This window comes from Leptospira levettii (assembly GCF_002812085.1).
Taxonomy (GTDB): domain Bacteria; phylum Spirochaetota; class Leptospiria; order Leptospirales; family Leptospiraceae; genus Leptospira_A; species Leptospira_A levettii.
The window spans coordinates 1-57,671 of record NZ_NPDM01000006.1; the positions used below are offsets into that span (position 1 = coordinate 1).

Below are 57,671 nucleotides of genomic sequence, written 5' to 3' on the forward strand. Positions count from 1 at the left end.
TCTAAAGGGATGAATAACTTGAAAGTGTTACCTATGTCTTGCTACAAAAGTGTTACCCATGTCCTGAGGCATACATTTAACATATGGCGTATAACGAACTAGCCTTAACGACGTAGGCTGACCCTGAGTCCCTGAAGGGGACGTTAGGGACTGGCACGTAGTTTGCGGATGCAAACGAGTGACAGAAAGCCTATGTGTCGCAGACCGAGCGAGGCCTCGTGCCGAAGCGAAGCGTTAAGGTGCTGTTATGCGACGTTTTATTGGTTACAGTGTAAATCAATATATTCTTTAAATTTTTTATTTGCACTATGGTATTCATTGTAAACAAGAAAAGGTATACTTAACAGGGGAATAAGCCCATCATTTCCAATGGCAAATCCAATTATTAAGGACAAATATGTTATTCCTGCGGGTGCTGCCCATTGATTCTCTCGATGCAAAATTAATTGCTTTCTGATAGGGAAATAATAGGCACTACATTCAGGAGATTTGTTGCTTGGAAAGTCAGGAATAGTAACACAATTTGATTGAATTAATGTTGAAATAAGTATAATGATATAGATTTTACGCATGAATTGATCGCCCTTAAGTTTGTATCTTCAATTAAATTTTCAAATTTTTGAGTTCTAATTAGTCCATAAAAATATAGTGTAAGATTGTCTTTTTCGAAGATATTATCTGAATATATTAAATTATGGTTTTTGTACACTGAATAATGTATGTTAATGGAATATTCAAGTTCTCTGTAATGTATTGGCCAATATCCAGTAAATGGAAAAATTACTGGTAAACTTAGCCAATAATTTCTTACTTCGTTTAAGATAGGTTTCATCAAGATGTCAATTTCATAAAAATCCTTGTTTTCGTTTTTTGAATCAGAGAATATTACATTATTAGAAATAAAATAATCATTTTTTAGATAGGAAGTAAATGTATACTTCCATGCTGGTTGAATTTCAGCTAATAGTTCATTTTCAATTTGAAAAGTTCTGATAGACAAATTGATTTTAGTTTCTTTATTCTCAACTTCTGAAATTTTAACGGGAGTAGGAAGTTGTCTAATATCTAAAGTACAAGAAAACATGAAGAAGAAAGAAATAATGAAGTAACTGGATTTATTTTTTTTCATTTTGATTTCATTTTATAAAATGTCGCATAACGAATGATCTCTGTATTGCGTTTAAAGTTTTTTGTTGTTTAAAAGGCGCATTATGGGTTAATTTTAATTTTCTGTCTGATCTTTGTATTTCGTTTAACAGGTTTTGAAGGTGTTTTACTTGTATTGTATTTTTGATTCAAATTTTGTATAAAATCAGTGCTTGCCTATTTATGAGACATAATATCCTATTTTGGTTCGTTTGAGTTTAGGGATTAGCATAGCTTCGCCCCCTCAGTCCCATTGAGTAAAAAGTGAATCTGATTCTTAATTCGAATATTTTGAGTTCAAATATTTTTTTGTTTGGCGGTCTTTTTTCTCATTTAACAAGAGAATCTTTGAATTTTTTTGCCTAATTTTTTTGTGATTTATGCAATAAAAATGGAATTCGCTTTATTGATAGTTTTGTTGTAGTTTTGATTTTTTTCGAATGAGAAGGGTAAAAATGTTTCTTCGCTAATTAGAATATCAAAGTTTTTGAAAGTGGAAATTCCGATCCAAATCTCTTTAAAACATTTTACCAATAAATTTCTGTAGTATTTTTCATCATATTTTGGCGTTTCGTTGGTCATTCCTTTGAAATTCGGAATCCAATTTGTATCCTTGTTTTGTGACTTGTCTAAAAACTGATCAATTCCGTTTGTATTTAGGATTGGAGTATTTCCGTTTATTTTGTTGTTTGTTTCTTTTGTTTGGGTTGTTGGATGGGTTACAATCTTATCTTTCTTTTGTGTTTGGTTCCTGAATTTATGTTTTTCAGAATAGTGTGGTGGAGTAGGATCCATTTCGATTTTTTTTCTGGTGGATCGTATCTTTTCATTTTTGTTTAATTTTTTTTCCATTCGTTCTAAGGTTAGATACCTATCTCCTTTTTTTTCAGATTTTTGGTTGATAACAATGTATTTGATTTTTTCGCCAGCTTGGACACGAACACCCATGCCAAGTAGGTCTTTAACGGCAATGGTGCTAGGAGCATCAACAGTATAATCTTCTGGTTCTTTTGAAGTAGATTTTTGGATTACCAAATCTTTCCAGTTAAGATCGCCTGTTACAAGTTTGTTGTCATAATGATAAAAGATTTTCATGATCTCAGATTCTTTTTTTTGCATTTCAGCAATTGTTTTGAATTGGCACATCCATTGGATCATTTGGTTTTGAGCATCACGAATTAATTTTGGAAAGTCTTTTCTTCTTGTAATGATGCCTCTTCCTTTGAATTGACCATTTGTAAATCTTCCCATATAACGGTTTGCCACTGGTAATTTTTCATCCTGCGTGGAGGGTGGAAAACATAACCAAGAGTAAATCCCTTCTACTTCCATTCTAATTTTTGTACGTTTTTCAATTTCTAAACAAATAGTTGTTAGATCTTCTTTTGTAATTGGACTTTTATCTTTTTTTTGAATGAAGATACTATCTGTGATTCCATGTACAACTTTGTATTGATATTCTTCAGATACTTCTTTAGCAGTGATTAGTTTTTCTCGTCCAAAAGCGGTAACAGCTTCATGACTCTCGAGTTTTCCAAATTTAGCATTTCGGTAACCTAGATAACCAAAAGAGGTAACTAACATCCATTTTAAACTTGATTGTTTGGATTGAATATTGATGGAATTGGGATGATTGTTTTTTTTTTGTTCTTTATAATGATTTCGTCTTTGGACTATGTGAGCCAATGCTTCCGAAACAATACCTTTTCGTTTAGAACAAATACGATACCCAAGTGACGGCACCTTTTCTATGTCAATTGAGTTTTCGCAACAGAGGCAGTTGATTGTTTCAGGAGAGATGTTATGAGTTACCATGATACTCGGATACATTTGAGAAAAATCAAGTTGTGCGACGTTTTCTAACACAAATCCATTTGATATATCGGCTTGGAAAACAAGTCCTCCTTTGTCAGCATTTAACAACTGCAAGGCAGATTTCTCTGATTCAAGAGCACTTTTTTGCCAAGGCACAAGGTAGTTCATTCGTAAGGCAACATCAACTTCAATGTAAGTGAGTGCTTTTCCTGTGGAAGCTCTTGCCATTTTTTGTACAGGTAGTCTGGATATACGTGAAAGTTCAATGATTCCGATTAGTTCTGCTTCTTTGTATACGAAACTATTTCGCGAATCAATATGCCATCTACCAAACAATGGATAGGAAGGTGCTCTGTATACAATGGTACCGTAGGTGTTAAAACTTGTTCCTTGTGTTTGGATGGAACGTCTAATTAAACTAGTTTTATCTCTATCGAATTCAGTAGTTAGGTGGTTCTCCTGAGCTGTTTTGAATAAATAGGGAAAAATAACTTGGTCTCCAAAAGATGATAGAACAATATCTGGATTGTGTTTTAGAAAGATTTCGTTTAGGTTTTTAATGAGTGTGATGCCATTGCCTGTGGGGATATTGTAGTTTTCATTGGAAGTTTCGATAATTAAGTTATTTTCACTAAAGGGATGTCTATGGCTTTTTTCTAGGTAAAGAGAAATTGCACGTAGTTCTGGAACTTTATAGTCCAACTCATTTATATCGGTGAGAGATTTAATGGTTTTAATTTGATTTAGTCTATTTTTAGAAACTTCATATTCTAAAGTAACATAACAAAGAGGATAAATTTTTTTATCTACCATGTAACCTGTGGTGATTTCAATATCAGAATGGTAGATATCATATTTACCATACAAATTAAAAAGTTTGTTTGTAATCTTGGGAAGGAGTTGTGGTTTTGAGATGACAAGTTTCAAAACGGGTATTGTTTTATTTTGGTAAAACAGTATTTTTTCTGTAAAGTTCGGTATTTCTGCTAAGGCATCTAATTCATAAAATCGTTTGACTAGTTTTTTTAAAATAGTGGGTGAAGCGTTTGCATAAATAACAGGAAAATACTCGTCAACAAAAAGTTTTAATTCACCTGAGTCAGATTTGATCCAAATATAAATTTTTTGTTCTGAGTGGTAGATATCAAATAGATAACCATTGTAAGTTTCCATTTTGAATTGGACTTTAGTTTATTTCAGAAGTATTATGATGGGAATTAATATTTGCTAATGTTTTTTATTCCGGGATTTTCTTTTTAAGTTCATTTAGCTCTTTTTTTAGTTCAATCATCATTGATAAAAGCATGGAATCGATTGGATAGGGGAGTGAAGCCATCACACCAGCTTGCACCTGTAATTTGGCTATTCGAATGAGATCATCGTAAATCTCTTGGTCCACTTTTCTGAGTGCCCTTCTGAAATCAGATAGGTTTTCTTCGATTTGTAACATTTGACGTGAATAAGGGGAAATTGTTCTGCCCATTTTATGCTCCAGTGATAGATGTTTTTCTTGTACGGATCCTTGAGAGTCCTTTTTCTGTTTTGAGTTCCCATAGAGTTTGGGAAGCCCGTAAAAGTTTTGGGAAAAAAAGTTTAAAATTTTTGTGAGAATAAGTCCATGATTCAATGATAAGGAGAGGAACATTTTCTGTTGGAAATTTTTCAATAAAACCAAGCATCAAATTTAATAAATAAATTCCTTCGTCATCTTTTACGTCCCCATCCAGAAATTGTTTACAAGGGGCTAACAAGAAATAGATGGTGTTATCTCTTTTTTCTTTCAAAATATTTTGTAGAGCGTCTAGGATTTGGTAAGGGGTGAAGGCTCTTTGGATTTGAATTTGTTCCAAAAAAGGTTCTGGTGCTAGGTTTTGTTTTCTTGTTTCTTCTGTGATGGTGAAGGGATTGAAGCGGATGGCACAATCCAAGTTAAACACCTGGAAACCTGAACAAACCAGAGCGTACTGCCAGTAGTGAGCAAGTTTGTACATTCCCCTTTCTCCCGTCAGAAGTCCCAAATCCTTTTGGTTCCAATTTTGGATGGGTTCGTAGATATTTGTGGAAGAGTAGTGGGTTTGTTCTGCGAGGTCCATGATACTATCTATATGTATAGTAAAAATATGTAAAGTGAAATTTCCTTCGTTAACTTTTTTCACTCCCTGTAAAAATCCGAAGAACAGGATTTAAAGAGACATAATCCGAAAAATTATCTAGGAACCGTTATGGATCCTTCGCAGATCCAATTGAGACTCAATGAAAATCAAATGTTTGAAGACTGGTATTCGAGTAGAGGATGGAAAGGAAACATGAAAATAAACTTTGGATGCAAAAAGAAAACGACCAACATCGATGAATGCACGTTTGGTGGTCGTTTGTTTGTGAGGGAATTTTAAAGCGGAGGAACTTCTCCAACCGTTTTGACACCAGTCACAAAATACCTGGTTTCAGCAAAACAACTGAAAGGTACACCAATGTGTTCTTCATATTCCAAAACTACTCGTTTGCCGATAGAACCATTCAATTGTTCGGCTATCGATTCATCACGGATACTGAAATAAAATTTTTCGGTCATAGTGCCTGGCATGGTCACAAGTGCCATTTCGCCTTCCCAAGTTTTACAAACCCAACCCTTTTTGGAGAGTTTTTGGATGTAACCGGCACGGTCTCCTTCCGAATAACTCCAAGTGAGAGTAAGCCAAGTATAACCCGCAAACAGAATCGCGAGTAAGATGAGGAATAAACTGAAACGAAAGATGAATTTGCCCATATATTAATGCTGAAGTATGCCACTGGAAACAAAACTTTCAAGACAATATTTCTTCGAATCTTGGAAACAAACCCTAAGAGATTGAGTTCGCGCCAGGGATACGGAGGGCTTGGTCTGCCCATGGCAGACGGAAGCGAACGCGCACCCCGGAGTAGCCCGGTCCTTACACGAGAATCGATGGGTGATGGGTTGGATGAGGCGCCAAAACCATAAGGCGGCCAAAAGATGAACAAATTTTCAAAAAAATGGGAAAGTAAAGGGAAACGATTGAGAAATAAGGGACTTCATGGTAGAGGAGACTCATTGGGTGGCGGGTCCAGTTCCCCACCCAAATCGGGCGGGGATACCACCGCAAACTTCTTGCCAAACTCCAATTCCTATCCCAAACTAACACCTATGCATCAGAAATTTTTGATTTTATTCGTATCGTTTGCTATTGTTAGTTGTTCAACTGGGGCATCTTACCAAAAACCAGAAAACGCCAAGGCCACCAAACAATGGGGTGTTGTAGAAGTAAAAGAAACTGTAAAAAGTATGAGTCATTCCTTATCAGTATATTATAAAACAGAAATGAAGACTGGATTTTTAGAATGGAGAAAGTTACAAAATAGTACCTCGGAACATATTGATACAAAACTCATTACCAATGAAATTCTAAACCAACTTACAAAAGATAAGGTTCCTTTTGTTGATACCTCTGTGCGTGAAGATGCAACCAAAGAAATGGCATTTGGAAAAACAGGAATGGTTTCATCTGATTCTCGATTGGCAGTTGGAAAATTCAAGTCACCGTCCCACCAAATCAAAGGTGAGATCAATGAAGTGGTTAATTTTGAATCAGGAACAAAAATTCAATACATCACTGTGACTCTTTTTCTGGTAAGTTTGGAGACGAATCAAATCGTTTGGAGTGAACAAACCAACTTTCTTAAAAAAAGCCGAGTGGAAGGTTACGGGTTCTGACCATCTGGTACAAACCCAAACCTAACTTTGATTTTTCCCATAGCGGGCGTAAGGTGGTAAGTGACGGGGCCTTGGTTTGAAGTAAGGATTGGTTCGTTTAGTTTTGTTTTTGATTTACCAATCCAAACATATTCAGGGAAAAAACGGACATATCTGTATTCATTGGATACATCCAAATCTTCTTTGATATTTTCTTTGGTTTGTCGAATTGATGTTTTTACCCATTCGCTACCAAGTTGATACCCGACAAACATTGTGATGAATCCAAGACCAACGAGATGTTCAGAATGAACTTCTCCACCGACGTAAACGATTCCTGCACCTAATGCAATGATGCTAGCGCTAGCAATAATGGACCCTGTAACTTTTAATGTGCCTTTTGTTCCTTCCTTAATTGCAGTTGCAGACATCAATTGGAAGTATTTAGAATCTTGGACGAGTTCTGAGATTTCATTGTCTCGGATGAGGTGGCGATCATACCATCCCAAAGTTCCTTTTTCCAAACTCAACTGGACGGATTTGGATTTGTCGACAAGTAGGAGAGAACTTTGTTTTCCAGAAGTTGTAAACTTAAGGTTCCTTAGACCTCTGATAAAATTGAGATTGGCAGAAGGATCCATTTCTGGTTCGGCACCTGGACCCCCAAACACAAAGATAAACTCACCATCCAATGGAACCATTTCGTTTGCAAACGAACGTATGGAAGAAGATTGTGGTTTCATTTGAGTGGCTCTTCGAAAATCCACCATTGCTTCTTCTCTGGCACCAGTTGAGAGCCAAAGAGTTGCAAGTAAGAGCCGTAAGGTGGGATCATCAAACTGGCCTTCTGCACTCCATTCCCCACTTAACAAATTGCCTGCATACCTTGCTTGGATTTTTGCTTTTTCATATTCTTCGACTCGTGAATAGTAGAGACCGAGTAAAATATGTAAGTAGATGATTTCTGCTTCTGATGCATAATATCCATCTTCAGATTCCATATAAAAAAATGATTTTAGGGTCCTTGTTGCACTAAATCGTAGGCGTTCTTTACTTGCTTCTGCGAGAGATTCCAAGTCACGGAATTCTTTTCCTCCGGAAAGAAAGGAAAGATGAGCTTTTTCTAATACGGCAATAAAACCTTTTCGTTCGTTTCGGGGTAAAGTTGTAAGAGCATTGTCAATCGCTGCTTTTTTGTAAGAACGAAGAGAATCTTCATAGTCTTGGCGTTTCGCAAGACTTGTACATTGGATTGTGAAAATAAGGAAAAAGAACCAAACAGGAAGAACACGCATCTGGCATATCCTTCCTGTAATTTGAAACTTGTCTATTCGAAATAGGATTTTAGTCCACTTTCAAATTCCACTTCTAGGGATTTGGTTGTCCATTCCCAATGGAAACCCTCCCCTTTGACAGAAAGGGAATTTTTGGAACTTGATGTTCCTAAAGAATAAAATGACAAACCATTTTTTTCAAACGATTCTTTCACTTTTGCTTCATCATTTGACAGATAACTCAAAATAAAACTAGCACCTGTTTCACCAAAACACAAAGTATCGAGTCTTGGGATTTTTGTTTGTAATTCATTTAAGTTGGCTTCGATTCCTTTTTTGCCAACAATCACAATTTTTGCAAGTGCTACAAGAAGGCCACCGAGTGACAGGTCTTTGGCGGATGTCAAAAGTCCTTGTTTGCGACATTGGATGAGGGTATCAATGGTTTGTTTTTCTTTTGCTAACGATATTTTTGGAATGGCACCAGTATCAAGACCTTGCGACCTGTACAAATACTCAGAAGCAGAAATCGTAGGTAAAAAATCACCAACAAGGGCATACTTCACCACTTCATTTGTTTTGGGGTAAGTGCGAAGTCCTTTGGACACGTCATCGATCACTCCCACCATACCGATGGTAGGTGTTGGGAAAACAGGACCTTCTGGGGATTCATTGTAAAAGGAAACGTTTCCTCCCGTAACAGGAAGTCCTAGGAAACGACAAGCATCTCCAAGGCCTCTCACACATTCACTAAACACGTAATAGTTTTCTGGGATGTAAGGATTTCCAAAGTTTAAGTTGTTTGTCACTCCATAAGGCTCGGCACCAGTTGCTGCAACGTTTCTTGCTGATTCACAAACCGCAATTTGTGCCCCTTCGTATGGGTTTAGATACGTATAACGCGAGTTACAGTCAGTGGATACTGCAATCCCTTTTTTGGTTCCAGGGATTCGGACAAGACCACCGTCTTCACCCGGTTCCACCACTTTGACAAGTCCCACTTCTGTGTCATATTGTTCATAGAGTGGCCTTCTGGAGCTAATGTTTAGGGAAGAAAGTAGGCTATTTAGGGCTTGGGGGACTGTGTCTGGTTTTAAATCAGGGATTTTGTTTGGATCAAATTTTACCACCTCATCTAAGTAAGACGGTCTTTTTTCTTCCCTTACATACCTTGGAGCACCTCCACCGAGGACAAGTGATTCTGCTGGGATTTCTGCTTTGAGAGATCCATTTTTTCGGAAGCGCAAAATTCCATCACCAGTGACAGTACCGATCTCAACAGCATTTAACCCCCATTTGTGGAAGATGGAAACAAGTTCTCCTTCTTTGCCCACTTCAGGGATCACAAGCATACGTTCTTGGGATTCCGATAACATGATTTCATACGCATTCATGTCGGCTTCTCTGAGTGGGACTTTGTCAAGATCCACATCCATTCCCGTTTTCCCTTTGGCACTCATCTCGGAAGTGGCACAAGAAATCCCTGCCGCACCCATATCTTGGATTCCCACAAGCAGTTTCTTTTGGATGGCTTCGAGGGATGCTTCCATCAGAAGTTTTTCCATAAAGGGATCCCCGACTTGCACCGCTGAACGTTTTTCTTCTGATTCTTTTGTGAGGTCTTTGGAGGCGAAACTGGCACCATGGATCCCATCTCGGCCAGTGGTCGCACCAACAATGTACACTTTGTTTCCCACTTGGCCTTTGGTAGAAGCTGAAGCCATTTCATCGTGTTTGGCGATTCCCACAGTCATCGCATTGACAAGTGGGTTTTTGGTAAATGTTGGGTGTAGGAATAATTCCCCACCACCCACAGCGATCCCAAGTGAATTCCCATAATCACCTATCCCTTTTACAGCACGAGTGAGTAAGTATTTATTGCGAGGTTCTTTTGGATCACCAAACCGCAGTGAGTTGAGTGACGTAATGGGACGAGCACCCATGGTGAAGATATCACGCATGATCCCACCAACACCCGTTGCGGCCCCTTGGTAAGGTTCTACAGCGGTTGGGTGGTTGTGACTTTCAATTTTAAAAACAACTGCAAGTCCATCCCCAATGTCCATGGCTCCTGCGTTTTCTTCTCCCGCTTGTGCGAGGAGTTTGTCTGATTTAGTCGGTAGTGTTTTTAGTTTTAAGATAGAATTTTTATAAGAGCAGTGTTCCGACCACATGGCGGAAAAAATTCCGAGTTCTGTCGAATTGGGAATCCTTCCTAAGATTTTTTGTATTTCTACAAATTCAGTTTCGGTAAGTCCGTGTTCCTTTGCTTCTTCCAGACTGACTTTCTCTTTTTCCATGGTATATCCTTAAATGAGTTCTCTATAGTTGCGATTGAAATAGAGAAGGGGTGAACCTTCTTTGGTGGCCACAGCTTCCACAAGTCCGAGGAAAATCCAATGGTCACCTGCATCGATGATTTGGTGTACCAGGCAATCCAAAGAAGCTAAGGCACCCTCTAAGATGGGGGCTCCGGTGGAAAGTTTCCTCGGGTTTAGGCCTTCCAAAACAACCGCTTTGTCCAGAGAACCAGAAGCAAAATCAGCGGAAATTTGTTTTTGTTCGGAAGAAAGAATATTCACGGCAAAGTTTCCAGCCGTTTCGATGGCCTCTTTCGCCTTGGAATGTTTCGCCAAACAAAATAAAACTAACGGTGGTTCTAAGGAAACAGAAGAGAAACTAGAAACAGTCACTCCACCTTTCAATGTTTCGGAAGCATAGGTGATGACGGATACACCTGATGCCCAATGGGAAAGAGAAGATTTAAATTGGTCTGTTGCTACTGGCATAATGGCTCCGTATTGACAAATATCAATTTCTGGAAGGATTCTAAAATCGAAATTCCAATTGACCCCACACTATTTTTAAGAGTCTCATTAGGGAAAGGGATTTCCTATGAAAGCACTGACAAAACACAGAGAATTGATTTTACAAGACTTGAAAGAAAGACACGACCATCCTACCGCAAAAATGGTATTTGAGTCGGTCAGGGACAAAGCAGATAAAATCAGTTTTGCCACTGTTTACAACTCTCTAGAGTATTTGGTAGGCCACAAACTCGTAAACAAACTCAATATTGAATCGGAATCCGTTCGTTACGATGCCTTCCTTGACGACCATTCTCATTTGATTTGCCATTCTTGTGGGACCATCCTCGATGTCCCTGCACTCAAACTGGACGAAAGTACAGACTGGAAAGCGATGGGATTTGTGGCAGACCACATTGACATTGTGGTTTCTGGTACTTGTTCTTCTTGTAAGTCCCACTAAAATGTAATAGAAAGGGAGGTTTCCCCTCCCAAGCTTGCCCTATATGGGCATCATCCATTCCCTTTCTCCCGACCTCATCAACCAAATTGCAGCGGGAGAAGTCATTGAATCCACTCATTCCATCTTAAAAGAACTCATCGAAAATTCCATCGATGCAGGAGCTTCCAAAATTGAAATCGCAACAGAAAGTGCGGGCCTTGGCCGTATCCTTGTTTTTGACGATGGACATGGGATCGCAAAAGAGGATCTACCTCTTGCCATCAAACGATATGCCACAAGTAAAATCCAAAACTTCCATGACTTAGAACACCTATTTACCTTTGGGTTTCGGGGGGAGGCACTTGCCTCCATCGCTTCTGTGGCAAGGCTTGTGATTGAATCGGGTACCGAAGGAAACCGCACCGCAAACCGTGTGGTGGTAGAAGAGGGAAAAATTGTTTCGGAAGAAGAAATCCCTTTTTTCCAAGGGACAAAAATTGAAATTAAAGATTTATTTTACAATACGCCTGTTAGGCGGAAGTTTCTAAAAACCGAATCAGGGGAAGAGAAAAAAAATAGAACGAGAGTGCAGACCATGGCACTCGGCGAACCGAACATCAGCTTTCGGTATGTACAAAATGGAAAGGAAGTATTTTTTGTCCAAAAGGAAGAACCTTTGGAACGGGTTCTTTCTGTGTATGGCGAAAATCTCCGTGACCATCTTTTGCCTGTCCATACGAGTCGCAATGGGATGACCTTACGAGGGTTTATCTCCCATCCTGATTTTTATAAATCGTCAAGAACGGGTCAGTTCTTTTTTGTGAACAACCGTTCGGTGGAACTCAAATTTTCAGCACAAATTCTAAAACGTTGTTACGGCGAGTTATTACCCAGTGGTGCCTTTCCTTATGCGTTTTTGTTTTTTGACCTCCCGTTTGAGTTTGTGGATGTGAACGTCCACCCCCAAAAAAAAGAAGTTCGGTTTTTATCAGAAGAAACCATCACGGGGATCCTTTACCAAGGCATCACGGAAGTTTTACGCACATCCACTCCTGTGGAATTTTTAGAAATGCGCCGACGGTTATCCATGCCGATCCCCTATGACAACGAAAGGAACAAATCGCAGTATGGTGGTGAGAGTTCTCCTTCTTTGGGAGGCTTTGGGTATGGAAGTGGGATAAGTCCCTCAGGTTTTGGTGGAACACAAACAGAAGGAAGCCCACTCCTTGGACCAAGCCATATCGAAGGAAGGCCTGGGTTTTCTCTCGAAGGGATTGGGGCAGGAACCAACTTGCATTTATTAGGTGAGAATAGGTCCAAACATCATTTGTTTGTTCCGAAAAAACACTTCGGTGTGATTTTTGAAACCTTTATCCTGGCAGAAGCAGAAGATGGACTCTACATCATCGACCAACATACAGCCCACGAGCGCATTCGTTACGAGGAAGTGTTACGCGACCTCAAATCCAAAGCCTACAAATCCCAAAGTCTACTCACCCCCATTCGTATCGAACTCACAAAAGAAGAGGCCGAAGAGATGATCGCAGAAAAACAAAGATTTAGTGAACTCGGCATCACACTCGAACCATTTTCGGGAGGGACAATTCTCATCCGCGAGGTTCCTTCTTACATTGATCCCGGGAAAGAAACGGAAACCATCCTTGATTTATGGGAGCGGTTCAAGTCCAAAGACCCAGAAGAGAAAGAGTTGTATGATGAGATGGCAAAATGTGTGGCGTGTCGTTCCGCCATCAAAAAGGGAGACCAAGTCTCAGACCCCATCATTGGGGAACTTTTACAAAGGCTTTCCTACTGCGAAAATCCGTCTCTTTGCCCTCACGGTCGGCCAACTCTGATTAAACTGACACGAAAAGACCTAGAGACCATGTTCCACAGGATCTAAACTGCCAAACGAATCCGAAAAACATTGATTGATTTATCGCTTTCGAAATTCTAGGTTCTGATGCCAAGACCCTTAGAAGGCAAAAACATGACCCTGCGTGAGAAGGAAAAAATCCTCCTCCAAAAAATCAAAGCAGGGGATCCGACTGCCTATATGACACTCGTCTCTCCATTCCGAGAGAGACTTTTCCGAAAAGCAGTTTCCATGGTCAAAGACGGCGATGATGCCGAAGACATTGTCCAAGACGCTCTCATTTCTGGTTACAAATCCATTCAAAACTTCCGTGCGGAAGCTGGTGTTTACACTTGGCTCTACCGCATTGTGGTCAATAAGTCCAAAGACCTACTTGCCAAGAAAAAACGTGGCCGTGAAAAACCCATGGATGACTCAGGAGATAACCAATTTGTGGATTCTCGTGTCGGATATGAAAAAAAATTGGAACTTTCTGAAGAATCGAGTTATCTAATGAGTAAGATTGCACTCTTAGAAGATTCCTACAAACAAGTCCTCGAACTTCGTTATTTCGAAAACCTTTCGTATAATGAAATTGCTGAGATTATGGAATGTAATGTAGGAACCGTTAAGAGTCGTCTCTTTAAGGCGAAGGAGTTTTTAAAGCACCTCATCCAGAAAGACGAAAAAGGAGAAGGTTTCTTTGAAAAATAGGTTTATGAATTTAAAAGATTGGTTTCGTGCACAATACCCAGGTCTTTTCCCAGAAGACACCGATTCAGTGGTTTTAGAGAATAAAATTTGTTCTCTTTTCCAACACATCAAAGAAAAGGAAGATACCATCCTACCTCGAATGTCAAATGACTTTGATGTCAGAATGCTGAACCTCTTAGAATCAGTTTCCATCGATCGTCCCACAGAAAAAACCTCCTTCTCCTTTCGGGATCTCATTGAAAACCGCACAGTGCAGTATTCTTTTTCGGCTGTCATGGCTGTGAGTTTGGTATTTGTTCTTTTGAATCGTTCCCAATCGGAAACTACCTTTACCAAAAATGATTCTGCTGGTGTTGTCATTGAACAAAACAACTACCAATATGAACCAACTAGCATTGATTTAAGTGAACCCTACCAAAAACGAGTGTTACTCGATCATTTACGTTCAGCACCTGGATCTGTGTATGGACTTCGTGAACTCGAACTTTACTACGAAAAAACAGGAAGAGATGCTGCAGCGGAAGAGCTCCACCTCCTCATTGAATCCGTAGAAAGATAAATTAGAATCTAAAACTAAATTAAGTTTTTGGCAAACAAAACGGCATCCCGTGAACGGATGTCGTCTGCACATTTTAGGATGGCCAGTGCAAATTGTTCAATCCTTGCCTCCAATCGAAAACTCCCTCCACTTCTTTCTTTGCTTTCTGTTAGGCGTTTTAATTCACTAAACCAAATCTGAATGGTACCTTCTTCTTTTTTGCCACCGGTGACAAAGAGTCCTTCTCTCCAGGCAAACACAGGTACCAGTTCTTTCATTTCCTCCTCATTTTGGCTAAAGGAATTTGCTTTTTCAATGAGGTTAAGTAACGGTGGCCAACGTACAATGGTATAGGGAAAAAGTTGTGGGTCATTTAAAAAGGCAATGCGGTAATTTTCGATTCCTTCTTTTTCTTTTCCCGTCATCACTTGGGATTCTGCAAGGTAATACAGGAGGACAGGCGATTGTTTGTTCCCACCATATAATAGAACTTCAATTGCCATCGAATAGTCTTGGATTTTGATGAGACTACGGGCAAGGTCACCTAATAACTCTTTGTCGAGAGCATTTGATCCTTCCCATTGGTAAGCAAGTTTGAGATGGTCTCTTGCTTCTTTTAAGATACAATCTTGTGTGACAATAAAACTGTCTGTGTTTTGAAATCCACGTTTTCGCACTTCCGTTTCAAAATCAGAAAAAAGTTGGAGCAGTAATTTTCCCCGTTCTTTTCCTTCCCTAGTTTTTAAAATGAGGTCGAGTCTGTGGTCCCAAAAACTGGCGATATAAAAACCACTGATGGTGGCAATGTCCTCGGGATCACGATCCAGAAGTACAGAAAAGATAGATTTAGCAGTTTGAAACTCACCATTTCCAAGATAGGTGAGTGCTTCTTCCGACTTCTGGATCATAAGAGATTAGTGTTGGCTTTTTTTGTCGTGGTGTTTGCTTGTTTGGGAGATGATTTTGTCTTCTAAACCATCGATACAAACATAAATGTCTTTGTCTTGGTTGTGTGCGTTAAAATTATTTCCATCAGCGTGTAACTTGAGGTTAGCGTTGATTTCTCCGTGGATGGCTTCAAAGGAAACTTCACAAGAGACAACTTTTTGTACGAATTTTGTCACTCGTTCTAGTTTTTCGTCTGCATATTTTTCAGCAGCTTCGGATCGGTCTAAGTGTTTCCAAGTATAATTGATTTTCATAGTTTGTCCCAATTTGGTATGGAATGATTGTATTTTGGAAAAAAAGCTAACGTCAAATAAAAAAGAATTGAAGGTGGGTGTTTCGAGGCATACTCCTTGTATGCATGGCAGAGGAAGAAAAGAAAGAGAAAGCCGCCAAAAAAAAAGCGGCTAAAAAAAAATCGGCATCTCCTGCAAAACCTAAGGCAAAAAATGAATCCAAGATCCTTTCCAAACAAGAACTCGTAAAACCACCGAGTGAAACTCGATCTTTACCACCAAACAAACTTCCTAAAATTTACAATGATTCCAAATATACAAAACATCCCAGTTACCCAACCGAAGATTTAATTAAGGTACTAGTTCGGTCGCCGAAAGAAGCGTTTGTCTTTTGGAAATTTTCAGAAAACACCTTGGAACGAATGACCAAAGAATTGGAAGTGCAAACTACCGATGTTCTAAAGTTTCGTTTGAAAGTAGAATACCAAAACGTCTTTGGAAGTGATCGTGTAGAATGGTACGACCTTCCTCCCTTTACAGAATCCTATTATCTGAAGTTTATGTTTCCTGTGAAAATGATCCAATGTACCATTTTTGTTTCTTATTTAGAAAAAGAAATTCCTTCCTTACATTCCACAGGGAAAGACTTACCACTTGGCACTGAGTCCTTTCGATTGGACAAAGAGTGGATCCACCCTGAATGGATTCGTGCGGGGCTTGTGACACAAAGTCCGAGTGGTGAATTTTACTTTCGAGAAACAAACGCAAGTGGTTATTATGTAAATCCAAGAAACAAACAAACTAACCAAGATTCGTTGCCAAATGAAAATTTTCCTTTTGCCAATGGGTCGGGTTCTGGAAAGGGAATTCTTTGATGCATCATTCGATCAAGGGACATTTGGTTTTTGTATTACATGCTCACCTACCATTTGTTAGACACCCTGGTTATGACACTCCTTTTATTGAAGAAAATTGGTTAAACGAAGCCATTCTCGAAACCTATATCCCTCTCATCCGAGTGTTTCGAAATTTAAAAAAGGAATCAGTCCGGTTTCGGATTACAATGTCGTTTACTCCGACTCTTTCTCAAATGTTAGTGGATCCGTACTTACAAAATCAATTTCGTAAGTACATCAAAAACCTAATCTCACTTGCAAACCATGAAACCAAACGAACAAAAACGGATCCTCATTTACACTATTTAGCAACTCGGTATTTGGAACATTTTTTAGATACAGAATCCATCTTCGAAGAGACAAACGGAGATTTGACGAAATTGTTTTTGCCGTTTATCGAATCGGGTGAACTCGAAGCGATGACAAGCCCTGCCACTCATGCGTTTTTACCATTTTATGATTCGGAAAAGTCGGTGTTTCGTTCCCAATTGAAAAATGGAAGAAGGACCTTTCGTAGGATCTGGGGTAGGGACCCAAAAGGGATTTGGCTTTCTGAATGTGGTTACACGGAAAACTTAGAAGAGGAACTCGATCGTGAGGGTTTTCGTTATTTTTTTGTGGACACACATGGCATTACCCATGCAAGCCCAAGGCCTAAGTTTGGAGTGTATGCACCTGTGGAAGTGGGGTATGGTGTTTTTGCGTTTGGCCGAGACCCTGAGAGTAGCAAACAGGTATGGAGTTCAATTGATGGTTACCCTGGGGACTTCCGTTACCGTGAATACTATCGTGATATTGGACATGACCTTCCTTGGGAAGAGATATCACCTTACCTTCATTCAAATGGAATCCGCATCAATACCAGTATCAAATACTATCGCATCACAGGAAAAACCCAGGACAAAGGATACTACCACCCTGATTGGGCAATGGAGGCAGCGGGAAACCATGCCGAAGATTTTTTACGAAATCGAATCAAACAAGCGGAACATCTGTATGCGATGAACAAACAACCGTCAGTCGTCGTTTCTCCATATGACGCAGAGTTATATGGTCACTGGTGGTATGAAGGCCCACAGTTCATTGAATTTTTATTCAAAAATATCCATTTCAACCAAAACACCATCCAACTTTCCCATCCTCTAGAAGCGGCACGAGCATTACCGAGGGTACAATCGGTGGAGATGAAGATGTCCAGTTGGGGGGAAAATGGGTATGGTGATGTTTGGCTGAATGTTACCAATGATTGGATTTATCCCCTCATCCTTGACCTAAGCATTCGGATGCACAAACGGGTTCATGAATTTGGATCGGGTACAGAAACTCAAATCCGCATCCTAAAACAAATGGGAAGGGAACTCCTCCTTTTGCAAAGTAGTGACTGGGCCTTTATCATGAAAACGGGAACCATGGTGGAGTATGCCATCCGTCGTACCAATGTACACACCAATTTGTTTCTCACTCTCGAGGCCATGCTCACAGGTCCCGTAGACCTGACCACACTCGAGGCTGCCGAAGCCGAAAATAATGCTTTCCCAGACATCAGACCCGAAGATTTTCGCTAGAATCATTCTAAAAGAAATTGCCGAGAGAAACTAGGTTTTGGAAACTGGAAGAGATCGGAGGGTATGTATGACGAATTTTTACCGTTTTCCCTTAGTTCTCATCGCTTTGTTCGTTTTGGCAAATGTTGTGTTCTGCCAATGGAACCACCGCGAAACCCAAGAAGGAGTTTTCCGTATGGATGATTCGGTCATTCGGTATGTGGAAACTCTGGAACGAGCTGATAAAGCCGAGGTGACCCGAAAACCATCTGGATTCGGCCAAGGCATTTTATAGAACAAAACGATCGTAGGTCCACCCGCAAAAAAAATCTGTTTTTAGCGGGTTTTTGAATCTTTTACCAAAGGGAAAAATCAAATCACTTCGGTTTGAAGTCCACGTTATCCCAATAATCCTTTCCATAATCAAAAAAGATTTCTTCGCCCTCTTTGATGGTTTTTAAGACTTTGAATCTTGCTGTTTTCCAACGAACAGATGTGATGAGTTCTGCATTGGGTTTGGAAGAGTGGTTGATATAACGAGTGTAATTTGACTCGCGTCCTTCTCCATAAATCCACCAATCTTTACAGATCCAAAGTAGGTATTTTGAATCTACATATTTGTTGGATTCCGCTTGTTCATCGGTAATGATTTTACCCATGTAATAACCAACGGTATCCCCTTTGTATAATGTTTGTTTGGTGAAAAGTCCCATACCAATATTGGGAACAGAAGACGGTTTTACGATAAAATCCTTTTCGGTGTACACAACCGGTTTTCTTTTTTTGGCCTTCTTAACAGATTTCTTTTTCTTCATTTTCATCCTATATGACATAAGAGGAAAACAATTCTCGCTTGTAAAGTCATTGGTATTTAAGATTCACTATGTCCGACTCCGAACTTAAAAAGTAAGAGGGGGGCCTATGAAACGGGAACCACAAAAACAAACGGATGACAAATCCAATGTTGTGAATTTGGCCATTTACAGAGCCAAAAAGGCACTGGAACGAGATGGTTTTGAAGTCGTGGAAAATCCGGATGGCAAAATTACCCTCGTCATTCGTCTTGCGAAATAACCCCTCTTTTGGAACTTGGATACATGACAGCTTTATTGGAAGGCACACGAATTGGAAACGGACAAAAACATTGTGTCATCGTTTCCAAGTTCAATGAATTCATTACCGAGTCCCTCTTAAAAGGGGCAAAAGACGCTTACAGACAACATGGGGTAGCGGACTCTGATGTGACCGTCATCTATGTTCCAGGAGCATTTGAGCTCCCACAAACTGTCAAACGTGTCTTACAATCTAAAAAATACCAATTCTCTGCCATCGTATGCCTAGGTGCCGTGATCCGAGGAGCTACTTCTCACTATGACTTAGTGTCTGGGGAAGCAGCAAAAGTAGGATCCGTAGCAGATGGATCCGTTCCTGTGATTTTTGGTGTCATCACCACAGAATCCATCGAACAAGCCATTGAACGAGCAGGGACCAAAGCGGGAAACAAAGGATACGAAGCAGCAACTACAGCCATTGAAATGGCAAATCTTTTCAAAGAGATCGGATGAGTTCTAGACACCGTGGGCGTAGCCTTGCCCTCATGTGCCTCTACCAAATTGATTTAGTGGGAACAGACCCCGATCGTGCCATGAAATTCGATTGGTACGACAAAAAAATCACCCGCGAAGAAAAGGATTATGCTGTCTTTCTTGTGAAAGGAGTGGTCGAAAATCGAAAAGCGATCGATACTCTAATTAAGAAGTATTCGGAGAATTGGGAACTTTCGCGTATTTCCGTTGTCAATCGTTGTATTTTACGTTTATCCATCCTGAGTTTGCAAAAGGAACCTTTCCTTGCAGCACCCGTTGTCATCAATGAGGCGGTCGAACTCACAAAGGAATTTGAAACGGACGAATCAGCACAATTCATCAACGGACTACTCGATGCCTTCTATAAGAAGGAGATCTTAACAAAAGAGTCCCACTAACAAAAGAAATGGATCCTATCCAAAAAAACCGCTTTCGCATTGAGGAACAAACCTCCAAGCCAAGTTATTACCAGGAAGATCCATACTTAAGGAACCTGGGAAAAGAGAAAGAGACTACTTACGAATCAGAAACAACCGTAAGGCGACCAGTATTATCGTTTTTGTTTTGGTCGTTTCTCGTTTTACTCATCCTTGGTTTTTTAACTGCCGCTTACTGGTGGTATTTGCAAAAAAAACAAAATCCTGAAGAAATTGCCAAAGTCCTAAAAGACCTTCCTACAGACAAAAAAGCACTGAACCTACTTGTGGATAAACCGTATCTGCCAGATGATTCGGTGAATCCAAAACTAGCAGCTTGTCTCAATGCCTATCACAACCGTTATGTGAACCGAGTTGGCACTGTTTGTGAAGAGTTTCTCAATTCCCCCGGCAGTGACGAAGACAAATCCATCGCTCTCACTGTACTTGGGGTGATGTATGATGAAGCAGGGCGTTACATCAATGCCATTGAACGATTGGAAAAAGCCATCCAATACGATTCCAAAAACTATTTTGCCTTTTATAATTTGTCCCTCGCTTTCAAACACGCAGGGAAATTTGAAGAAGCAAGGCGTGCCGCCCAGCGTGCCAAAGAAATTGCACCTAACGACTACCGTGTGGCACTCTTACAAGGAAACTTGTTCCAAGAAATTGGAGACCCGACAAGTGCGATTGAAGCCTATAAAGAAGGGCAGGCGCTTGCCCCAAGTGATGTGACACTTACCTATAACCTTGCGATTAGTTACTTAAAACAAGGCAATATTGCCGAAGCCATCTCTGAGTTCCAAAAAGTAGTACAAACAGCACCGAATTCCCAAACAGCCGTTTTGTCCTATGGCCACCTGGGTACCATCTTTTACCAAAGAGAAGACTACGACCGTGCGGAGTATTATTTCCGAGAAGTGATCCGTTTGAAAACGGGAGATGCCAAAGCTTACTATAATCTTGGTTTGGTGTATCTAAAGAAAAAAGTCCCTGAAGAGGCGGCCAAATACTTCCAAAAGGCACTTGATTCGAATGCCAACGAACCAGATGTGTATCGTTACATTGCCGATGCGTTTTTGTCCATGGGACAAACCAATATGGCGATCACCGCATTAAAAAAAGCACTTCTCTTAAAACCATCGGATGTGGACTCTCTGTTTGCGTTAGCCGAGCTCTATTACAAAAAGGGTGAACTCGTGGAAGCAGAAAGCCTATTCCGTAGGATCATCCGCCTGACGCCAGGGGATACCTATTCCGAAACGGCGTATGTGAATTTAGGAATCATCTTAGATGAAATGGAACGGTATTCGGAAAGTATCTCTGCATTTGAAGGAGCCCTTGCTTTAAATCCTAAAAACCAAGCTGCGTATTATAATTTGGGTCTTTCCTATTTACATGCCGGAAAACCTACGATGGCGATTGAGTCTTTGCGGAAATCCCAAGCACTTGATCCCAATCATGTCCCCTCAAGACTTGCCATAGCCGATTATTATTTAGAAAATCGTTTTTATTCTGAAGCCATTTCCGAATACGAGGAAGCCATTGCTTGGAAACCGGAACTGTTTGAAGCAAGGTTAAAACTTGCAGATGTTTACATCCAAACCAAAAATTATCCTGCCGCCGAAAAGATGTTAGTGTATGTTTTGGAAAATGCCAAAGACCCTAAAGAAATCAAACTAGCACACAGAAAACTGGCTTTGAGTTATGCAAACAGTGGAAACTCTGGGCTTTCGAGAAAGGCAAAAGAAGAAGCCTTTCGTGCCACACACATTGATCCAGAGGATATGGAATCAAGGTTAGTACTTGCCAAAATTCTCATTGATTCAGGTTCCCTTGTGGATAGAGAAAAAGCAATTGAAGAGTTAACCGTCATCACTCGTTCGGATGTCACACCCACCATTTCCTCTAAAGCCCATAATTATTTGGGTGTTTGTTATTTTAAAAATGGGGAATTCAAACGAGCCCTCTCTAGTTTCCAAACTGCGATTGATTTAAATCCAAGTTTATCAGAAGCCTATGAAAACAAACGAGCAGCTCGTGCCCAATATGAAAAATCTTTGGAATCCAAAAAGAGAACCTTTTATTGAGTTTGTTTGATTTTATCCCCCATCGTAAATTCCCAGAATATTACGAAATATGCCGTCGCACAGGTGTTTTGCGATTTCTTCCCGCAAAACAAAGAGAATACGGGGATAGTTATTTTATGGAAGAATACATGGCACAATACAAAAAGTCTTATTACGAAGACGAATCAAACCTACGTGCCATGGCAAAACGTAGGCTCGCAAACTTGGCAAAGTTAGTTCCTCTCGCTCCTCAAGAAAACGTTGACCCTTGTGTGAGAAAACCGTTTCCAAACCAAACACTACTGGAGATTGGATCGGCCGCTGGATTTTTTTTAGACGAAGCAAGGATTGCCGGATTCCAAACGAAAGGCCTTGAACTTTCACCAAAAGAAGTGGAATATTCGAGGAACACTCTGGGTCTGGAGGTAGAAAGGCGGTCCGTACTTTCTGTGGAAGAGAGCGAATGGAAAGAATCCTTCTCTGTGATTTCTGCCTTTTTTGTGATCGAACACATTCAGGACATCGATGGGATTTGGAAAAGGTTGCAGACCTGGATACGACCCGGTGGGTTTTTGTATCTGGCGGTTCCTTCCAGTTTTGGGCCAAGTTTTGAAACCAATCCCAAGGAATGGTTTATGACCCATCCTTCTGACCACTTTTTTGACTACTCAGTCCACTCCCTGAAAAAACTCTTGTCAATCCTTGGCTTTGACGTGAACTATGTTAGACCTATGTCGTATCACTCCTACCGGGATTTAGGCCTCCGAGGCAAACTCCCAGAATGGCTGTATCGGCTATACGCAAACCAATTTGCCTATGGTGATACCATCGAACTGATTGCCAGAAAAAGAACACACTGAAATCCAATATGAAATTTAACGAATTACCTTTCCACGAGTCTCTAAAGAAAGCCCTAGACAAAATCGGTTACATAGAGCTCACACCCATCCAAGCCAAATCCATCCCGTTCGCCATGGAAGGTAACGACCTCACAGGTCTTGCCCAAACTGGAACAGGAAAAACGATGGCCTTTTTACTTCCCACTTTGCATAGACTTCTTTCTGCAGAGGAAGAGGAAGCACTTCCGTATGCACTTGTCCTTGCACCGACGAGAGAACTCACAATCCAAATCGCAGAAGAAGCAAAAAAATTACTCGAGTTCACAGACTTTGGTGTGGCCACCATCATCGGAGGGACTGATTACAAATCCCAAGAACAAGCCCTTGGAAACAAAGCTTGTATCATCGTGGCAACCCCTGGACGACTCATTGACTTTGTGAAAAACCATGGACTCTCCTTGGAAAACATCAAAGTGGTGATCCTGGATGAAGCGGACAGAATGTTCGATATGGGTTTTGTCCAAGACCTAAAATACATCTTCCACAAATGTAAAAACAGAAAACAATCCCTTCTTTTTAGTGCCACACTCAGTTACGAAGTGGTTCGACTCGCTAGCCGGTATTTGAACGAACCCATTGAAGTACACATCAACCCGGAAAAAGTCATCACAGAGCGGATCGACCAAACTCTCTTACATTTGGGAAGAGAAGAAAAACTTCCATACCTCGTCAATTCCTTGTTAAACTATCCAATCGAAGGCCTTGGCATCATTTTTACCAACTACAAAATGAATATCCCAAAGATCGTATCTGTCTTACGTAAATATGGAATTACGGCAACAGGACTTTCCTCAGAACTGGACCAGAAAAAACGAATTCGTCTCCTACGTGATTTTAAAGCAGGTAAGTACAAATACCTAATCGCAACCGATGTTGCTTCTCGTGGGATTGACATCGAAAACATAGATGTGGTTTATAATTATGACCTGCCTCAAGATGCAGAAAACTATGTACACCGCATTGGTCGTACAGCACGTGCGGGGAGAAAAGGCCAATCCATTGGATTTTGTTCCGAAACGGATTATACAGAACTCGAACGCATTGAAAAGTATCTCAACTCGAAAATCCCTGTGGGTGAAATCCGTGAGGAATACTTAGAATTCCCAGCGGGTGAATTCACTCCTGTGTTTGCCGATGAAGTGATCCCTGGTGAAAAAAAATACCAAGACCGCGAACGAGGTGGTAGGGGTGGAAAACCAAGACGAGGAGACCAGTCTGGCCGAGGGGACCGCAGAGAACATGGTGGAGAGAGAGGCGAACACCGGTCAGGTGACAGAAATCGCCATAAAGGAAAATCGGGTGGACACCCACCGGCAAAAATGTCTCATCCCGATGGCCATAACCATGGGCACCCAAGTGATCACAAACACCCAGCGAAGATGACCCACCATGAATTCAAACATGGCCACCAAACAAAAGATGGAAAAGGCAAACCCGGGCATAAGAAAAACCAACATGGGAAATCCTTTCAAAAGAATGACCCAAGACGGAATCTCTTCGATATCAACGAAGTGAAACAATCCAAAAAACAGAAACAATCGATTTGGAAACGAATCCTTTCATTTTTCAAAAAAGATTAATCCTTTTTTTACTGATTGTTTTCCCATGTCTCGTAAATGCAGAAGTCACAAAACTTCCGCTTTACGGGAAAGGGAATTATGTTGGTTTTTCTGATTTAAAAACCATTTTACCTGAACTTTCAACCAAACTTAAAAAATACACCAATGTTGGTTCCATTTATACACCACAAGGGAATATCCAATTTCGGATTGGCAGTAGTTTTTATACTTTGGATGGTAAAATTTATAAAATACCAAAAGCCATTTTAAAAAAGGAAGAAGAAGTTTACCTTCCTCTCGACTTAGTGGAAGCAATTTTACTCAATTTAATTGCTTATGATGTTCGTTACCAATTCAAAGAAACGGAACTCATTGTCCTTGTGCCAAAGGAGACCATCCCCAAACGTAACTTAGGTGTGAAAGCCATCATCATTGATGCAGGTCATGGGGGAAAGGATCCTGGGACTTCTGATACCACTGGGTATTTTGAAAAAGAGGTAAGCCTTGGTGTTGCTCGTTATACTTATTTGTACTTACGGAAGTATTACCCTGAAATTCGGGTGGAGATGGTGCGTAAAGACGATCGTTTTGTGGAACTAGAAGATCGTTCTAAATTTGCCAATCGTGTTTTGTCTGATACAAGAGATGTGATTTTTATCAGTTTCCATTGTAATGCCTCTCTTTCCGAAAAGGCAGCTGGATTTGAAGTGTATTACCTTTCGCAAAGTCCAAGTACAGAAAACGCAAGGGAAACGGCCCTCATCGAAAATCGATATATTGGAAAACACAAAAATCCAGTGGTTTCGCAGATCCAGTCCCAGATGTTATCGAGTGTGACCCAAAGGCGTTCTAAAAAATTAGCAGATTCGGTTGCAGACCAATACGAAAAATCCCTTAGCCCTGAAATTCCCTCCCGTGGAGTGAAAAAGGCAGATTTTTCCGTCTTGCGAGGAAGCCTTATGCCTGCTGTACTTGTGGAAATGGGGTATCTCACAAACCCTGAAGAAAGTAAAAAACTACGAGATAAAACCTTCCAAAAGAAAATTGCTCGGAGTGTGATTAAAGGAATTCATGAATACGCATCTGCAAAAGATTAAAGAGTTACTTAAGAACTATTGGGAATTTTTAAAAACCATATCCATTCGGTTTTATAAAATTGGAACAGGGGAAACCAAACTCACACGTGATTTTATTTTTTTATTTGGTTCTTGGTTTAGTTTACTTTTGTTTTTTAGTTTTTTCATCTTAGCAGAACAAAATCCATTCCGATTGCTCGTTCCTTTCCAGTTGTATTCCTATCCTTCGTTCGACCATAGGGAACCCATCATCATTTATATTTCTAATGGAGAAGGGGAACAAATTCCCATCCACAGAAAGGTATTAAAACAAGAGGAACCAACTGCTCTCATTTACCAAATTGTTGGTGAGGTGGGAGCACCACCATATTTTGATTCAGTGGAGGCGTTGGCAAAAGATGGGAAACTGTTTTCCCCCAAAAAACTTTTGGACATTCGTTTTGCGATCAAACAATCTTGGTTTCTCAATCAAAATCAAAAATTGGTAATTGATTGGAATACAAATCGATTAGAGTCCATCATGGAAAAATACCGATTACCTCGTACCAAATCAGAAGATGATTCAGCCGATGCCGATGAAGAAAATTCTAATGCACCAGTTGACACCATCACTTATTATACAGGTGGAACGGAAACTGGTCCTAAAGAATCGGAAGAAGTATTAAACAAACGAAGGATCCAAGCAATGGATTTAACCTTGCGTGCGTTAAACGCAAGTCTTTTTGAAAACTTCAAAGAAATCAAATCCATTGAACATAAATTTTCAGGTGAATTACCTTCAAAATATAACTTTGAAACTATGGCCAATGGATTACAGAATCAATGATAAAGGATTGAATTCTAAAGTAAGGGTCAGAAAAAAATATTTAGTTTTGTAATTTTATCCTTAAATAGTTAGGATAATTTGAGTTTTTTAAAAATTTCTTTGATATCTGAAATTCGAACTGGTTTGAGTATAAAGTCATCTAATTTGATTTTGAAATTTTCTGAAATCTTGAAAACATCTGCAGACATGATAATGATGGGAGGAGGATTTTTTAATTTTTCTTGAATCAGTCTAGTGCATTCAATTCCATCAATCACAGGCATATGTATGTCCATTAAAATGAAATCAAATTTTTCTCTCATGGCAAGTTCTAATCCAACCTTACCATTTTCTGCTGTTTTGGTTGAGATATTAAATTTATTTAAAATTTTCTCTGCAAATTGTTGGTTCAGTAAATTATCCTCAACTATGAGTGCTTTGTAACTATTTTTTAATTTAAAAAAATCAAGATTAGAATCGTTTTTAGACTCGGATTTATTATCCATTATTCCTTTGATCAATTCATACAAGGATTTCATGCGAATTGGTTTTGAAATCATATTGTCGAAGGAATATTTTGGTTGAGTTAGGTTTTGGATATCTTGTGAAGTAACAAGAATCATATTGATTTCTGTGTTATGTATTGTTTTTAGCACTGATGCTAATTCTATTACGGAATTTTCGGGTAATGATGAATCTATGATGACGAGATCGGGTTTTTTGTTTTTAGTTTCGTCGATCGCTTTTTTTGGGTCATTGTAAATTTTTGTTTTTATCTGCCAATAATTTAGCATATATTTGAAAACTTTTTGATTCCTTCTGTTATCGGTAATGACTAAACAATCTTTGTTTGGAAAGTTAATTGTTTCTCGACTTATATACTCTAAGTCTTGTATTTCGGCTTCCTTTAGTGGGATTTTAAAAGAAAATGTACTACCTATGTTTTCCTCACTTTTAAACCAAATTTGCCCATCCATAAGTTCAATAATTTTATAGCTGATGGCAAGTCCAAGACCTGTACCTTCGAATTTTTTTGTAATCGATGAATCAACTTGAACAAACGCATCAAATAGATTGTTTTGTTTTGTTTCATTGATTCCAATGCCATTATCCTTAATAGAGAATTGTAGAAATTTTGAATTTTCTTTAAATGTGGTTTTTAATGTTAATTGGATTTCTCCATTGGTTTTAGAGAATTTGATTGCATTGCCAATCAAATTGATCACCAACTGCTTTAATCTTTTTTCATCGGTTATAATTAAACCTGGTACTTTGTTGCTAATATAACAGTTTATATCAATTTTTTTATCAGCAAGTTTATATTCAAAAATTTTTAAACAATCGGATATACAATCTCTAATGTCAAGATTCTCTTTAAAAAGACTCACTTTCCCTGAATCTAACTTCGAGAAGTCAAGAATGTCGTTGATAATGGACAATAATAGATCGGAACTTAATTTCATCCCTCGAACATATTCTCTTTGTTCATTTGTCAATTCGGTGAGAGAGATGAGTTCTGCCATTCCTACTACTCCATTCATAGGAGTTCTGATCTCATGGCTCATATTGGCAAGGAACTCGGACTTAGATTTTTCACTTTCAATTGCTCGTTTGGTCTCTTCCTTCAGTTTTTGATTCAATTCCTCAAGTTCAAGAACTCTTGATTTAATTTCAGATTCTAACCTTTCATTCGTTTTTTCTAAGAATATTTTACTTTTACTACTGTCTGTGATATCTTTTGAGAATATGATGGCACCTTGTGGAATAGGCTGTAAGTCTAATTCATAATATGTGGTATTACCGTTTGGTAATGTAAATTCATTGGTTACTTTTTCGGGCATTTTTGTTATGATCGTTTTTTCGATGGCTTTGAATATATCTGAATTTTCTATACCTGGGAAAACTTTAGACATATGTTGATTTAATAATTGGTTTTCTTGCATATTGATTTCACGAAGGAGAACTTTATTTAGATATAGATAACGAAGTTCATGGCTAATCACTTGTACGCCAAAACTTAGGTCGTCCATAAATCGAAAATTTTCTAAATCTACCATTCTGTATTCATCTGCAAAAATTAAGTTGTGATACACCATAGGACGTAGTTGTTTGAAGTTTTTTTTGAATATGGATCAAAATTTGTAAAACAAATGCAATAAATTATTTAAGAAAGTTATTAAATAGAGATGTATTGGTTTTAAGAGACTAGGATAGATAAGATTTAATAAACTTTATGATTGTTTGTACTAGTTATATTCATTCAAGATCAGAATGTACTTAGATAAGAATATAGAATCCTTTAGTCCTCTCGTGATAAAGGAAATTGTAGAAACAGACCATAAGGAAAGAAGTGAGTTTTCGATCATACAAATCCTGTTCGAACGGAACCACGGATAGGTTTTGACACAAATCAGGGTTTTCCCTTTAGAATTTCTCCCTTTTTCAAAAATTGCTCATGGAAAATGGAGAAATTCCGATGATCGTATTGGGAAAAATAGAATTTTTTTTTAAAAAAAATAAAACGCTAAAGTAGCCAAAAAATGCTAAAAAATAGCAATTAACCTTAAAATACTCCAAAAATATCCCAATTTCTTCGAATTAATTTCTTATATCCAAGTACCGACATACTAAGGGAATAAATAGAGATTTTAGGCACCAATGGGGCCTGAAAGCCAGACACAAAAAAAAGCGAGAGAAGGGATTCTCTCGTTTGCCAGATCAAGTTTCAAGGAGGAAACCAATGATCATAAACCACAATTTAGCCGCGATCAACTCACATCGCGTCCTCAAGTTCCAAAACGAGGAAGTTTCCAAGAATATGGAAAAACTATCCTCTGGTATGCGAATCAACCGAGCAGGTGATGATGCATCAGGCCTTGCCGTTTCGGAAAAAATGAGAACGCAAGTGAATGGTCTTAGACAAGCAGAACGAAATACCGAAGACGGTATGAGCCTTATCCAAACAACGGAAGGGTATTTACAAGAATCGAATGATATCATTCAAAGAATTCGAACTCTTGCAATTCAATCGTCTAACGGTATTTATACTGAAGAAGATCGACAAATGATCCAAGTCGAAGTTTCACAACTTATCGATGAAGTGGACAGAATTGCTTCTCAAGCAGAATTCAATAAAATGAATTTGCTTCAAGGTGATTTTGCTCGTGGATCTAGAGCAACTTCCATGTGGTTCCATATTGGACCAAACATGCACCAAAGAGAAAGAGTGTTCATTGCTACAATGACTGCACGTTCACTCAATCTTAAAGGTCAAAGTGGAGAACTCTTATCTTTATCAACTGCTGATAAGTCAAATGATGCGATCGGAACTTTGGATGCTGCGTTAACACGTATTAGCAAACAAAGAGCAAACTTAGGTGCTTACTTTAACCGTCTTGAGCATACTGCAAAAGGGCTCATGAACGCTTATGAGAATACCCAAGCTTCCGAGTCTAGGATCCGTGATGCGGATATGGCAGAAGAAACTGTGGCTTTCACAAAGAACCAGATTTTAGTTCAATCTGGAACTGCTATGTTAGCTCAAGCGAATGTTCGTCCACAAGGAGTTCTTTCTCTCCTTCGTTAACATACGTTAACGAAGAGAGTGGTTAGTGTAACTGAAGAGTTGTAATTAGATAATCAGCCGGCTTTCCCCTGCCAGGTGGCAAAATGAAAGCTCATCCTTGACACCGGACAGGGATTGTCCGGCTAAGAACGAAATACATACCGTTCTTGGTAATACACAAAGGAGTGTAGGCCAATGATTATCAATCACAACATGAGTGCGATACAATCACATCGTGCTCTCAAGTTTACACAATGGGATGTAGATAAGACCATGAGGAACCTCTCCACTGGGCAAAGGATTAACCTTGCCGGTGATGATGCTTCTGGTCTTGCTGTTTCGGAAAAACTACGAACACAAATTCGTGGTTTACGTCAGGCGGAAAGGAATACGGAAGATGGACTTAGTTTCATCCAGACTGCAGAGGGTTACCTTGACCAGTCGGCTGAAATCATCCAACGAATCCGAACCTTGGCGATTCAGACTTCGAACGGAATCTACACACCTGAGGACAGGCAACTCGTGCAGGTAGAAGTATCTGCGCTGGTGGATGAGATCGATCGAATTGCTTCTCAAGCAGAGTTCAATAAAATGAAACTGTTTGAAGGAGACTTCGCTCGAAAGTCAACGAAAGCATCGATGTGGTTTCACATGGGAGCAAACGCAAAGCAAAGAGAGCGTTTCTACATTGGAACTATGACTTCGAAAGCACTTAAGATGTCAGAAGGGGCAATTAAAATTGCACTCTCTACACCTGGAAAAGCAGACGAAGCGATTGCAAAAGCGGACTTCGCCTTGAACAAGATCATGAAGCAGAGAGCAGATATGGGAGCTTATCAAAATAGGCTCGAAAGTACTGCAAAAGGCCTCATGGGTGCATACGAAAATATGCAAGCATCCGAATCAAGGATTAGGGACGCAGATATGGCTGAGGAAATGGTAGCGCTCACGACGAAACAAATTCTCGTGCAAAGCGGTACGGCAATGCTAGCGCAAGCCAGCCTCAGACCAAATTCTGTACTACGACTTTTGAATAACGCTTAAGTTGTAGAAGGCAAGAGTTGCCTTAAGACGGTTGCCTCTTCTCGAAGGAAACTTTGAGGAGGGGCTTTTTTATTGTTTCACTTATAATGATAATAGTGATTGGGGTCATCCCACTTTGCCTGTTCTATTGCATTGAGTTTGTTAATGGTATTTCGGTCCTCTTCCATTGCAGTTGTATTTCCTAAGGCATTATGTATTTTCGCACGTAATTCTAATGCAGGGATAAAGTCTTTCATTAGTTCCAATGCTCGATTGCAGTGTGAAAGAGAATTATCATATTCCTTTTTCTCAAATAAGATTTCTGCCATTGAATTCCAGACTCCATGAGTGAAAGAAGGATCCACCATATCTAGATATTCACGATATAAACGAATTGCTTTCTCATTGGCCCCCATCCTTGTTGCATTGGTTGCCGCATCTAAGACTCGAAGTGCTTTTTTCCCATGAATATCCATAGAGCCTAGATTGTAACAGCTCCATTTAAAATGTCAACTGAGATGATGGGCTTGATTCCTTTGAAGGAAATAGCATGAAGTACGGTAAGGTATAGAGATTGAGTTAACTAAGTTTGAATGGATTTCTTTAGTTCGCCTTACGATTATACAAAGAAAAAAGGTTGAATCCGTTTGGTTTTTAAGGTGATACTGATCAATTACAATGAAATTGATATACCTCTTACTCGGAGACCCAAAAAAACATTCACTCGAACATCGATTATTTAATACAGTGTCCCTCGTAAATGGAGTATTAAATTTACTGGGAGTATTTGGAGTTTTGTATTTAGAGAATTATTTGGTTCTCATCTGTTTGAATGTTAGTTCTGGGATTCTTTTGCTTGTCATGTACTACTTAAGCCGAGTCAAAAGTATCTACTTCATATTGTATTGGCCTTTTAACTTAACGATTTTATTTTATCTTGCATCAATGTGGTTTTTTAATGGAGGTTCCATTGGTGGAAATCATTATTATTTGATTCCTTCGCTTGTGATTGCACTGATCCTCATTCGGAATCATAATATATGGATTGTTTATTCCATTTATATTGGTGTCTCTGCTTCTCTTTATATAGTGGAATACTTTCACAAAGATTGGGTCACAGGATATGCCACTGAAATGGATCGCTACATGGATGCTGGTGGAAATTATTTATTCGTACAAATTCTGACTGGGATTTTGATTTTTATCCTAAGTCGTAATCTGAATATAGAAAGAAAAAAGTCAGAAGCATTACTTCTCAATATCCTACCCGAACCCATTGCAGATGAATTAAAAAGGGAAGCAAGAGTGGCACCCAAACGGTATGAGAAAGCTTCCGTTTTATTTTGTGATATGGTTGGGTTTACGAAAATTGCAGAAACAATGAATGCTGAAGTTTTAGTTCATGAACTTGATCAAATTTTTCGTGCATTCGATCGCATTTGTAAAGAGAATCGAATGGAAAAAATAAAAACCATAGGTGATGCCTATATGGCAGTTGGTGGAATTCCAAATGAAAATAACTCCAATTCCGTTGATGCAGTGTTATGTGGCTTGGGATTCCAATCGTTTATGGCTGAACAAAAAGAAATCCATCATTTACACGGTAGGGTATTTTGGGAAATCCGTTTAGGAATACATGTAGGACCTCTCGTTGCGGGAGTTGTTGGGAGTGATAAATTTGCCTATGATGTTTGGGGTGATACGGTTAATACGGCAAGTAGACTCGAGAGTAGTGGAGTTGTTGCTGAAGTAAATATTTCGCGATCTGTATATGAAGAAGTCAAAAAAATATTTGAGTGTGAACCAAGAGGATTTGTTTCGATCAAAAACAAAGCTGACATTGAAATGTACTTGGTGAAAGGTTTTTTGCCTGAATATGCAAGTCCCCTTGATTCCAAACTTCCAAACGAATTATTCCAAAGGCTTTATAAAACGGGTGCTTTGTTTTATACAAATGAAGTTGAATCATAACCGAATCCATTTGTATATGATGGATCCAAAAAAATGGATCCAAATTGTAATTTGGTTTCAGATCTTGTTTCTCCAATGTGTTCCGCATCTAGAAGGAAAAGAAAATATCGAGAAACTTACAATCCCAACGAAAGAGGGAAACATATTCACTCTAACAAATGATTGCCATTCGAAATCAAAATTATTGGTTTTTGTTCACGGCTCTCCCGGGAATGGTTCCGATTTTTTGTCTTATATGTTAGATAAGGATTTCCAAACTCATTTTTGTATGTTGTCTCCTGATCGGCTTGGATTTGGTTACTCAAAACAAGAGGAATTTATTCCCAGTGTGACTACCCAAGGTAAAGCTATTTCTGAAATGATCCAATCGTTTGTTGAGAGTCAAAAACTATCAGTGACTTCCATTACAATTGTTGGGCATTCTTATGGAGGACCTGTTGCGATGAAGTCGTTCCTTTTATGCAATGAAAGTTTAAAGAAGGATGGAAAAGTGTTTTTACTCTCGGCACCAATGGATCCCATGTATGAAGAACTTAGATTTTATAACCATCTTGCGAAGAATGATATCATCGAGTGGATTTTGCCCAAGTCTTGGGTGAGAAGTAACGAAGAAATGTTCCAGTTAAAACAAGATTTAATCGGTTTGGCCCTTGCAATGAAACAATCTCAGTTTCCTGTCGTGATGATCCATGGCGATTCGGATGGACTTGTTCCATGGGAACACACAAAATTTTTGAAACATGAATCATACAAAGGTGACTCGAAAGTGTATCTTCTAAGCGGCGGAAGTCATTTTATCCCTTGGACTAGGTTTTCTGAAATCAAATCAATTTTACTCAAAGAGGTATCCCAATGAAATTAATCCTATTTCATCCTTATAGTTTTAACATCGCAAGAGTATTGATTGTCCTTATCATAGGACAAACTTTATATTTTAAATTTACTGGTTCAGAAGAATCTAAGTACATCTTTACAGTTCTTGCCATGGAACCGTGGGGGAGAATTGGATTGGCGATTTTAGAAACTATATGTGTTTTACTCCTATTGTTCCCTCGTTTGGTATGGTTAGGTGCCTTAATGGCATCAAATTTGATGTTAGGTGCAATTTTATCACATTTGGTATTTCTCGGAATTGTTGTGCAAAATGATGGTGGTTTACTTTTTATTCTAGCCCTTGTTGTATTCCTATTGTCTCTGTATGTGGCCTTCTATGAGAGAAGAAAAATTCCTTATCTTAGAGACTTTTTTCCAATCGACTGAATTTTTTTCGGTAATCGTTGTGATTGCGAATCAATTGGACCAATTTTCCATATGGATACAACTGAATTCCTTTTTGGTAGTTTTGGAACCCAATTTCAAAGATTAGTTTCCATTGTTTCCATAAAATAGAATAACTTTGTCTGATGGAAAACTTGGGATCATATAAATTGGTAGATTCGCTTGTCACTCCATTCAGTTCGATGATTTTAAATCCTTTTCCTTCTTGGAATGTTTTTACATTTTGAAATCGAATATCAAACCTTCCGAAGTAAAATCCTTTTGTCCTGTCTCCTATTTTGATCAATTCTGTTGTTAGTTTTCTTGTGAGGAGATAACTTCCATCTTGGAACATACAACCTTGGACATGGTTTCCGATCGAACCAATCCTTTGTTTTTCTCCGAGTGGTAGGATGTGGTGCAATTTCCCAAAATTGTGTTTTTTATGGGCTTCCATTTGGAAACGGAATCTAGGATGATTTTCAATCAAAGATTCTATGGTTGAGATTCCATCTCCAATGATTTCGGGAAACACTTTATCCGTTACAGAGAAAATCATTCCATGTGATTCATTCGGATACCTGTAGTAAAAAATTCCCACTTCAAATGGTCCTTCGATCCACTCTTGTAACAACCAATCGATAGGATAATTTTGTAAAACTACTTTGAGTTCTTGTATGGAATGGATTTTTTGTATCAAAAACCCTCTTTCACCTTTGTCTGGTTTTGCGATGATAGGAAACTGAATATTGTTTTGGGAGAGCCAATGTTTGATCAAAGTTTCTGGATCTTTCTTGTTTGCAGATACCAAACATGATTTGGCTATGTATTTGTTTGGAATGAGGTTTAAGATTTCGTATTTGGATTCACCGGCAATTCCTGAAGCGATGATCCCTGGATTTGTCGCTGTGAGATACCGAATACCTCTGTAGCGAACGGCCAAATAAATGAGATAAGGTATGAGTGGAAGATAAAAGAGAGAACTTGGCCAAAATTCCAATTGGGATAACTTGTTCCATTGGAGTAAAAAATTTTTTCTCTTTTCGGGAATGAGTATGGTTTGGAAAAAACGGTAGAGCACATAAAAACTAAATCCAATTCCAATACTTGTCCCGAAATTGGATTGGTTTGTATAGATTGTGGTGATCCATTTTCCATAATAAAATACCAAGGAAACAAAAAGAGTGGTCCAAACCAAAACAGCAAACAAACTACTCCATACAAAAACGAGAAATGGCATTTTAAAATACCCACTTAATAAATAAAGGGGTAACCTCGTGCCAGGTAAAAAACGAGAAATCATTACCGAAAGACTAAACTTTGATTTCCAATGTTTGTAAAGAGTATGGGAACTAATCTTGGATTCCCAGTTTTGTATGGGTTTCCATAATTTTAAATACGATCCAAAAAAGAATCCCACCAAATAAAGCAGTAAATCACCTACAAAAATTCCGAGTCCAGTGACTATGATTGCATGAAGGAGTAGAAGTCTTCCTTCTTTTGCAAGTAAACCAGACGTGATACAGGTTAAGTCTTCTGAGACAAAGGTAGAAAAAAAGAGAATTATAAATATATTTCCCACTGCAGACGAATTTAGTTTTTTTTTGGAATTGGTCAATTGAAATCATATTTTTAATGTTTGCAGCAATACTTCTTATTTGATGACTTAATCCAAATGCCAAAAATATTGATCCAGTTGTTCCATCCATTTTTGGAAAAATCGAAAGCAAATCAAATGTTATTAGATTCTATACCCATATCAGACAATATCACCTTACGAGACTTATATGAATTGTATCCAAATTTTACGATAGATGTCAAACTAGAACAAAAGATTCTTATGGAACACGATGTAATTCTCTTCCAACATCCTTTTTATTGGTACAGTTGCCCACCTCTTATGAAACAATGGATCGATTTTGTATTAGAAGATGGTTGGGCCTATGGTAAAAACGGAAATTCATTGGATGGAAAAAAATGGATCCAAGCCATTACGACAGGTGGATCGAATCAGGCATATCAGGAAGACGGATTTCATAAACATAGGATAGAGGATTTTTTATTACCTTTCCAGAGGACAGCGGAACTTTGTCAGATGTATTACCAATCTCCCTTTTTGGTCCAAGGTACTTTCCAGTTAAAAGAAGGAGATTTTCAAAAAGAATCTCTTCGTTATCGAAATTTGATTCTGTCATTATTAGAGGCAAAACATGGGTGAAGTCAATTTTTTCATTCAAGCTATCATTTATCTAACAAGTGCCATCATTATGGTTCCCATTGCCAATCGATTGGGACTTGGTTCTGTCCTTGGGTATTTGGTGGCAGGCATTTTCATTGGGCCATTTGTTTTTGGTTTTGTGGGAACGGAAGGAAAAGACCTTTTGCATTTTGCAGAATTTGGTGTTGTGATGATGTTATTTGCGATCGGTTTAGAATTGGAATTAAACCTGTTATGGAGGTTAAAGTTCTGGTTACTTGGGTTAGGTGGTCTTCAGTTATTATTAACCACTATTTTAGTGTTTTTATTCTCAATCGGTTTCCAATTTTCTTGGAAATCTTCGGTTGCACTTGGATTCATCTTATCTCTGTCGTCTACGGCGATTGTTTTACAAACCTTAAAAGAGAAAGGATTGATGAAATCCATTTCAGGGCAAGCTTCGTTTTCAATCCTTCTTTTCCAAGATATGGCAGTGATTCCGATTCTTGCCATCTTCCCTATGTTAAGTGAAGGAGATGTGGTAACAAATGACCATGGCCATTCTCTTGTAGAACATTTGCCTGGTTACCAAAAAACACTAGTTGTCCTTTTTGTAGTGATTGGGATTATTTTAATTGGTAGGTATATTTTAAGTCCAATATTTCGATTGATCGCAAAGTCAGGAAGCCGAGAGATTTTTACTGGTGCCAGTTTGTTACTTGTGATTGCTATCTCAGTCCTCATGACTTCTGTGGGAGTTTCGGCAGCACTTGGCACTTTCCTTGCGGGAGTTGTACTTGCCAGTAGTGAATTTCGACATGAATTAGAAAGTAACATAGAACCGTTTAAAGGTTTGCTACTTGGATTGTTTTTTTTAAGTGTGGGAGCTTCTATGGAACTCCCTGTCGTATTCCAACACCCAATGAAAATTGTTGGTATTGTTGTTGGCATTATTTTTCTAAAAGCGCTTGTATTACTCCTACTTGGTTTTTTGTTTAAACTTCCCTTAGACCAAAATTTATACATGGCATTAGCACTATCACAAGTAGGAGAATTTTCCTTCGTGTTATTTGGATACTCCGAAGGGTTGGGAATTTTTGATAAGGATACAATTGTGATCCTTGTTGCTTGTGTGGCACTCAGTATGGCATTTACGCCCATATTATTATTGTTATATGAGAAAACCATTTTTGAAGCGTTACAATCAAAAGCACCTAAGAAACAAACAAACCAAAGCTTAGAAAAAGAAGAAAATCCAGTTATCATTTGTGGATTTGGTCGTTTTGGAAATATGGTGGGAAGGTTTTTACGATCAAACGGCATTGGTATCACAATTTTAGATTATGATGCGGATCGAGTGGAGATGCTTGGTCGATTTGGATTTAAGGTATTTTTTGGAGATGCAACGCGAATAGAACTTTTGGAGAGTGCGGGTTTAGAACATGCAAAAGTGTTGATTGCGGCCCTTGACCATCCGGAAAAACAACACGAACTCATTCGCAATGTAAAACACCATTATCCAAATATACAAATTGTTGCGAGAGCTGGGGATCGCGAAGAGGCATATGACTTAAAAGAAATGGGACTTTCCTTTATTTACCGTGAAACAAGAGAAACCGCTGTGAAACTAGGGGGAGATGTTTTAAAATTATTGGGAACAAGATCCTATGCAGCAGAACGTGCTAAAAATTTATTCTTAACACATGATGATGAAACCTTTCACGAACTTTTTGACTTACGAAAAGACCGCGTTCAGTACATAAGCCTTGCCAAACAAAGGAATTCTGAACTAGAACGTTTGATGTTTGTTGATTTAGGAAAAGAAGACGAATTGGATTTGGATTCTTGGAGTGAAATGGAACGAATGTAAGTTGGTTAGAAAACGAATGAATTGAAAAAAAGAATTCCCGAATGGTCGTTTTTACCTTTTCGGGAATAGATTTTTTTCGATGGTTTGATTTTTGTTGGCTTCAAGTTAAAAATTGTCCGAGAAGCCAATTTGATTGGGACGATTGGGTTTGGTTTCCGTTTCTCTTTCATAGTCTTTAGACTAAATGAAAAAAAGAAAGAAAAGTAAACTTTATTTTTTAGAATCTAAAATTTGATTCCACTCATCTAAAAAGGGTTTTGCCACTTCCAATACAGAAGAGGCATCTCCTTCAATCGTAATGGATTCAATTTTATCCCCTTGTTGGATGGAATTCACAACTTCTTGGTCAGAGGCATCCACCACGGAACCAAACACTGAATGTTTTCCATCAAGCCAAGGTGTCGGAACATGTGTGATAAAAAATTGACTCCCATTGGTTCCTGGACCTGCATTTGCCATGGAAAGGATTCCAGGTTTGTTGTGTTTTAAACTAGAATCAAATTCATCACGGAATTTATACCCAGGGCCACCCGTTCCAGTTCCTTGGGGACAACCACCTTGGATCATAAAATCAGCAATGACTCGGTGGAATTTTAGTCCATCATAGAATTTCCTTTGTGCCAAATTCACAAAGTTGGCAACCGTATTCGGTGTTTTGTCAGGAGTAAGATCGATTCGGATTTCACCTTTGTTGGTTTTGATAACAGCGCGTAAAGTACTCATACCTTTCACTCAAATTCGGATAATTCCCCTGGCAAGTCGAAAAAAGGTTTGAGTTCTGATAGAAATAGAAGTTATACTTTTAGCGATTTTAGAAATGGGTAAAGTTATGAATCGAACCATCATTGTTTCTCTCTTACTAATCACAGTTTCACTTGTGGCAAAACCCATTGAAAAACAGAAAAAACAACCAAAAATAAAACCCATTCCGAATCGGCTCATCGACTATGGTGAATTCAAAAAAATTGTCAATCGATCCGAATCGGAACGTGAAAATCACCGCCTAACGGAAGATCAATTTTTGAAAATGATGTCTGAAGATGGAGTAGTAGTCCTGGATGCAAGGAGCGAAAATCGATTTCGTTTATTACATATCAAAGGTGCGGTGAATTTGCCTTTTACCGAATTTACGAAAGACAGTTTGGCTACTGTGATCCCAGAACCAAAATCCAAAATTCTAATTTATTGTAATAATAATTTTGAAGGCAACGAACAAGCGTTTGCTGCGAAAAGCCCAGCTGCTTCTTTGAATTTATCGACTTACAATTCCTTAAAAGCATACGGGTATTCAAATATCTTCGAGTTGGGCCCATTACTGGATGTGAACCAAACTAAATTACCTTTAGTGAGTGAACCAAAGGAAAAAGAACAATCGGCCAATTGAATGTATAAGATTCTTAATTTTTTTTATTAATTCCTTTGATAAAAATAATATGTTACGCGGACAGTTATTATCTAATATCATAGAAGCCGTATCGAATACATACGGCAAAGAATTTTTAAATCGACTTACTGAAAAAATGAGCACTGTCATTGGGGCGGATTATACATTTATTGCTCTCTTCGATAAAGAAAAATACGAATCGAAAACGGTAGCTCTTGTTGCAAAAGGTTCCTTGGTTGACAATATGGCTTATTCTTTAGAGGGGACTCCTTGCGCGGATGTATTTGATAATAATGTCTGTTATTATCCTACTGATGTTCAAAAATTATTCCCAAATGATTTGTTATTAGTTGAAATGAAGATTAAGGGATACATCGGAACTCCTTTAGTCAATTCTAAACAGGAAACGATGGGCTTGATTGTTGGATTGTATGAATCTGAGATTCGAGAAAATGAGAAGGACCAAGTCATTACCTTATTTCAAATTTTTTCAGGCCGCATTGCAGCTGAATTGGAAAGGTTAGACTATGAATCTCAACTCGAACAATACAATCGGAAATTGGAATCTTTGGTTAAAGAAAGGACAATTGCTTTAGAAAACACGTTGACCGAGTTACATGAAAGACAAAACCAGCTTATCGAATCTGAAAAGTTAGCAAGTTTAGGTCTACTTTCAGCAGGAATTGCTCATGAAATTAATAACCCACTTAATTTTATTTTAGGTGGATATCATGGTATAAAAGATTACATTAGCGAATCTTCAGAACAATTTGGGAAAGTCAAGTTTTACCTAGAAGCTATCAAAGAAGGTGTGGATCGGACTTCAAAAATCGTAAAAGGTTTAAACCAGTATACTCGGGTAGGTGAATCGAATTCAGAAGAAATTAACATTCATGAAACTTTAGATCATTGTTTAGTGATGCTCGCTCATACACTTAGGGATGGGATTAAAGTAGTGCAGAAATTCGAAGCAATGAATCCGGTAATCCTAGGGAGTTCTACTAAAATCCATCAATGTTTTTTTAATATCTTAACAAATGCAATTCAATCAATGGATGGAATGCAAGGTGAATTGCAGATTTATACGATATCTAAAGAGAATCAAATTAAGATTGATATCATTGATACAGGAGTAGGGATACTTCCAGAATATAAATATAAGATCATGACTCCTTTTTTTACGACTAAAGAACCTGGAAAAGGTGTTGGATTGGGTTTATCAATTGCATATAAGATTATACAAGATCATCATGGTTCGATTCAATTTGAATCGGAGTTGGGAATTGGTACAAGATTTATGATTGAATTTCCTTGTTTTTGTTGAGTCTTGTTTCTGTGAAAATTAAGATTTTATATGTAGATGATGAAGATTTTAATCTTCAATTATTCAAAGACATCTTCAAAAAAGATTTTGAAGTATTTATTGCTTCTTCTGGAAATGATGCCTTGGAAGAATTGGAAGAAAACAGAGAAATTCAATATTTGGTGAGCGACCTAAGTATGCCACAAATGGATGGATTGGAGTTGGTTAAGCGTGTTAAAGCAAATTATCCAACGATAATCTGTAGTTTGCTAACAGGTTTTGAAAAAACATTGGAGATTGAAAAAGCGATCTCAGAAGGGACTTTGACCTACTATTTCGCAAAACCACTAGACCCTGCAGAGATTCGAAAGTTTTTCTCTGTAGGGTCATAAAAAAGTTACAAACTCAATTTATTTATTTTTGAATTCGATTTCCACAACACCACGTTTAGAACTGTTGATGTTGAGAGTTTTACTACTCAAAAAACGGAAACTAGAATCCTTTTTGTACATGAGCTCTTCTGCAAACATCGATTCCTTTCCTGGGTAAGTGAGTTCCCATTCTGATCCATTCATTTCTGTTTTACGATCATTGATTTGTTTCACGGATGTGTATTCCATCAAATCGTTTTTGAAATTGATTGCATCTTCCAGAGCAAGTCCTTTGAACTTTAAGATCACGGTGTTTTGTTCTGTGAGTTTAAACCATTCGTCCTTGATTTGTTTTCCTACTTTTACGGAAACAAGGTTTGCCCAATCTTTCACAGCTTGTTCTCTGGAAACTTCTTGTGTGATATCAGCACCTCGGCCTTCCAAACTTCCAGATCCAAAGATTTTTCCATCACCCCATAATTGGATGATGCGGTATGGGCCTGTTGCCGCAGAACTTAAAAAATCTGTTTTTTTACCACCAGGTAATACCACAGGTTTTTGGTCAGTGGTTGTCACTTTTGCAATGATCAAAACTTCCGCGCCTGAGTCTTGTGCCAGAGTGAGAAGAGGGCTACCTTCTTCCACAGAGGTAAGATCAAGTTTAGCAAGGCTTGGATTTTTTTTGAGCAGGGCAGTGAGTTGGGAACTATCGACCACTTTATTCCCTTTGGCACGGAGTTTTTCAATCAGTTCCGCCTCGGCAATGTTAGTTGCTGATCCAATGGGATAAGATTTTCCATTCACAACGGTTTGCACGAGGACAGCGATCCTTGGGTTTCCTACATCATCAAGGAGAGCATCCACAGCAGTAGAAAGTTTTGTTGCTTCTACTTCACAACGGACATTGAGACGGATCATGTCTTGGGTGTCTAGTTTCCATTGTTCTTCACTGAGGATGTCGTATTTTTTCACAAAACTATCGGTTTTCCCGTAAAGTTTGGATCCTAGGGATTGCCCATCGGAGACCCCTGATTTTTCTGTGATTTGTTCTCCGACCAATTTACGGATGGCATTGAGTTTTGCATCTTTGAGTGCCTTGTTACGGGCTAGGGCCAAGTCTCCTTGGTAAATAGGAGCCTCTCCCATGGCTGTGACCACATTGTCAGGTAAAGACGGGTTTTTTTGCGCGGAATTGGACCCAGCACATGCCAAGATGGTAAGGACTAAAATCCCAGTATAGGGAGCAATTCGAAGTCGATGAAACATGAAGGACATTTCTCCTTGAAGATTTGCTATATTATAGAAACATATACTTACATGACCAATTACTTTTTTAGGTTTTCTCTCTCGTTTCTTGTCCTTGCTTGCCATGGGAACACGGTTCCGCAATTTCGTGTCCACCCGATTGATTCTAAAGTTCGATTGTCCCAGGACATTTTTTACGAAAAAATCCTGCCAACCATGGCGGGAAAAAAATTGATGCTTGCGACAAATCCATCAGGAATTGGAACAAATCCAAAAAAGATCATTTCATCTCTCGAAAAACACAAAATTACATTAGAACATTTGATTGGTTTAGAACATGGATTTCTTGGTTTGGAAGAAGAGTTTAGCCAAACTCCCGTTACTATGGACTCAACTTTTAATCGTCCACTTTATCATATCTATCGAATCAAAGATTCCGAACTGAGAGACTTAGTGAAGGAGGTTGATTTTGTTTTATTTGATGTGCAAGATGTGGGGATGCGTTGTTACACATATTTAAGTGTACTCAAACGTCTCATGGATGCATTAAAAAATACAAAAACCAAACTCATTGTCCTTGATCATATCCATGTAGCGATGCACCTCCCACCCATGGGAGAAAAAATGAGTCCTAAACATTTAAACTTTGCTGGAGAATTTCCTTCCTTACTCATTACGGGAATGACAACTGGGGAAGCCGCATTGTTTTATAACAAGGAATACTTAAAAGAATCTGTGGACTTGAATGTGATTCCTGTGGAAGGTTATAAACGTGGGATGTACTTTGAAGATACAGGTATCCCGTGGACAACACCTTCACCTAACTTGCCTATGGTGGATTCTGCAAGGAATTATTTATCGCTTGTTTTACTTGAAGGTGTGAATGTATCAGTTGGAAGGGGAACCCAAGCACCTTTCGTTTATTTTGGTGCACCATGGATGACAAATCCGGAAGAACTTGCTACCAAATTAAGTGCCATTGGCAACAAATCATATTATTTTTCAACAGTGTATTTTAAACCCACCTTTGGACCCCACAAAGGAAAAATTTGTTCTGGTCTACGTATGAATTTAGTAAGGCCTGATTATGATCCAATGTTACTTGCATATGAACTCATTCGGCTTATGAAAGAAACATATCCAAATGATTTTAAATGGAGTAAAGGTTCTACAAACCACTGGGTTGACCAATTATGGGGGAATGATCATTTTCGTTCTGCCATCAATGATGGAAAAACCTATGTTGAGTTTCATAATACCTATCTTAGTGATGAAGATAAAGAACGAAAAAAAATTGAACCATACTTAATCTACTAAGGATCCAAAATGAAGTTTAAATTCACTTTTTTAGTATTCATCACTGTTTTGTTAGGTGTGGTTTACGCATCGGAAACTAAAATCAAACAAATACCCAAACAAAAAACCGCAAAAGTGTTAAAGTCAGTTGCATATGCAACAATACGTTCCACTGTGATGGTGACTCATACCAAATTTGATGAAAAAGAAGTCACTTACCAATCTTGTTCCAACGATTTTCCGAATATGCCAGGTGATTTTCCTTGTAATCTTTTGGATGTAACTGGGACAACTGACCAAGTGGATACCGAGTCCGAAGTGAGTGATGCAGAATTTGCTATGGGAAGGGATCCTGAAGACATGAATCCAAGTGGAAAAATCCACATCAAAGTTTCGAAAGAGAAGTCACGAAATTTAAATGGGGCAGTGATTTACCTTGGTGAAGGTGAAAACCAATTATCTCTTTTTTATTCACCAAAAGGACAAATCTCTCATTACCTGTACCAAAAAATGATTGTGATCTTTGTATGGAAGAAGACTGATGATTCACCTTCCTTGGCTCAACTTTATTTTGTGAAAGTGAATGATGAATTTTTTCCTGAAGAAGTGAAGGAATTTACCTTTTAGTCCATGCCAAGTTTCCAAGGTTATGTTCGAAAGATGTCTCATAAAGGGACAAATCCTGTTTCCTATTTTTGGGAATATGCAAATTATTCTGAGGACAAAAAAACAAAAACAATTGAAGGAAAAGAACTAACCTCAGATGTACCAATCGAATCCTTCCTTGGTAAAAAAATCTCTCTCATTACAAATGATGAAATTCGCTGTATGAACTGCGGAAAAAAAACTAAAAAGTCATTTAATCAGGGATATTGTTTTGTTTGTTTTTCTAAGTTAGCTGAAAATGATCTTTGTATCATGCGCCCAGAAACATGCCACCATCATAAGGGTACATGTCGTGATTCAGAATGGGGGAATACTCATTGTTTCAAAAAACACATTGTATACTTTGCCAATTCCAGTGGAATGAAAGTTGGAATCACAAAAGAAAATCCTGTCTCAAACCGATGGGTGGACCAAGGTGCTAAGTTCGGAATCCCAATTTTAGAAGTGAGTTCCAGAAGAGACGCAGGTATTTTAGAACATTTTCTCAGTCAGTTTTTACCAGATAAAACATCCTGGCAAAAAATGGTAGCAGGAGAGCCGGGAATCATTGATCTCAAAAAAGAAGCTGTTAAATTTTTAAATCATCTTGAAAAGAATGAATTTTTTTCACCCATCGAAACCAAACAAAAGTTAACCTGGAAACCTATCCTTACAGAAGAAATGATGGAAATCGAGTATCCGATTTTAACTTATCCATCTAAAATAAAATCTTTAAAACTCACAAAAGAAACTCCAGTTGTCGGAACACTTGTTGGGATCAAGGGTCAATACTTATTATTTGAAACTGGAGTCATCAATATACGAAGTTTAGGTGGTCTTTGGATTGAATTTTCCGCCTAACGTCATTCCATTAGGAAATCATTATACCACTCGTATCTTATTTGATTGTGAGGATTTTTTACTCGCAGAAAAACCAGAAGGAATTCCTGTCCACGAAACAAAAGATCCAAATCGATTGGATTTCACTCGTTTACTTGCGAATCAGTTAAAAATTCCTGAACTACGAACCGTCAATCGATTAGATCTTGGTACGAGTGGCATTGTATTACTCGGAAAAAATAAAGATAAAAATCTCGAACTAGATCAGTTACTAAAAAATGCAGAAAAAACCTATATTTTTTTATGTGATGGGATTCCGAATTGGAAAGAATACCGGATGGAATGTTTTATCAAAGATGGAAATAAACAAGTCAGTCTCGTAAGGAGTGGAGGTAAAAAAGCAATCACAGAGTTTACCATCCTTGGTTCCGATGAAAAAATGAATGTATCATTTGGGCTTGCAAATATTTTAACAGGAAGAAGGCACCAAATTCGCGTTATGTTATCTTCGTTGGGTTTTCCTGTCCTGGGTGATACTTTGTATGGGAAAAAAGAAAGTCGAGAAAAACGAATGTATCTCCATGCGTTTCGATTTTCCTTTACTGACTTGCAGGGCCAAAATCATATGGTAGATTCAGGTGTTCCATCAGATTGGTTCGTTAGAATGCCTTCAATTTCTAAATCACAAATTCCAAAGACAAATCGACTATGAATCGTGAACCATTTATTTTGTTTCTAAAAGAACAAAAACTTTATAAAAATCTCACATCTATTTCCAAATTGATATCAATTAGTTTTTTAGTTATATATTTGTATCTATTATTTAGCTCTCGTTATACGGCAAGTCCCTTAATTGTGGTGATCAATTATTTGGCTATTTTTACAGGATTTTCTGGTTTGATCCGGTTTAAGTACTTTGAAATACCTAGTATTCTATTGTCTGTTTCTGAGTTAGGCTTGGATTCTCCTTTTTATCAATTGAATCCTGAGGAAAAAAAACATGTTTGGAGAAAGTCGGGAAAGGAAGTTGAGTTACCTGTAAATCCGAGTCCCGATTGGATTGTTGGAACTTTGCAATTACACGACAGATTCCCTTGGAAACGGATTGGAAAACTTTATTTAGGATTTTATCTCACTGTTATCTGTATTTCAGTGTATTATCTCACTTCTGTTTATTTAGAAACAGGATTTCAAAACTAAGACAACATTTTTCCTTGTCCCTAACGCTTGGTTCAAAAAACCTATCCTTATGGCTTTGAATTGTGGCATTGTAGGTCTCCCGAACGTCGGTAAGTCGACTATTTTTAACGCACTCACAAAAGCAGGCGCACAGGCTGCAAATTATCCTTTTTGTACCATTGAACCAAATACTGGTGTTGTAGAAGTTCCTGATGAGAGGTTAAACCGCTTAGCTGAAATCTACAAACCAAAACGTACTGTTCCCACGATGATTGAGTTTGTGGACATTGCAGGTCTTGTCAAAGGGGCAAGCCAAGGGGAAGGGCTCGGAAATCAATTTTTATCCCACATTCGGGAAGTTGATGCGATTTGCCATGTTGTAAGAGCCTTCCAAGATGAAAATATAACACATGTTCATGGGAAAGTTGATCCAATCGAAGATATCACGGTCATCAATTACGAACTCATCCTTGCGGATTTGGACAGTTTAGAAAAACAACAACAACGTGTTTCTAAAACAGCCAAAACTGGAAATAAAGAAGCAGCAGAAATTTTGTCGGTTATGGATAAAATTTTGGAAGCACTTAAAAAAGGGAACAGGGCTTCGACTGTTGAATTAAACGAAGAAGAATTTAAAATCGCAAAAAAATTCAATTTAATTACCATTAAGCCCGTGTTATACGTTGCCAATATCCTTGACTCGGATGTTAAATCGACTGACAACCCACTTGTGAAAACCATCACCGACTTTGCAAACAAAGAAGGAGCACCTGTTGTTGTTTTATGTGGTCGTTTTGAAGAAGAAATTTCTGGACTTGAAAAAGAAGACCAATTGGCATTTTTAGAGGAGATTGGAGAAAAAGAATCTGGTCTTTCTCGTATGATTCGTGCATCCTACCAACTATTAGGCCTACTAACTTTTTTTACTGCAGGTGTGGAAGAAGTAAGAGCTTGGACAACCAAACAAGGTAGTTCTGGTCCCGTTGCTGCTAGTGTCATTCATTCTGATTTTGAAAAAGGTTACATCCGTGCAGAAGTGATGCGGTACGAAGACTTAGATCGTACGGGTGATGCAACAAAAGTAAAAGAAGAAGGGAAACTCCGTGTGGAAGGAAAGGATTACATTGTCCAAGATGGAGATGTGATTTATTTCCGAGTGAATGCTTAAAAAAAAATCCCGACTTTCGTCGGGATGTCTTTAAGTGTGAACTAGTTTGGAAAAAGAAAGTAGTTACCGAAAGGTAGGTCCACTTCTCATAAAATGAATTGCCAGGTGATTCCTTTTTATTGCACGACTTCCAAAAAAATTACGATTGTAACATAAAATGATACCTACCAATTTCTTTGCCAGATTCAAAAATGGCAAGTTCTGGGCTAGAATCCAAGGTGATGGGGGAATCAAACATCGATTGGGTTCCTAGTTTGGGTAAGGTTTCGACTGGGGTTCCATCCAAAAATAATTTTGCGGATAACCTTTCTGCATTTGATGCTTCCACTGACAAAAACACTTGGTTTTTTTCTGGATTTGGTTGGAAAACAAAATCCAGATCCCTTCCTGCCACCTGTCTGTGGACGCGGAAAGCACCAAGGTTTCCTTGCCCTCGGAGAGCCAATTGGGAGGTATGCAGGGTAGCATTTTCCCAGTCACTCATAAGCACCTTCCATGAATCATTAAAAAACTGTAGGAAAATTCGGATTTTGGAATCAGGATTTGGGACTACCGTTTGTAAGATCCTATTTAGGGTGGAAGGATCCACTTCTTCCCCTTGGGACATGAGATACATGGCTTCTTTCAGTTTGAGTCGGTTCATAAATGGATTCGGATCTTTTGTCTCCATACTATTGATGTCCCCCCGTTACGGCTTTATTTCCTTGGTTTGTAATTTTTTTATCTTTTCTTTGGCGCGATTGGCCCTAGCGAGTACTGTTCCGATTGGAACTTCTAAAATTGCAGCGATTTCTTTGAACTTATACCCTTTGAGACGTAAGATGAGGATTTCCTTATGGGGTTCATCTAATGATTCAATGAGATCATAAAACTCCTTTTTTTCTTCCCATTCGAAGTAAACATCCTCTTGGGTTAACCTTTCATCCAGAATATCGATACTTAGATCGAGAGAAATCCCTTCCCTATACTCAGTTCGGCGAATGCTCCGTGTTTGGGACATACTGATGTTTTTGGCAATTTCGTTTAAATAGATAATAAAGGCAGGTAAACTTTCCCCTTTGAACTTACGCAATAATTGGTAGTCATTTTCGGTGAGTTTTAAATAGACAAGTTGGGAAGTATCTACCACTTCTTCTCTTGGTACGTAATGTGCGCAAGTTCCAATGATGAGGCGATGGAATTTTTGGATGAGTGTTTGCCATGCTTCTCTTTTGCCGAGTAAACAATTATCGATTAAACTCCGTATCTCATCACTCATAGTTCTTTCTTTGATTCGACGGAATTTTTGCAACTTATCATTACATTTTCTAATCTTTTTTGAAAATGATGGGATTGAAATAATGTTTGGCGGATGTATAACAACTTTGTTAGGTTTTCTTTCGTTTCAAAACTTGGGTATTCTACTGAGAATCGTCCATAATCGGAGAAAAAACCAAAAAAACCGAATATTCGAATTTTCTTTTCCTCCGTTGGGAGTTTTTCTAAACAAATTTGCAAATCGTTCAGTTGTTGTTTTTGTCCATCCGTAAATAGTGGGTCAGTCTTCCAATAGGAAAGGATTTGTAAAAAATAGGATTTAGACTTTTCATTTTCCGATTTTAAGTCTGCAAGATTCCATGGATTTTGTTTTGAATAGTGAAACAGTTGGTAGGTGGATTTTTGATTTGTTTTGATGTCTTGTAGTAATCGAAGTAATGAGGATCTTCTTTTGAATTCCGGCATATCAGAATACAGAATACGATTGAGACTTAATGTGTATTCACGTTCTTTTCCAAACAATAGAACCTCATGAGGTTTATAAAAATTGGAATAGAGATAAACTGTTTTTTCCCATTCCGATTGTAACTCACGGACTAATTTTAAATTTTCTGCATTGGAAATCTCAGATGATAAAATTTCTAATTTTGGAAACACAGTTAGATCAAATAGTTTTTTTTTGATCTGTTTTTCTAAGTTACTCGTTTCACTTTTACTGATTTCTGTACAACGTTTGATTTGTAATAAGGCATCATAAAAGGAAAGGTAGGAAAGTATTTCTGTGAGTTCTCTAATTTCCTGGAATTTACAAAGTTGGAAATAATAATCATATTCTTCATTTTCTTTGGTTTCTACTTCACGTAAAATTGGAAAATTCGAATTTGTATATGCTTCTGATTCTAAATTGGGAGCCAATTGGTATTTTGACCAGATGGATTCGAAAGTTGATTGTTTCGCAAACCATTGGGCAAAAATCGGGGATATAAAAAATAAAAACCCAAATACAAAGAAACCCCAATATTTCAAAACCCACTCCTTGTTTTGAATTCATAATACATTTTTTCTTCTGAAGATCCCTCTGAAAGGATCGATTCTAAGATTTCCCGTTTTTGTGTTTCGTCAAGTAACTCATGTTTTGTTTCTAAAAAGAGAAGTGCTTTTTTTCGAAACTCCGGATGTGTGATTTTTTGGATTTTTAATACTAATGGGTCCTTGGACTGGCTTTTTTGTTGGGACAGAAGTGAGTTCTCTGTTATAGAAGATCCATTTGTTTGTTCCGTTTGGACTTGAGTTCCAATTGGGATTTCAACTTGAGTTTCTCTAGTGAAAAGGAGGAAACATAAAACTAGTAGTAAACTGTAGGTAATGCTTAAAATCCTTTTTGGAAGTGGGTTTGGTGATAAAGTAGAGAATTGAACCAAACTAATCGCTGTTATAATCTCTTTTCCAGATCCCTTTTGTAATTGTTTTCTTATTTTTTCTAAACTTTTTTCTGCATTTTTAGATTCTAAAAAATATTTCCAAAAGGAAATCCCTATTTCCTTTGCTAAATTTGTTTCTACTGGATACAAAAATCCAATCACTTGTTTGGCACCTGCTTTTAGAAAACTGGTTGTTATTCCTGCTTGGTTTATCGAGTCAAATGAAGAATAACAGCTATTAAAGAATACTAAATCTAGATGAGTAAATGATCTTGAAGCAATTACGTTCATGGAAATGAACTGATTTTTGCCAATAGGGATACCATTTTTTTCAGTATGGCCCGCATAATGCAGATATTTAACGGAATTTAACTCCTCAATGAAACGAATTTTTGTTAGGTGATTTTGTTTAAGGATTCTAAGCGGTAGTTTTTTTTCGATAATTGGATATAAACTAACACATTCTTCATTTACCGTGTTTTCTAAACTGGGAATGACCGGATTACAGATGATTAGAGCAACATTTGATTTTTTTGAGATTTCCCTTTGGTTTTTTTGGATCCGAATCCCTCGTTTGAAATTTTTATCTTGGAATAAAAATCCATTGGAAGATCTTAATATTTCCCACGGAATGGGAGAAAATTCTGGATCAACTAACAGCTCAATGGTGCCTCGAAATCCGGGAGTCCTCCAAAAGGGAAGGGATTCACCAAATACAATTTGTTCTAAACTATCAGACTTTTTACCTAGTTTGTCTAAAAATTCTTCCTTTTTGGGATTTTGAGATAAAATTCGTTCTACAAAAATGGACCAATCATTCTGAAATTCTTTGAGTAATTGCCCTGAAAACGGGGTCGTTTTTTCAACGGTTCCAAATTGGGACTGTTTTTCTTCCCAAAAACATTCACCATCGGAGATACCTTGGTCAGAGTATTTCGAAATGATACGGATTTTCATTAGATTATCATTTTAATTTTTGGATGAGTATTTTGATTTGGTCTATTAGTAAATTCACATCTTCTAAATTTGTAAAACTACCAGTAGAAATTCGTATGGCTCTAAGTGCTTCTTCTTCTGAATAACCCATTTGGAGTAGTGATTTCGATGCTTCTCTGGCTCTTGATTTGCATGAACTTCCCGTTGATACAATGAATCCTTTTTCTTCTAATCCCAGTAGAAAAAAATCAACTGTTTGGATGGGTAAAATGAGAAAGGTAGTATTGGGGAGTCTGTTTTCGTTTTTTGCGATGATTTCACAACCAACGGATTCTAACTGGTTTTCTAAAATGGTTTGGAAACCCTTTAGTTTTATGTTTTTTTCTTCTAAGTTCTTTAGTTGGATTTCTGTTACTTTCTGTAGACAATTGATTGCAAATGTATTTTCGGTGCCGGCTCTATGTTCATTTTCCTGGTTTCCACCACCAAACAGGCGAAAGTTTTTGTTTTCAGTTGGTAAATAGGTAACAGCGGCTCCCATACCTGCGCCAATTTTGTGACCAGAGAATGTATAACCATCAAACAGGTCAAATGGCACAGGGATTTTGCAGAAAGCTTGCATCAAATCACTGTAAAAAAGTTGGCCATGTTCTTTTGTTAAGTTATGAATTACATCGGCAGGTTGGATGACTCCTGTTTCATTTCCAGCATACAAACAAATGACAGGTTTTGGGTTTTCTTTTAATAACCTTTCCAAATGATTTAGGTCAATGGTTCCCGATTTGTTCGTGTGAACCAATAGGGGTGAAAATCCAAATGAATCTAATGCAGCATAAAGACTTGCATGTTCAAAGGGAGAGACGATCACAGCATCTAAGTTTGGGTATAAAATCCTTAAACTTTGGATGAGTAAAAAATTAGCCTCAGTTCCAGTGGAGGAAAAGATAAATTGTTTTTCCTTACCTTTTGTTACTTGGCTCAGATACTTTCTCGTCTGTTCAATTTTGCCTTGGTTTTTAAGAGAAAAACGTGTGATCCCTGAAGGATTGTAAAAGTTTTCTAAGTATTCTTTTAAACACGACTCTAAAATCTCTGGGTAAGGTGGGTGAGTCGCATTATAATCAAAGTACTTTATTTCATTCGTTAAATGGGATTTCATCTGCTTCTTCGTAACGCCCGAGTTTTCTGAGAACGGACCTGGAAAGGTTATGGTATGCTTTTAAGATTTCATCTTTTTTCCCACCAACACTTCTTTCGTCGACATTTCGCAGTTTTGGTTTTAATGAATCGAGGATGGTCAAACTTTTGTTATTTTCTTTTAGTTTATGATAACTTTCTGCTTGTTTTAGTTTTGCCTCAAATTCATGGACAAGTAACGCAGGTAAGTTGATATCCTCCATTTCTGACGCTAATTGGATATTGGCAGATTCTTTAAATTCAGTGGCAGCTTTTTGGTAATAATTTTCTTCTTCACTGCCTAATTGGAAATATAGTTCGGCACGACGAAATTTAAATTTTAAATACTCTCTTTCATCTGCTCCAACGAAGTATAAGATTCGTTCGTAAATATCATCCATTTCTCTTGGAGAAAAATTTTTCATCCCAGTGAGAAGGATTTGTCTGAGTAAGGATTCCAAATAATCATTTGCCGAAACTTCTGAAAAATCACTTCGTTTGATGGAGGAGAGAACCACACTTCGTTTTTGAACTGCACTGAGGCCACTTGGAACTTTTTCAAGTTCAGTCAGTTTTTTTAGAACATAAGATTCTGTTTCGACCATATGTGTTTTGTAAGCGAGTAGGATCTCGCTTGGCCGACAACTGGCCCATGCAACCGATTCTATTTTTTTTGGTGCAATGAGTTCGGGACCTGAAAATCGTAAGGCACGTTTGTAATAATCAAGAGCTGTTAACACCGCTTCAATGTGTGAGTTCCAATACTCTTTGGGATTGGGACCGAGTGTTAATTCCCCTTGTGGTGCCATTCTTTGGAAAAGGGGAGAGCCCCAATCACTTGCTTTTTCCCGCCAAGTCAGTTCTAAAAAATGGTCCTCCACATGTTCTTTACTGCGAAAGTAGAGGCAGGCTTTTTCCATGAGAGTAAGGTCGAGGGGCAAAATCGTGCCTTTTCCATTTTCTTCAGCGCTAAAGAATTGGCTGATGGTTTGTAGGAGGTTTGTCCCTCCTTCCTTTCTACCTTCGAGAACCGCATCCCCTTTGGCAATGAGTGAGTGAGCGATCCGTGGATTGGGGTAACCAAAAAACGAATTGTAAGTGAGGGTGATTTTGGCAAGGATCGTGTCCTTGTTTCTCAGAATCCATGGGAAAGTGATTGCCCACACGAAGAGAACAGCCAGAATGTATTTTAAATTTTCTCGGAAGATTTGGTTCAAGGATTGTCCCTGTACCCGATCTTTGCCGGAATCTACTGATGTTTCAAGCAATTAAAACTCTAAACTACCAATTCCTCTTTGTTTTCTTATGTTTTCTTTCTGTTTTTCCAAACCAGGCAGATCCAACCCCGAAACAGAAAGATTGTTCCCTCCTTGAGCCAGGAGTTCCAAGTGAATACTTACTCTCTCGGGCCATCTACGAACAAATTGATGGGTACCAAGCAAACAACCGTAAAAAGACAACAGAGGCAAAACTTGGGTTTGAGAACTCTGTATCGTTTTTAGACAAATACCACAACTGTTTAAAAGAGAAAGGTCAAGGTCCAAGTGCCCAATCTGCGGAAATCCAAGCACAAAATTATTTGGAGTTAGGTTACCCAGGTAAAGCTTGGGAATGGTCTGAAATTGCAAAACAGAACACAAAAGAAGTCACAAAAGAACTCGTAATTTTACAAATGAGGATTCGCCTTCGGGAACAAGACTTAACGAAGGCAACAGAAGTATTGGAACGTGATCTGGTTTCTTTTCCCAATGATCCTGACTTTTTGTATTTACTTGGGAATTTATACTTTGAACGAAAGATGTGGAATCAATCCTTATTGTATTACACTGCTCTTTCTTTTGTCATTGAAAGAAGGGACAATCATTCCAAATACAAATACATCACAGCAAAATCTTTAGGAGAACTTAATTATAAGTTAGATTACCCAAAAATTGCCATCAAACGTTATAACGAATACAACTCAGTCAATAAAAATGATATGGAAGTATTGTTTCGGTTAGCACAAATTTATTTTGTTTTAGGCGATTTTAAAATGTCCAAATTTTATTTGGAACAAATTAGAGAAAAAAACGCGAGAGACATAGACGCCTCGCATATGTTAGCTGAAATTTATTTTTTGGAAGCACGTGATTTAGCACCTCAGTTTTTTGATACTTTAAAAAAAGAGAAAAAAATTCCGAAAGACGGCATCATCCCCATTTTGTACCAATTGGTGAATGGTCGTACCATCGGGTTAGATGAAAAACTACGAAACTTTATTAAAGCAAATCCTGGTAGGTTGTCACCACGTGTCGCTTTCCTCGAGTTAGCTGATAAATTGAATGATCCTGATTACGAACAAATCAATGCAGAAACCGCACAGTATGCTTATGAATACAGGCAATACGGGCTTGCAGAAAAAATCCTCAAACGAGGGAAACAAAGACTAAACTCCACCCAAGTAGAAGAAAAAGCGAGTTACTTGGAAAAAATTGCAAATTGCCAAGAGATGTTAGGGCAATGGAACCATGCAATCCTTTCTATGAAAGAAGCAATTGTATTGAGTTCGGACCTCGAAAAAAAATTCCGTATGCGATTCCGTTTGGCCTATTTGTATCTGCAAGGTAATTTAAAGAAAGAAAAGGTCTCTGTGGATATTTTGTCGGGGACCATTTCTGAAAATCCAAATCCAACTCATTATTATTTGCGAGGTTTGTCTTATTTCCAATTGGAAAAGTACAAAGAAAGTATCAAGGATTATACACAAGCCATCGAAATGGATCCAACTAATCCTAATTTTTATTTTTATAGAGCAACTGCTTACGACAAACTCAAACAATTCCCTGAAACCGAATCGGATCTTAAAAAAACCATTTCCCTCAATCCAAATGCATCCAATGCCATGAATTATTTAGGTTATTTGTATGCTGAAAAAGATATGTTCCCTGATGAAGCAAAACAACTATTAACTCAGGCAGTTACATTAGAACCAGATAATCCTGCCTACCAAGACAGTTTGGGTTGGGTCTATTACCGAAAAAAAGATTACAATTTGGCGTTATTACATCTAAACTTTGCAGCTTCATTGGCTTTGGAAAGAGGGTTTGAAGACCCTGTGATTTATGAACATCTAGGTGATGTGTATTTAGCAAAAAAAGATCCAGTGAATGCTGTACAATTTTTTAAACTTTCACTTTCAAAAGACAAACAGACGTCTAACAAGGACTTGGTGTCAAAAATCAAACGAGTGGAAAAGGAAATTTCAGAATGATTTCACGTTATCTAACAATTGTTTCCATTTTACTTTCACTCACTTGCCAATCGGCAGAAGTAGAAGATCCTAATTTTTTAGGAAAAGCAAATGGCAAATATTTACCCGCTAAAGACAATTCCTCTCAAACGTTTTTAAAAGAGGTATTGGACAAAAATCCTGATTTCCCAAGTTTTAAATCAGAGTTCTCCATGCAGATCCAAACCTTTATACCAAAAAAGGAAAATGTAAATTTGGATGGAAAGGTTTTTTTTGCCAAAGATTCTAAACAAATCAAAATCCAATTGATGGATAGTTTTTTTGGAATGGTTTTTACAGAACTCATCGCAAACGAAATCCAAATCCAAATCAAACCAACAAGTACAAAAGAAATCCAAACCTTACCTATGGGGGACATCCTCATTCAGGATCCAAATTCTGGAAAAAAATACACAATTCCTTTTCCAGTGATTTATGCATACCTGACTGGGAATTATTTAAATGAAATCCAAAACCCAAAGGCAAAATTCAATCCAAATGAAACAAGGGTTGCTCTTTCCAAGGCTGATGGAGATTACGAATATTTTTTTAAAGATGGCAATTTAGATCGATTGGAGTTAACAAGTGGTAAACGAGGATTAAAAGCCATCGCCATAGTAAAAACAAGTGTGACCCAAGTCCATCCACCAAAAGAAATCACAACAAAGGTAGTGAGCCTTGATACAGAAAAGGAAAATGTTCTCATCCAAATCAAATTGAAAAAATCAATCATCACCGAAGTTTCCCCACAAGTATTTCGTTTTTAAGAAATGAATTTTAAGAAATGAAACCTCGGTTTTTAGTTTCTCTGTTTCTATTTCCGATCCTTCTTTTTTCTGCGGATTTTCCGGAACATTTGGAAGATCCATTGGAATTGCCAACTAAGTACTTATACCAGTTCCAGACCGAAACGGGTGAGTCACTTCAAATTGCAAATTCCACTAAACTATGGTTTGGTGGAGATGTTATGTTTAATTGGGGAGTTCGGGATTCCATGCGTTCGGAGGATGTATTTTTTCCCTTTCGGAGTTTTTTTCGTTACCTTGACCAATTTGATTTTCGCTTTATCAATTTAGAAACACCAATATTACACAAAGCACCCACAGCAGACCAAAGAAAATCCTATGTGTTTTATGGGGAGAGAAGGGATCTCACTGTCCTTCGTGCCCTAGGCATCAATGGAGTTTTCCTTGGAAACAATCATACAATGGATTTTGGAGAAAATGGACTTTTTGAAACCTTAGAACTGTTAGATGAATTTAAAATCTTTCATACAGGTGCCGGTAAAAACACTGATCATGCACTAAAACCCATCCTTGTGAAAAAAGGGAATACCGAATTTCGATTGTTTTCCTTTTCGGATACAGGAGAAACTAGGTTATTTTCGGGAACAAATTCACCAGGTGCCGCCTATTTCCGTGTAGCGACTGCAGAAAAACTCATCAAAAAAACAAAACCTGGGCAAGTGAATGTATTATCCGTTCATTGGGGAGTGGAATACAACCCCACACCCATGGACACGGAACGAAATGCTGCCAAATATTTAATTAATGCCGGTTATAAGGTGATCATTGGACACCACCCCCACGTCCCGCAAGGGATCGAAGTTTTTCCCAAGGGGATTGTTGTCTATTCACTTGGTAATTTTTTCTTTGGATCCAAAAACCAATACTTAAAACACAATATTTCTGTTGTGACTCATTTTGAAGGCGACAAACTTTTGTTTGTGGAAGTGATCCCAGTGTTTGGAAAACACCAAAACCTTCCAGGGGATCACTATTTTTTCCCTTTGGGTCCAAGAGAAGCGGAAACTTTCTTAAAAGAGTATGCCATCCTTTGTAAACAACTTGGGACGGAACTTGTGATTTCAGGGGGAAGGGGTTATGTTTTTTTTGAAAAGGAACTAAAAGCCAAACTAAAACCATAATGAAACCAACTGCACACCATTCCCAAAGCAAAAAAGGG

Annotated in this window: 58 protein-coding genes (1 of these 58 running past the window's edge); 35 read left to right on the top strand and 23 right to left on the bottom strand. The window is 38.2% G+C overall.

What is annotated here, in order from left to right; translation table 11 throughout:
- Positions 1-532 precede the first annotated feature (532 nt).
- From CH354_RS15265 to CH354_RS15285, 5 genes are all read right to left on the bottom strand, one after another.
- Positions 533-1,129 (bottom strand): LBF_2127 family putative lipoprotein, encoded by a 597-nt coding sequence (locus CH354_RS15265; RefSeq protein WP_100729162.1) that lies wholly within the window; start codon positions 1,127-1,129, stop codon positions 533-535.
- Between the two features lie 395 nt (positions 1,130-1,524).
- Positions 1,525-4,134 carry a DNA polymerase domain-containing protein gene (locus CH354_RS15270; RefSeq protein WP_100727280.1) on the bottom strand — a complete coding sequence of 870 codons (2,610 nt, stop codon included), beginning with the start codon at positions 4,132-4,134 and terminating at the stop codon, positions 1,525-1,527.
- A 64-nt stretch (positions 4,135-4,198) separates the two neighbouring features.
- Positions 4,199-4,444 (bottom strand): DUF8156 family protein, encoded by a 246-nt coding sequence (locus CH354_RS15275; RefSeq protein WP_100719573.1) that lies wholly within the window; start codon positions 4,442-4,444, stop codon positions 4,199-4,201.
- Between the two features lies 1 nt (position 4,445).
- Positions 4,446-5,054, bottom strand: a complete 609-nt coding sequence (locus CH354_RS15280) for a hypothetical protein (RefSeq protein WP_100719595.1) — start codon at positions 5,052-5,054, stop codon at positions 4,446-4,448.
- A 296-nt stretch (positions 5,055-5,350) separates the two neighbouring features.
- Positions 5,351-5,728: a hypothetical protein gene (locus CH354_RS15285; protein WP_100719574.1), complete on the bottom strand. Its 378-nt coding sequence runs from the start codon at positions 5,726-5,728 to the stop codon at positions 5,351-5,353.
- 225 nt (positions 5,729-5,953) lie between these two features.
- On the opposite strand from CH354_RS15285, the gene CH354_RS15295 reads away from it, so the two are divergent.
- The gene (locus tag CH354_RS15295) at positions 5,954-6,691 is read left to right on the top strand and encodes a penicillin-binding protein activator LpoB (protein WP_243396112.1); all 738 of its coding nucleotides are present in this window, start codon (positions 5,954-5,956) and stop codon (positions 6,689-6,691) included.
- Here the strand turns inward: CH354_RS15295 and CH354_RS15300 are convergent.
- From CH354_RS15300 to CH354_RS15310, 3 genes are read right to left on the bottom strand one after another with little or no spacing between them, the layout of a single operon-like run.
- Entirely contained in the window at positions 6,679-7,965 is a 1,287-nt protein-coding gene (locus tag CH354_RS15300) for a hypothetical protein (RefSeq protein ID WP_100727279.1), read from the bottom strand. The genes CH354_RS15295 and CH354_RS15300 overlap by 13 nt on opposite strands.
- Before the next feature lie 32 nt (positions 7,966-7,997).
- Positions 7,998-10,244 (bottom strand): phosphoribosylformylglycinamidine synthase subunit PurL, encoded by a 2,247-nt coding sequence (gene purL / locus CH354_RS15305; protein WP_100727278.1) that lies wholly within the window; start codon positions 10,242-10,244, stop codon positions 7,998-8,000.
- Between the two features lie 9 nt (positions 10,245-10,253).
- On the bottom strand, positions 10,254-10,733 hold the full coding sequence (locus tag CH354_RS15310) for a flavin reductase family protein (RefSeq protein WP_100727277.1): 480 nt from the start codon (positions 10,731-10,733) through the stop codon (positions 10,254-10,256).
- A gap of 106 nt (positions 10,734-10,839) precedes the next feature.
- Between CH354_RS15310 and CH354_RS15315 the strand changes: the two genes are divergently transcribed.
- The 4 genes from CH354_RS15315 to CH354_RS15330 are packed head-to-tail and all read left to right on the top strand — an operon-like array spanning position 10,840 to position 14,321.
- Positions 10,840-11,214, top strand: a complete 375-nt coding sequence (locus tag CH354_RS15315; RefSeq protein ID WP_100727276.1) for a Fur family transcriptional regulator — start codon at positions 10,840-10,842, stop codon at positions 11,212-11,214.
- A gap of 43 nt (positions 11,215-11,257) precedes the next feature.
- Positions 11,258-13,096: a DNA mismatch repair endonuclease MutL gene (mutL, locus tag CH354_RS15320; RefSeq protein WP_100766528.1), complete on the top strand. Its 1,839-nt coding sequence runs from the start codon at positions 11,258-11,260 to the stop codon at positions 13,094-13,096.
- Positions 13,097-13,156: 60 nt separating this feature from the next.
- The gene (locus CH354_RS15325) at positions 13,157-13,762 is read left to right on the top strand and encodes an RNA polymerase sigma factor (protein WP_233440819.1); all 606 of its coding nucleotides are present in this window, start codon (positions 13,157-13,159) and stop codon (positions 13,760-13,762) included.
- Positions 13,763-13,766: 4 nt separating this feature from the next.
- Complete coding sequence (locus CH354_RS15330) at positions 13,767-14,321, top strand: LIMLP_12425 family protein (RefSeq protein WP_100719581.1); 555 nt, start codon at positions 13,767-13,769, stop codon at positions 14,319-14,321.
- Positions 14,322-14,335: 14 nt separating this feature from the next.
- Here the strand turns inward: CH354_RS15330 and CH354_RS15335 are convergent, their stop codons facing one another.
- Together CH354_RS15335 and hpf are read right to left on the bottom strand one after the other, a co-directional pair.
- Complete coding sequence (locus CH354_RS15335; protein WP_100727274.1) at positions 14,336-15,208, bottom strand: tetratricopeptide repeat protein; 873 nt, start codon at positions 15,206-15,208, stop codon at positions 14,336-14,338.
- A 6-nt stretch (positions 15,209-15,214) separates the two neighbouring features.
- Entirely contained in the window at positions 15,215-15,502 is a 288-nt protein-coding gene (hpf, locus tag CH354_RS15340) for a ribosome hibernation-promoting factor, HPF/YfiA family (RefSeq protein ID WP_100719583.1), read from the bottom strand.
- Positions 15,503-15,606: 104 nt separating this feature from the next.
- Here hpf and CH354_RS15345 point away from each other — a divergent pair, with 104 nt between their 5' ends.
- From CH354_RS15345 to CH354_RS15355, 3 genes are all read left to right on the top strand, one after another.
- Positions 15,607-16,356: a hypothetical protein gene (locus CH354_RS15345; RefSeq protein WP_100766529.1), complete on the top strand. Its 750-nt coding sequence runs from the start codon at positions 15,607-15,609 to the stop codon at positions 16,354-16,356.
- The gene (locus tag CH354_RS15350) at positions 16,356-17,942 is read left to right on the top strand and encodes a glycoside hydrolase family 57 protein (RefSeq protein ID WP_100766530.1); all 1,587 of its coding nucleotides are present in this window, start codon (positions 16,356-16,358) and stop codon (positions 17,940-17,942) included. Before CH354_RS15345 ends, CH354_RS15350 begins: the two co-directional genes overlap by 1 nt.
- Positions 17,943-18,009: 67 nt before the next feature.
- Entirely contained in the window at positions 18,010-18,216 is a 207-nt protein-coding gene (locus CH354_RS15355; RefSeq protein ID WP_100719586.1) for a hypothetical protein, read from the top strand.
- A gap of 82 nt (positions 18,217-18,298) precedes the next feature.
- Here CH354_RS15355 and CH354_RS15360 read toward each other — a convergent pair whose 3' ends face one another.
- Positions 18,299-18,742: an SET domain-containing protein gene (locus tag CH354_RS15360; RefSeq protein ID WP_174705010.1), complete on the bottom strand. Its 444-nt coding sequence runs from the start codon at positions 18,740-18,742 to the stop codon at positions 18,299-18,301.
- Positions 18,743-18,842: 100 nt separating this feature from the next.
- Here CH354_RS15360 and CH354_RS18375 point away from each other — a divergent pair, with 100 nt between their 5' ends.
- From CH354_RS18375 to CH354_RS15395, 8 genes are read left to right on the top strand one after another with little or no spacing between them, the layout of a single operon-like run.
- Positions 18,843-18,995: a hypothetical protein gene (locus CH354_RS18375; RefSeq protein WP_165780354.1), complete on the top strand. Its 153-nt coding sequence runs from the start codon at positions 18,843-18,845 to the stop codon at positions 18,993-18,995.
- Between the two features lie 23 nt (positions 18,996-19,018).
- The gene (gene ribH, locus CH354_RS15365; RefSeq protein ID WP_100719588.1) at positions 19,019-19,486 is read left to right on the top strand and encodes a 6,7-dimethyl-8-ribityllumazine synthase; all 468 of its coding nucleotides are present in this window, start codon (positions 19,019-19,021) and stop codon (positions 19,484-19,486) included.
- The gene (nusB, locus tag CH354_RS15370) at positions 19,483-19,905 is read left to right on the top strand and encodes a transcription antitermination factor NusB (RefSeq protein ID WP_100719589.1); all 423 of its coding nucleotides are present in this window, start codon (positions 19,483-19,485) and stop codon (positions 19,903-19,905) included. The genes ribH and nusB overlap by 4 nt, the downstream gene beginning before the upstream one ends.
- Before the next feature lie 8 nt (positions 19,906-19,913).
- The gene (locus CH354_RS15375; protein WP_100766531.1) at positions 19,914-22,016 is read left to right on the top strand and encodes a tetratricopeptide repeat protein; all 2,103 of its coding nucleotides are present in this window, start codon (positions 19,914-19,916) and stop codon (positions 22,014-22,016) included.
- Positions 22,013-22,855, top strand: a complete 843-nt coding sequence (locus CH354_RS15380) for a class I SAM-dependent methyltransferase (RefSeq protein ID WP_100727270.1) — start codon at positions 22,013-22,015, stop codon at positions 22,853-22,855. Before CH354_RS15375 ends, CH354_RS15380 begins: the two co-directional genes overlap by 4 nt.
- Before the next feature lie 8 nt (positions 22,856-22,863).
- Positions 22,864-24,474, top strand: a complete 1,611-nt coding sequence (locus tag CH354_RS15385; protein WP_100727269.1) for a DEAD/DEAH box helicase — start codon at positions 22,864-22,866, stop codon at positions 24,472-24,474.
- Entirely contained in the window at positions 24,438-25,550 is a 1,113-nt protein-coding gene (locus tag CH354_RS15390; RefSeq protein ID WP_165780353.1) for an N-acetylmuramoyl-L-alanine amidase family protein, read from the top strand. The genes CH354_RS15385 and CH354_RS15390 overlap by 37 nt, the downstream gene beginning before the upstream one ends.
- Complete coding sequence (locus tag CH354_RS15395) at positions 25,525-26,355, top strand: LIC_10740 family protein (protein WP_100727268.1); 831 nt, start codon at positions 25,525-25,527, stop codon at positions 26,353-26,355. The genes CH354_RS15390 and CH354_RS15395 overlap by 26 nt, the downstream gene beginning before the upstream one ends.
- A gap of 68 nt (positions 26,356-26,423) precedes the next feature.
- Here CH354_RS15395 and CH354_RS15400 read toward each other — a convergent pair whose 3' ends face one another.
- Positions 26,424-28,391: a response regulator gene (locus CH354_RS15400; protein ID WP_165780352.1), complete on the bottom strand. Its 1,968-nt coding sequence runs from the start codon at positions 28,389-28,391 to the stop codon at positions 26,424-26,426.
- Positions 28,392-29,074: 683 nt separating this feature from the next.
- Here CH354_RS15400 and CH354_RS15405 point away from each other — a divergent pair.
- Both CH354_RS15405 and CH354_RS15410 read left to right on the top strand, forming a co-directional pair.
- Positions 29,075-29,920 (top strand): flagellin N-terminal helical domain-containing protein, encoded by an 846-nt coding sequence (locus CH354_RS15405; RefSeq protein WP_100727266.1) that lies wholly within the window; start codon positions 29,075-29,077, stop codon positions 29,918-29,920.
- A gap of 174 nt (positions 29,921-30,094) precedes the next feature.
- Complete coding sequence (locus CH354_RS15410; protein ID WP_100727265.1) at positions 30,095-30,943, top strand: flagellin N-terminal helical domain-containing protein; 849 nt, start codon at positions 30,095-30,097, stop codon at positions 30,941-30,943.
- Positions 30,944-31,020: 77 nt separating this feature from the next.
- Here the strand turns inward: CH354_RS15410 and CH354_RS15415 are convergent, their stop codons facing one another.
- Positions 31,021-31,398 carry a tetratricopeptide repeat protein gene (locus tag CH354_RS15415; RefSeq protein ID WP_100727264.1) on the bottom strand — a complete coding sequence of 126 codons (378 nt, stop codon included), beginning with the start codon at positions 31,396-31,398 and terminating at the stop codon, positions 31,021-31,023.
- A gap of 202 nt (positions 31,399-31,600) precedes the next feature.
- Here CH354_RS15415 and CH354_RS15420 point away from each other — a divergent pair, with 202 nt between their 5' ends.
- Genes CH354_RS15420 through CH354_RS15430 form a run of 3 tightly spaced genes read left to right on the top strand, consistent with a single transcriptional unit; the run spans position 31,601 to position 34,153 of the window.
- Entirely contained in the window at positions 31,601-32,893 is a 1,293-nt protein-coding gene (locus tag CH354_RS15420) for an adenylate/guanylate cyclase domain-containing protein (protein WP_100727263.1), read from the top strand.
- On the top strand, positions 32,877-33,749 hold the full coding sequence (locus tag CH354_RS15425; RefSeq protein ID WP_243396113.1) for an alpha/beta fold hydrolase: 873 nt from the start codon (positions 32,877-32,879) through the stop codon (positions 33,747-33,749). Before CH354_RS15420 ends, CH354_RS15425 begins: the two co-directional genes overlap by 17 nt.
- Entirely contained in the window at positions 33,746-34,153 is a 408-nt protein-coding gene (locus CH354_RS15430; RefSeq protein ID WP_100727262.1) for a DoxX family protein, read from the top strand. The genes CH354_RS15425 and CH354_RS15430 overlap by 4 nt, the downstream gene beginning before the upstream one ends.
- Here CH354_RS15430 and CH354_RS15435 read toward each other — a convergent pair.
- Entirely contained in the window at positions 34,128-35,768 is a 1,641-nt protein-coding gene (locus CH354_RS15435; protein WP_243396114.1) for a DedA family protein, read from the bottom strand. The two genes, CH354_RS15430 and CH354_RS15435, sit on opposite strands and share 26 nt — an antisense overlap.
- Before the next feature lie 21 nt (positions 35,769-35,789).
- Here CH354_RS15435 and CH354_RS15440 point away from each other — a divergent pair, with 21 nt between their 5' ends.
- Both CH354_RS15440 and CH354_RS15445 read left to right on the top strand, forming a co-directional pair.
- On the top strand, positions 35,790-36,368 hold the full coding sequence (locus tag CH354_RS15440; RefSeq protein ID WP_243396115.1) for an NAD(P)H-dependent oxidoreductase: 579 nt from the start codon (positions 35,790-35,792) through the stop codon (positions 36,366-36,368).
- The gene (locus tag CH354_RS15445) at positions 36,361-38,217 is read left to right on the top strand and encodes a monovalent cation:proton antiporter-2 (CPA2) family protein (RefSeq protein WP_100727261.1); all 1,857 of its coding nucleotides are present in this window, start codon (positions 36,361-36,363) and stop codon (positions 38,215-38,217) included. Before CH354_RS15440 ends, CH354_RS15445 begins: the two co-directional genes overlap by 8 nt.
- A 210-nt stretch (positions 38,218-38,427) precedes the next feature.
- Here CH354_RS15445 and CH354_RS15450 read toward each other — a convergent pair whose 3' ends face one another.
- Positions 38,428-38,940, bottom strand: coding sequence for a peptidylprolyl isomerase (locus tag CH354_RS15450; RefSeq protein ID WP_100727260.1), 513 nt, complete (start codon positions 38,938-38,940; stop codon positions 38,428-38,430).
- Positions 38,941-39,046: 106 nt separating this feature from the next.
- On the opposite strand from CH354_RS15450, the gene CH354_RS15455 reads away from it, so the two are divergent.
- From CH354_RS15455 to CH354_RS15465, 3 genes are read left to right on the top strand one after another with little or no spacing between them, the layout of a single operon-like run.
- On the top strand, positions 39,047-39,601 hold the full coding sequence (locus tag CH354_RS15455) for a rhodanese-like domain-containing protein (RefSeq protein ID WP_100727293.1): 555 nt from the start codon (positions 39,047-39,049) through the stop codon (positions 39,599-39,601).
- Positions 39,602-39,650: 49 nt separating this feature from the next.
- A complete protein-coding gene (locus tag CH354_RS15460) occupies positions 39,651-40,925 on the top strand; it encodes a GAF domain-containing sensor histidine kinase (RefSeq protein WP_100727259.1) in 1,275 nt (424 codons plus the stop codon).
- 11 nt (positions 40,926-40,936) lie between these two features.
- Positions 40,937-41,296 carry a response regulator gene (locus CH354_RS15465; RefSeq protein ID WP_100727292.1) on the top strand — a complete coding sequence of 120 codons (360 nt, stop codon included), beginning with the start codon at positions 40,937-40,939 and terminating at the stop codon, positions 41,294-41,296.
- Positions 41,297-41,314: 18 nt separating this feature from the next.
- Here the strand turns inward: CH354_RS15465 and CH354_RS15470 are convergent, their stop codons facing one another.
- Positions 41,315-42,541 (bottom strand): lipoprotein LipL46, encoded by a 1,227-nt coding sequence (locus CH354_RS15470; RefSeq protein WP_100727258.1) that lies wholly within the window; start codon positions 42,539-42,541, stop codon positions 41,315-41,317.
- 51 nt (positions 42,542-42,592) lie between these two features.
- On the opposite strand from CH354_RS15470, the gene CH354_RS15475 reads away from it, so the two are divergent.
- From CH354_RS15475 to ychF, 6 genes are read left to right on the top strand one after another with little or no spacing between them, the layout of a single operon-like run.
- Complete coding sequence (locus CH354_RS15475; RefSeq protein WP_100727257.1) at positions 42,593-43,837, top strand: exo-beta-N-acetylmuramidase NamZ family protein; 1,245 nt, start codon at positions 42,593-42,595, stop codon at positions 43,835-43,837.
- Between the two features lie 9 nt (positions 43,838-43,846).
- Positions 43,847-44,443, top strand: coding sequence for an LIC_11883 family protein (locus CH354_RS15480; RefSeq protein WP_100727256.1), 597 nt, complete (start codon positions 43,847-43,849; stop codon positions 44,441-44,443).
- Positions 44,444-44,446: 3 nt separating this feature from the next.
- Entirely contained in the window at positions 44,447-45,322 is an 876-nt protein-coding gene (locus CH354_RS15485) for a DUF2797 domain-containing protein (RefSeq protein WP_100727255.1), read from the top strand.
- Complete coding sequence (locus CH354_RS15490) at positions 45,306-46,013, top strand: RluA family pseudouridine synthase (protein WP_100727254.1); 708 nt, start codon at positions 45,306-45,308, stop codon at positions 46,011-46,013. Before CH354_RS15485 ends, CH354_RS15490 begins: the two co-directional genes overlap by 17 nt.
- A complete protein-coding gene (locus CH354_RS15495) occupies positions 46,010-46,501 on the top strand; it encodes a hypothetical protein (RefSeq protein ID WP_100727253.1) in 492 nt (163 codons plus the stop codon). The genes CH354_RS15490 and CH354_RS15495 overlap by 4 nt, the downstream gene beginning before the upstream one ends.
- 49 nt (positions 46,502-46,550) lie before the next feature.
- Positions 46,551-47,648 carry a redox-regulated ATPase YchF gene (gene ychF, locus CH354_RS15500; protein WP_100727252.1) on the top strand — a complete coding sequence of 366 codons (1,098 nt, stop codon included), beginning with the start codon at positions 46,551-46,553 and terminating at the stop codon, positions 47,646-47,648.
- A gap of 139 nt (positions 47,649-47,787) precedes the next feature.
- Here ychF and CH354_RS15505 read toward each other — a convergent pair whose 3' ends face one another.
- From CH354_RS15505 to CH354_RS15530, 6 genes are read right to left on the bottom strand one after another with little or no spacing between them, the layout of a single operon-like run.
- On the bottom strand, positions 47,788-48,318 hold the full coding sequence (locus tag CH354_RS15505; RefSeq protein WP_100727251.1) for a hypothetical protein: 531 nt from the start codon (positions 48,316-48,318) through the stop codon (positions 47,788-47,790).
- A gap of 18 nt (positions 48,319-48,336) precedes the next feature.
- Positions 48,337-48,906, bottom strand: a complete 570-nt coding sequence (locus CH354_RS15510; protein ID WP_100727250.1) for an RNA polymerase sigma factor — start codon at positions 48,904-48,906, stop codon at positions 48,337-48,339.
- On the bottom strand, positions 48,903-49,931 hold the full coding sequence (locus tag CH354_RS15515; RefSeq protein WP_100727249.1) for a hypothetical protein: 1,029 nt from the start codon (positions 49,929-49,931) through the stop codon (positions 48,903-48,905). The genes CH354_RS15510 and CH354_RS15515 overlap by 4 nt, the downstream gene beginning before the upstream one ends.
- The gene (locus CH354_RS15520) at positions 49,928-51,283 is read right to left on the bottom strand and encodes a CHAT domain-containing protein (RefSeq protein ID WP_100727248.1); all 1,356 of its coding nucleotides are present in this window, start codon (positions 51,281-51,283) and stop codon (positions 49,928-49,930) included. The genes CH354_RS15515 and CH354_RS15520 overlap by 4 nt, the downstream gene beginning before the upstream one ends.
- Before the next feature lie 7 nt (positions 51,284-51,290).
- On the bottom strand, positions 51,291-52,421 hold the full coding sequence (locus CH354_RS15525; RefSeq protein ID WP_100766532.1) for a cysteine desulfurase family protein: 1,131 nt from the start codon (positions 52,419-52,421) through the stop codon (positions 51,291-51,293).
- On the bottom strand, positions 52,399-53,655 hold the full coding sequence (locus tag CH354_RS15530) for a tetratricopeptide repeat protein (RefSeq protein ID WP_100766533.1): 1,257 nt from the start codon (positions 53,653-53,655) through the stop codon (positions 52,399-52,401). Before CH354_RS15530 ends, CH354_RS15525 begins: the two co-directional genes overlap by 23 nt.
- A 38-nt stretch (positions 53,656-53,693) precedes the next feature.
- Between CH354_RS15530 and CH354_RS15535 the strand changes: the two genes are divergently transcribed.
- The 3 genes from CH354_RS15535 to CH354_RS15545 are packed head-to-tail and all read left to right on the top strand — an operon-like array spanning position 53,694 to position 57,633.
- Complete coding sequence (locus CH354_RS15535; RefSeq protein WP_100766534.1) at positions 53,694-55,688, top strand: tetratricopeptide repeat protein; 1,995 nt, start codon at positions 53,694-53,696, stop codon at positions 55,686-55,688.
- On the top strand, positions 55,685-56,473 hold the full coding sequence (locus CH354_RS15540) for a hypothetical protein (RefSeq protein ID WP_100766535.1): 789 nt from the start codon (positions 55,685-55,687) through the stop codon (positions 56,471-56,473). Before CH354_RS15535 ends, CH354_RS15540 begins: the two co-directional genes overlap by 4 nt.
- A 17-nt stretch (positions 56,474-56,490) precedes the next feature.
- On the top strand, positions 56,491-57,633 hold the full coding sequence (locus tag CH354_RS15545) for a CapA family protein (protein WP_100766536.1): 1,143 nt from the start codon (positions 56,491-56,493) through the stop codon (positions 57,631-57,633).
- On the opposite strand, the gene CH354_RS15550 is transcribed toward CH354_RS15545, so the two are convergent.
- A protein-coding gene (locus CH354_RS15550) for a hypothetical protein (RefSeq protein ID WP_100727243.1) crosses the window boundary here: on the bottom strand, positions 57,588-57,671 show its end. It continues 639 nt past the right edge of the window; the window shows 84 of its 723 coding nt (coding positions 640-723); its start codon lies beyond the right edge, outside the window; the stop codon is at positions 57,588-57,590. The two genes, CH354_RS15545 and CH354_RS15550, sit on opposite strands and share 46 nt — an antisense overlap.

Excerpts from the sequence above, each read along its gene's own strand:
- CH354_RS15325 (WP_233440819.1), top strand. The coding sequence starts at position 13,157 with ATGCCAAGACCCTTAGAAGGCAAAAACATGACCCTGCGTGAGAAGGAA.
- ribH (WP_100719588.1), top strand. The coding sequence starts at position 19,019 with ATGACAGCTTTATTGGAAGGCACACGAATTGGAAACGGACAAAAACAT.
- CH354_RS15480 (WP_100727256.1), top strand. The coding sequence starts at position 43,847 with ATGAAGTTTAAATTCACTTTTTTAGTATTCATCACTGTTTTGTTAGGT.
- CH354_RS15400 (WP_165780352.1), bottom strand. The coding sequence starts at position 28,391 with ATGGTAGATTTAGAAAATTTTCGATTTATGGACGACCTAAGTTTTGGC.
- CH354_RS15420 (WP_100727263.1), top strand. The coding sequence starts at position 31,601 with ATGAAATTGATATACCTCTTACTCGGAGACCCAAAAAAACATTCACTC.
- CH354_RS15535 (WP_100766534.1), top strand. The coding sequence starts at position 53,694 with ATGTTTCAAGCAATTAAAACTCTAAACTACCAATTCCTCTTTGTTTTC.
- CH354_RS15345 (WP_100766529.1), top strand. The coding sequence starts at position 15,607 with ATGGCAGAGGAAGAAAAGAAAGAGAAAGCCGCCAAAAAAAAAGCGGCT.
- ychF (WP_100727252.1), top strand. The coding sequence starts at position 46,551 with ATGGCTTTGAATTGTGGCATTGTAGGTCTCCCGAACGTCGGTAAGTCG.
- hpf (WP_100719583.1), bottom strand. The coding sequence starts at position 15,502 with ATGAAAATCAATTATACTTGGAAACACTTAGACCGATCCGAAGCTGCT.
- CH354_RS15385 (WP_100727269.1), top strand. The coding sequence starts at position 22,864 with ATGAAATTTAACGAATTACCTTTCCACGAGTCTCTAAAGAAAGCCCTA.
- CH354_RS15315 (WP_100727276.1), top strand. The coding sequence starts at position 10,840 with ATGAAAGCACTGACAAAACACAGAGAATTGATTTTACAAGACTTGAAA.
- CH354_RS15395 (WP_100727268.1), top strand. The coding sequence starts at position 25,525 with ATGAATACGCATCTGCAAAAGATTAAAGAGTTACTTAAGAACTATTGG.
- CH354_RS15275 (WP_100719573.1), bottom strand. The coding sequence starts at position 4,444 with ATGGGCAGAACAATTTCCCCTTATTCACGTCAAATGTTACAAATCGAA.
- CH354_RS15445 (WP_100727261.1), top strand. The coding sequence starts at position 36,361 with ATGGGTGAAGTCAATTTTTTCATTCAAGCTATCATTTATCTAACAAGT.
- purL (WP_100727278.1), bottom strand. The coding sequence starts at position 10,244 with ATGGAAAAAGAGAAAGTCAGTCTGGAAGAAGCAAAGGAACACGGACTT.
- CH354_RS15485 (WP_100727255.1), top strand. The coding sequence starts at position 44,447 with ATGCCAAGTTTCCAAGGTTATGTTCGAAAGATGTCTCATAAAGGGACA.
- CH354_RS15310 (WP_100727277.1), bottom strand. The coding sequence starts at position 10,733 with ATGCCAGTAGCAACAGACCAATTTAAATCTTCTCTTTCCCATTGGGCA.
- CH354_RS18375 (WP_165780354.1), top strand. The coding sequence starts at position 18,843 with ATGAAACGGGAACCACAAAAACAAACGGATGACAAATCCAATGTTGTG.
- CH354_RS15460 (WP_100727259.1), top strand. The coding sequence starts at position 39,651 with ATGTTACGCGGACAGTTATTATCTAATATCATAGAAGCCGTATCGAAT.
- CH354_RS15295 (WP_243396112.1), top strand. The coding sequence starts at position 5,954 with ATGAACAAATTTTCAAAAAAATGGGAAAGTAAAGGGAAACGATTGAGA.
- CH354_RS15525 (WP_100766532.1), bottom strand. The coding sequence starts at position 52,421 with ATGAAATCCCATTTAACGAATGAAATAAAGTACTTTGATTATAATGCG.
- CH354_RS15335 (WP_100727274.1), bottom strand. The coding sequence starts at position 15,208 with ATGATCCAGAAGTCGGAAGAAGCACTCACCTATCTTGGAAATGGTGAG.
- CH354_RS15475 (WP_100727257.1), top strand. The coding sequence starts at position 42,593 with ATGACCAATTACTTTTTTAGGTTTTCTCTCTCGTTTCTTGTCCTTGCT.
- CH354_RS15455 (WP_100727293.1), top strand. The coding sequence starts at position 39,047 with ATGAATCGAACCATCATTGTTTCTCTCTTACTAATCACAGTTTCACTT.
- CH354_RS15355 (WP_100719586.1), top strand. The coding sequence starts at position 18,010 with ATGACGAATTTTTACCGTTTTCCCTTAGTTCTCATCGCTTTGTTCGTT.
- CH354_RS15450 (WP_100727260.1), bottom strand. The coding sequence starts at position 38,940 with ATGAGTACTTTACGCGCTGTTATCAAAACCAACAAAGGTGAAATCCGA.
- CH354_RS15430 (WP_100727262.1), top strand. The coding sequence starts at position 33,746 with ATGAAATTAATCCTATTTCATCCTTATAGTTTTAACATCGCAAGAGTA.
- CH354_RS15425 (WP_243396113.1), top strand. The coding sequence starts at position 32,877 with ATGAAGTTGAATCATAACCGAATCCATTTGTATATGATGGATCCAAAA.
- CH354_RS15350 (WP_100766530.1), top strand. The coding sequence starts at position 16,356 with ATGCATCATTCGATCAAGGGACATTTGGTTTTTGTATTACATGCTCAC.
- nusB (WP_100719589.1), top strand. The coding sequence starts at position 19,483 with ATGAGTTCTAGACACCGTGGGCGTAGCCTTGCCCTCATGTGCCTCTAC.
- CH354_RS15270 (WP_100727280.1), bottom strand. The coding sequence starts at position 4,134 with ATGGAAACTTACAATGGTTATCTATTTGATATCTACCACTCAGAACAA.
- mutL (WP_100766528.1), top strand. The coding sequence starts at position 11,258 with ATGGGCATCATCCATTCCCTTTCTCCCGACCTCATCAACCAAATTGCA.
- CH354_RS15300 (WP_100727279.1), bottom strand. The coding sequence starts at position 7,965 with ATGCGTGTTCTTCCTGTTTGGTTCTTTTTCCTTATTTTCACAATCCAA.
- CH354_RS15540 (WP_100766535.1), top strand. The coding sequence starts at position 55,685 with ATGATTTCACGTTATCTAACAATTGTTTCCATTTTACTTTCACTCACT.
- CH354_RS15375 (WP_100766531.1), top strand. The coding sequence starts at position 19,914 with ATGGATCCTATCCAAAAAAACCGCTTTCGCATTGAGGAACAAACCTCC.
- CH354_RS15405 (WP_100727266.1), top strand. The coding sequence starts at position 29,075 with ATGATCATAAACCACAATTTAGCCGCGATCAACTCACATCGCGTCCTC.
- CH354_RS15410 (WP_100727265.1), top strand. The coding sequence starts at position 30,095 with ATGATTATCAATCACAACATGAGTGCGATACAATCACATCGTGCTCTC.
- CH354_RS15265 (WP_100729162.1), bottom strand. The coding sequence starts at position 1,129 with ATGAAAAAAAATAAATCCAGTTACTTCATTATTTCTTTCTTCTTCATG.
- CH354_RS15280 (WP_100719595.1), bottom strand. The coding sequence starts at position 5,054 with ATGGACCTCGCAGAACAAACCCACTACTCTTCCACAAATATCTACGAA.
- CH354_RS15510 (WP_100727250.1), bottom strand. The coding sequence starts at position 48,906 with ATGAGTGATGAGATACGGAGTTTAATCGATAATTGTTTACTCGGCAAA.
- CH354_RS15415 (WP_100727264.1), bottom strand. The coding sequence starts at position 31,398 with ATGGATATTCATGGGAAAAAAGCACTTCGAGTCTTAGATGCGGCAACC.
- CH354_RS15330 (WP_100719581.1), top strand. The coding sequence starts at position 13,767 with ATGAATTTAAAAGATTGGTTTCGTGCACAATACCCAGGTCTTTTCCCA.
- CH354_RS15520 (WP_100727248.1), bottom strand. The coding sequence starts at position 51,283 with ATGAAAATCCGTATCATTTCGAAATACTCTGACCAAGGTATCTCCGAT.
- CH354_RS15470 (WP_100727258.1), bottom strand. The coding sequence starts at position 42,541 with ATGTTTCATCGACTTCGAATTGCTCCCTATACTGGGATTTTAGTCCTT.
- CH354_RS15360 (WP_174705010.1), bottom strand. The coding sequence starts at position 18,742 with ATGAAAATGAAGAAAAAGAAATCTGTTAAGAAGGCCAAAAAAAGAAAA.
- CH354_RS15505 (WP_100727251.1), bottom strand. The coding sequence starts at position 48,318 with ATGGAGACAAAAGATCCGAATCCATTTATGAACCGACTCAAACTGAAA.
- CH354_RS15545 (WP_100766536.1), top strand. The coding sequence starts at position 56,491 with ATGAAACCTCGGTTTTTAGTTTCTCTGTTTCTATTTCCGATCCTTCTT.
- CH354_RS15495 (WP_100727253.1), top strand. The coding sequence starts at position 46,010 with ATGAATCGTGAACCATTTATTTTGTTTCTAAAAGAACAAAAACTTTAT.
- CH354_RS15285 (WP_100719574.1), bottom strand. The coding sequence starts at position 5,728 with ATGGGCAAATTCATCTTTCGTTTCAGTTTATTCCTCATCTTACTCGCG.